Raw genomic sequence first — 57671 nt, forward strand, 5'->3', positions numbered from 1 at the left:
ACGATGCCTGCCAGAAGGCGACATCGGTAAATAAGCTGATGACATAATTCCAATCGAACGGCATAAAGACTCCTGCGTCGGCGAGCTGCCGAAGACTCCCGTTGGAGCGCTCCGGCACCAGGACAATTATTTACTGGCGTAAGCCGCGGCGACGTCTTCAGGGGTAGGTTCTTGAAGGTTGTAGCTTGTCAGCATTGCCTGGTATTCGCCGTTCCTCTTCAGACGTTCCAGTTGTTCGGTGAGGGCTGCTACCAACGCAGTATTGCCCTTGGCCACGCCCAGGCCGATGACGACCGGTTCCAAAATGGTTTTTGAAGTGATCGCCAAGCGTCCATTGGTTTGCTTGACCAGCATTTGCGAGACTGCCGCATCATCAAATTGCACATCGGCGGCGCGCGACAGCAATGCCTGGGCAGCCAGCGGCGATGAGTCATACTCTTGGACGACGATGGGGCCCAGCCCCGCCGGAGCACAATGGTCGGTCGAAAGCTTGGCCAGGGTAGGCACCCACGCCGCGCCTTTGAGGGAGGCCACCTTCTTGCCGCAGAGGTCCCCAGGGATCTGCGGCTGGAAATCGCTGCCCTTGAGGGTCATCAGCGAACCGCCAGTCTTCAGGTAGGGCACGTAGTCGATCTGCTTGGCGCGCGCCGGGGTGATGTAAAGCGCCGAGGCGATGACATCGAATTTTTTTCCGGTCAGGCCAATGACCAGGTTGGCGAACCGGGTGTCGTCGATCTTGGGCGTGAGCGAAAGGCCCTTGGCTATCTTGCTCATCAGCTCGGCATCAAAGCCTGCAGGCACGTCCTTTTCGAAGTAATCGAAGGGGGCCCAGGTGAGGTCGGAGCCGATGGTGAGTACGCCACTTTGGAGCGTTGGCAGTTGTGCTGCACTGGCATTCGCGGCAACAGCGGTGAGGCCACACACCAGCAGGGTTTTAATCAGACGAGAGCTGAACATGAGGTATTCCTGAATCAAGAAGTAGGGTTCAGAGAGCAATGACGGGCATTTCGCGCGGCGCGCGACGGGTCAATATCTGCGGGCCAGCGCTGGTGATATGGACATTTTCTTCATGCACGATCATCTTCCCGGGCGCGTACTCCATACCGGGTTCGATCGTGATGACCATCCCTTCTGCCAATACTGTGTCGTCACCTGGCATGTGCGAAGGCGGCTCGGTCAATTGCAAACCTAGCCCATGCCCAAGCCGGCCCACGTTGTTGCGCAACATCCCGGCCGGTTCCAGAACATCCATCATCGCGCGCCACAGCTCGGAAACCTTGGTACCCGGCACGGCGATTTTCATGGCTGCTTCGGTGGCGTCCCAAATCGCTTCGTTTGCACGCAGCGCTGCGTCGGCAACGCGGCCAAAACCGAAGTTACGGTCGAAGTCGCAGAAGTAACCATTCACGGTGGCGCCGACGTCGATGATCAGCACGTCGCCGTTTTCGATCACGCGGCCACTGGGCCGAGAAATGATTTGTTCATAGCCGCCCATGCCGGATGCTGCAGCCATGAACGGTACGGCGTGAGCACCGCCCTGGATGATGTCGACCGTCAGCGCCTTGGCGATTTCGCGCTCGCTCTGCCCGCAACGAGCGTGGGCTGGCAATTTGTCGAAGGCATCGCTGACGATGGTGCACGACTCACGAATGTACGCCACCTCCGCAGACGACTTGATCGCCCGGACATTCCAGATGCAAGGAGAACCGTCTACCAACTCGCAAGCCCTGAGGCTGTCTTTGAGTTTCAACAGATCGTTGACGGGCATGCGGATCGTCGACTCGCGGCCCATTTCCATACCCACGCGGCCATGCCGACGAGGTAGGCCCAACAGCGCCTCGGTCAGCAAGGTAACGCCTTCGTCACCAGGGCGCGGCGCTGGCCAGCTCAGGGTCTGCCCGATCCAGCTGCCTTTTAGCAGCGGTGCACCAATCTCCGGAACCACCGCAATGCACAAACCATCGGCCGGAATGATCAGAAACCACGGCCGGGTCGGGCTTTCCCAGAATTGGCTGTCGAAACCACTGAAATAGCGGAAGTTAGGCGGTGAAGTCACCAGCAGGGCGTCGAGCTGGTGCAGTTTCATCTCGGTTTGGGCGCGCGCTACACGCCCCTCGAATTCAGCGCTGGGAAAGGCGAGATCCATGGTTATCTCCAAAAGTTGAGTAAGTGGCAGCCAATCAAGGAACTCACGCAGGCGTCGCAAGCGACCACAACGCGTCGGTCAATATCTGTGCGCCTGCGACGAGGTCTTCGTCGTGCGTCTTCTCTTTAGGGTTATGGCTGATGCCGCCGATACTGGGGACGAAGAGCATGGCGGTCGGGCACAGCGTGGCCATCATCTGGGCGTCGTGGCTGGCACCGGAGACCATGCGCTGGGTACTGGCGCCGCGTGCTTTGGCGGTGGCTTCCAGGGTGTCGCACAGCGTCGCATCGAACTTCACGCTAAGCGCTCGGGATAGATGGCTGAGCTGAACCGTGAATCCAAGGGCTTCAAGCTTTGCGGCCTCGGCTCTCAACAACAGGTCTGCTTCGCGCAATCGAACATCCTCTACGTCGCGAAAGTCGACGGTAAAGCGGGCCAGGCCCGGCACGACATTGATCGCGTTCGGCTCCAAGGCAAACGTCCCGATAGTGGCGACCGCTGGCAGGTGTTCAACGCTGGCAGCGGCTGACAACGCACAAGCCAGGCGCATGGCAGCCATGCCGGCATCCAGCCGCAGCGGCATCGGTGTAGTCCCGGCGTGATTCGCGCAGCCGTGCACCTTTACCTCCCACCAGGAGTGCCCCTGAACCCCCTCGACAATTCCGATGGCTTTGCCATCGGCTTCGAGACAGGGCCCCTGCTCGATATGCAACTCGACGAATACGCTGGGTAACAGTGCCCACGGAGAGGACTGGCCGGCGTAGCCGATCCGGTTCAGCTCGGCGCCAACGGAGTTGCCATCACGGGACTCTGTCGCCAATGCATCCTCAAGGCTGATGTCTTTGGCAATGACTCTGGACCCGAGCAGATCGGGAGAAAACCGGACCCCCTCCTCATTGCTGAAGACAGCAACGGCCAAGCAAGCAACGGGTTGCAGGGCTGCGTCGCGAATCGCTTGAAGCATCTCGATGCCGGCAACCACGCCGTAGCAGCCATCGAGCTGTCCGCCTCTGACTACCGTGTCAATATGTGAGCCGGTCATGATGGGTGCTTGCGGTGACGTGCCTTGGACGACGCCATAGAGATTACCGATGCTGTCTACGGTAACCACCGCACCGGCTTGCTCCAGCCACGTCCTGATCAAATCACGCGCGCACGCATCTTCATCGCTGAACGCTAGCCGGGTGCACCCACCGGACTCGATAGCGCCGATGCCACCGAGCGTTCGAAGACGCGCCAACATCCGCTCGCCATCGATGATCGGCCAACTCATGGCAATGCCCTGGCTTTGATCAAAAGCGACTCGTATAGCGCTTCGTCCGTGGCGCCTTCGGTATTGAACAGCAGCACTACCGAATCGGCATTCAAGCCCAGTAACTGCTTGGCTTGCGCCGAGGCCAGGATCGTCTGCAAGCCCCCTAGGCCGGCCGCACCACTCTCCCCGCCTTGAACGACAGGGTCATTGCCCAAAGGCATTGCCATCGCGACCATCGCGCGCAGCCCCGCTTCATCCGGGATGGTCATGAAAGCCGATGCCTGTTTCGCCAAAATGCGCCAGGCGATCAACGAAGGCTCATAACACTCCAGCATCGCCATGACAGTCGCTTGCTGGGGAGCAATGCGGGTGGCGTGGCCGTTCCTGGCGCTGTCATACAGACACGCCGCCTTGTCCGGCTCGACCACAATGACCCTTGGCGCTGCCTCTCCCAAGGCATTGGTCAAGTACGCAGAGACAGCGGCGGCAAACCCTCCCACACCGGCCTGTAGAAATACATGGGTGACCGATCTGCCCAACCGCAGCGACTGCTCGACAGCTTCCTTCGCCATGACCAGGTAACCCTGCATGACCCAAGTGGGAATGTGTTCATAGCCCGGCCACGAAGTATCGGAGACCACATGCCAGCCATGATCGGTGGCCATACGCGAGGCATGTGCAACCGAGTCATCGTAGTTGCCTGGCACGCGGATGACTTCAGCCCCTTGTGCCTTGATGGCATCGGCGCGGCTCTGGCTGACGCCTTCATGGACGAAGATCACCGACCTGCAGCCCACGACCCTCGCGGCGGCAGCCACCGAGCGACCATGATTGCCGTCGGTAGCGCAGGTCACTGTCAACCCGGCGGCGCCCGCTCGCACCGCAGGTAGATTGACATCGGCCGCGCCGAGCCGATGGCCCAATGCATTGCCCACTTCCTGTAGCACCAGTCTGACAACAGCGTGGCCGCCCCCCAGGGCTTTGAAACTACGCAAGCTGGAACGTTGCCCCTCATCCTTGAGCAGAATCGATCCGAGTCCGAGACTGCCAGCCAGAGTATTCAGCTCATAAAGAGGCGTCTGCTGGTAATCGATACAGGTCAGGTGGTTCTGGACGCTCTCCACTGCACCTAAAGAAAAAGCTTCAGTCGCAGACTGCCGGACCGAGAGCGATTGAGAAAAACCAGAATTGAGATGAAAAGACATCGAAGGACCTGGGCACCGAGTTAAGATGAAGAGAATATAGGCTTTCAATGCTTATAAATGGTCTCTAAAAACGGCCCTCCCAAGATAAAAATTATCGCGACATCACTGAGAAGTTTATGAATCCCCCCCACGCCACCCTCGACGCTTTCGACCTGAAACTGCTGGATCTGATGCAGCGCAACAATCAGCTGCCGATACGTGAGCTGGCAGAGCGAGTCAGTCTATCGCTCCCCGCCGTTGCCAAGAGACTTCAGCGGCTGAGAAAGGCCGGCGTGATCGCTTCGGACATTAGCGTCCTCTCCCCCGAACTGACCGGGGTCGGCACCACCATCATCGTCAACGTCTCGGTTGAAAATGAGGCCGTTGAACAGTTGGATGAGATACGCGAAAGGTTTTTGCGCTGCCCTCAGGTTCAACAGTGCTACTACGTGACTGGCGATATCGACTTCATATTGATCATGGCGGTGAGGGACATGAAAGAGTACGAGAAACTGACCCGCGAACTGTTTTTTGAAGGCGGCAACGTCCGACGCTTCAGGACATTCGTGACGATGGATCGCGTCAAGGTTTCGCTGGGCCTTGCGCTCTGAATAAAGCGTTATGTCCCTTCATGAAGCGTCCTGTGAAATCGGCAGTTATCGACTGGAAGCGGAGGATTTTGCTTCTGCATCAATGGGGGCCAGGTTTGGCAGTCCAGATAGGAAACATACGCTGAAAACCCTCTCAGGTGAGCTGCGGCCGGTGTTAAAAGGGCACCCCACCGGTACCTTGCCGATCAAATGACGCAGAAGGCAATCAGCCCTACCAACAACGCCCAGAAGCTTGACCCTACCCCGAGCAGGGTAAGGCCCGAGGCACTGGTCAAAAATGTCATTACTGCCGCCTCCTTGCAACGCTCATCCAACAGCATGCGCTCCAACGATTTGCCCAGGGGAACCAGCAAGGCACATCCTGTCATTGCCAACAGCGCGGGCCGAGGCAGCATATTGAACATCGCCATCAAGGGAGCGCCGCACAGCGCTAACAGGGCATAGGTCGCCGCATAGGCAAAGCTCGCGGCCCGCCTGTGAGCACTGGCGCCTTCACCTTCACTACCGCTGCACATGGCCGCCGAGATAGGTGCCAGATTCAACCCGAATACTCCTAAAGGCGCCAGCAGCACCGAGATTGCTCCGGTGCACCACAGCACCTTGCGAACGTTCGGCTGGTATCCCTGTTGGCGCAGCAGGGCGAGGCCAGGCAGGCTCTGTGCAACCAACGAGACCACGCACAATGGCATCCCCAGGCCGATCAACAGCCCGATGGAAAATTCCGGCTTTTGCCAAACCAGTACAGCGGCCAAATCTTGCGTAATCACAGTTGTCTGGCGGTTGAACACCAGCAATGCCAGGGCCAAGGCAAGGAAAACAAAAACCATCGCATAGCTCGGGGCTATGCGGCGGCCCGCCAGGTAGGCGGCCAGCCCCACGCCGCCGAACAACAGCGACTGATCGATAGCCTGCACCATTCCCAACGTGAACGGAAACAACAGCCCTGCCAGAAGCGCCGCGCAGAGGCTCGTCGGTAGACGCTCGACCCAATGAACGAATCTCGAGCTACTGGCGATGCCCACAATCAACAGCGCACTCGCCAAAAAACCACCCAACGCTGCGTCGAAATGGGTTAGTTCGTGTACGCCCGCCAGAAGCGCTGCGCCTGGTACTGACCACGAAATGAAAATCGGCATGCGCCAGCGCCAGGTCATATAAGCACCGATCAGCGCAATGCCACCACAGGATGCGGTAACGGCCGAGGCCAGGCTGGATGGCGCGCCACCCACCACGGTCAAGGCTGCAATGACCAGTGGCAGTGTGCTGAAAAACGACAACAGTGCTGCCAATGTTCCAGCGGTAACGGCCGGAACCAGCGTCTTGAGCATGAGGCAAATATCCACTTTGAAAATGAAGACGCCCTCTTGCCATGCGGCACGAGGGCGAGCGCAGTACCATCGCCAACAATCAGAACAACGGCAGGGTGTAGCTCAGCATCAAGCGCGTCTGATCCACGCCACGGGTGAACTGCGACCGATAGGAGCCGTTACGCAACTTCACCGAGAAGTTCTCCAGGCGGCTGCCCTTCTGAAAGGCATAGCCGATATCGGTGTTGCGCTCCCATTCCGCATACCCGCTGACACCACCCACCGTGGCGTCGCTAGCACTCACATAACGGTTGGACAGCGTCAGGCCCGGCAAGCCGAATTCGGCGAAGTCGATATCGTAGCGGGCATACCACGCACGCTCGTTGGCCTCGCTGAAGTTGTTGATCAGGATGTCGGTGAACAGATAGGTCGCGCTGCCATTGAGGAACGGCATCGCCGTATCGCCGTACAGCCGCTGGTAGCCGGCGCTGAACGAATGCGCGCCGATCCGGTAGCCAAAATTGCTGCTGACCGCCTGGTTATCGACATTGCCAGCGTAGGCTGCACCCGCGTCGCTGGCGTTGAACAGGCGCACCTCGGCACTGGCGGTGCCCGGGCCCACGGGGTGGGTGTACTTGAGTGCCGCGTACTCTTGACGGTAGGCGTCAGAGAGTTCGCCGTAGTACAGGCTGCCCGTCAGGTTTGGCGCAAACCGATAGTCGGCGCCCGCATAGCGAAAGTGATCGCTGGCCTGGGTCGCCGCGAATCGGCCATTGAGCGTGGTGGTGGTGATCTTCTGGAAATCGGTAGAGTCGCGTTGTTTGACCTCGTTCAACTGACCCGCGGTAATCACAAGATTATCGATGTCCTTTGACTGTAATTCGGTACCGAGGAAGGTCTGCGGGAACAGCCGCGTGCCGTTGGAAACGAACAACGGGTTGATCGGCGACATCGAGCCGATATGCACTTCGCTTTGGGCGAAACGCATCTTGCCGGTGACCCCCAGCTTGCCGTATTCGGACTGCGCCCTCTTGGCGTAGCTGGGGCCGCCGGCGACGGCGCTGCTTTCTTGTGGCAGCAGCCCGCTGCCGCTGCGATCGGGGCTAGAGTCCAGGCGCACGCCGAGCATGCCTCGTAGGTCGAGGCCGAAGCCGACCACACCTTCGGTATAACCGGAAGTCAGGTCGAGCATGAAGCCCTGGGCCCACTCTTCGGCCTTGGATTTCTGATTGGGAGCACTGCTGACCTCATCGCGCAGATCGCTGTTGAGGTAGTAGTTGAGCAACGTCAACTTGCCTTGGCTGTCACCAATGAAATCGGCAAAAGCGGTTGGCATCCAGACAGCCGAGCACGCGAGGCCGATGACGCATGGCCCTGGAGAAATGAAACGCATGGAAAACCCCACAAAAAAGTATCGGCAGCGTTGGCGTGATAATCGATTTGTTATTGTTATTCACAGTGTGCTTTGGCAGCAGTGGGCTGGGCGCCCACTGCCGTTCGCACTCATGCGTTATGCAGTTGCAAGATGGCTGAGGATCGAGATGCCACTGTGCGGCAGCTGATGAGCGCAGCGATGCTCAGGACCGCTCCGAAACTGATGTACCAGGCTGGGGACAGGCTGTCGCCGGTTACGCCGATCAACCAGGTGGCGATAAAGGGTGCAAAGCCACCGAAGACCGTCACCGCCAGGCTGTAGCTGATCGAGAGGCCCGCAGCACGGCTGCGGGTGCTGAACAGCCGCCCCAGCAGAGCCGGTACTGGCGCGAAGTACGCCGTGAGCGCAACACCCATGACAAGCTGCACGAGGATCATGCGCTCGACACTGGGGGCGGCAACGAGGAAGGCAAATGCCGGGTAGATTGCCAGCAAGATGAAGATCGCCGCCGGCATCATTACCCGCGTTGCACCGATACGATCCGACAGACCACCGAAGTATGGCGCCAGGCACAGTTGCACCAAGCCGGCGACCATCACCGAATAGAACGACAACTGTGCCGGCAAATGCAGCTGGCGAATGGCGTAGGTCGGCATGTACAGCAACAACATGTAGGAGCCGATGGTGCACAGCACGATCAACCCAGTGGCCGGCAGCAGGCCTATCAAGCCACGCCAGAACGACACTTTAGCCGGGCTGTCAGGGCTCGCTGCCTGGGCGCTGTATTCCGGGGATTCTTCGACGTGATTGCGAATATAGAGGCCCACCGGACCGATCAGCGCGCCGAACAGAAACGGAATACGCCAGCCCCAGGACAGCTGATCCTCGACCGGCAGCCAGGCGATCAGCATGCCGAAGATCGCCGCCAGCAACGCGGTCAGGCCTTGACTCGCGACCTGCCAGCTGGCGAAGAAACCGCGCTGGCTTTCGTGTGTGTGCTCCAGCAGAAAGGTAGTCGAACTGCCGAACTCGCCGCCTGCGGAAAACCCTTGGATCAAGCGTGCCGTGACCACCAGCAAGGGCGCCCAGAAGCCGATGCTGGCGTAGGTGGGCATCAGGCCGATGGTCAGGGTCCCCAGGGTCATCAACAACATGCTCAGGCTCAATGCCGCTTTACGCCCTGCGCGGTCGGCGTACAGCCCCAGCACGATGGCGCCCACCGGGCGCGCCACGAAGGACACACCAAAGGTCGCAGCGGTGAGCAGCAAAGAGGACAGGTCGTCGCCCGTCGGGAAGAACAATTTGGAAATCGTAATGGCAAAAAAGCCGAAAACGATGATGTCGAACCATTCCAGCGCATTACCGATGGTGGCTGATATCACCGCGCGTCGCTGTTGCCGGTTGTGGATGAAGCTGCCGTGGTCGCCGTTGCGCATGCCCGTGCCCTGAAAAATGTATGGTGATGGCAGTGATAAGGGTCCATCCGCTCGGCCAAGTCTTGATGCTCGGCTCGATTATCCGCCCCCAGGCCTTGGCCCGGGGGCGGTCCCGACAAAGTGCTCAGTCGCCCAGCAGGCCGCGCTTGATCATCTCCTGTTCGAGGTCCAGCAGAGCCTTGCCTAGCCCTTCACAGAGCTCATCGATCTGCGCGTGATTGATGATCAGCGGTGGCGTGATCATCTGGATATCGCCATAGGCGCCGCGGTTGGCACGCCGGTTGTACAGCGCGATGCCGTACTTGAGCGCGTGCTCGGTGAGGCGTGCCGGGGCGTTCAGCTCCACAGGCAACTGGCGCTTGCTGGCCTTGTCGGCGACCAGTTCGATGGCCATCAGCAAACCGGTGCCTCGCACGTCGCCCACCAGCCGTGACCGTTGCTGAACCTCCAGCAGACGGGTGCGCAAATGATCCCCCAGGCTGACCGACTTGTGCAGCAATTCGCGCTCGATGATTTCATCGAGCACCGCTTCAGCGATGGCGCACGACAGCGGGTTGGAGAAATAGGTATGGCCGTGGACGAAACCGCCGCTGCTGGCCACTGCATCGACGATATGGTCGGGTGCCAGCAAGGCGCCGAATGGCGTATAGCCTGCCGCCAGGCCCTTGGCCAGGGTCACCAGATCGGGGCGCACGTCCGGGAAGCGCTGCGACGCCAGGAAATGTCCGGTGCGCCCGCCGCTGAGAATTTCGTCGTGGATCAGCAACACGCCATGGCGGGTGCAGATATCGCGTACCGCTCGGTGGTAGCTGTAAGGCGCCACGATGGCGCCACTGGCCAGGCCGCCGATCGGCTCGAGGATGAACGCCAGCACCGACTCCGGTCCTTCGTCGAGAATGGTCTGCTCCAGTGCCTGCGCACACTGCAGAGCATAGGTCTCGGCATCCACGCCGGCCGGCAGGCGATACGTCAGGGGCGCTGGCACCTTGGGCATCTTGGTCAGCATCGGCTCATAGATCGAGTGGGTGAAATCATCCCCGGTGATCGCCACGGTGCCTAGCGTCGCGCCATGGTAGCTCGGGTCCAGGGACAGCACCTTCCAGCGCGAGCCCTGGCCGGTGACCACGGCGTATTGGCGTGCGAGTTTCATGGCCGCCTCGTTGGCCTCCGAGCCGCCCGACACGAAAAACGCGCGGTCGAAGCCTTCACCGGCCAGGGCGCAGACCTTGTCGGCCAACTGCACGGTATGCGGGCTTTCGAAAAACCGTGGATAGGCGAAGGTCACTTTGGCTGCCTGTGCGGCCATTGCCTTGAGCACCCGTGGATTGGAGTGGCCAAGGTTGCTGACCATGGAGCCAGAGGTCGCATCCAGGTAGCGATTGCCGAACTCGTCGTACAGATAGATGCCCAGCGCGTGGTCGATACGCGGTGGCCGTGGCGCGCCCTTGGGCATATAGAAACCGAGGATGGACCCGCCTTTGGGGGTGTCACCGACCAAGCGTGGGGTGGCGGAATCAGGCTGCATGATGGGAGACCTCTTGAGAGTGGGGCTGGCTGAAGCCGAGCACGACATTGCGCAGCAAGGTGCTGACGTCATTGCGATAGTGGTTGTGCGACAGGGCCCCACAGAAAGTGATGGAGCCCACCGCGAACACCTGGCCGCCGTGGCCAGTGTGGTAATGGATCATTTCGGCGCGAATCATCCCTTCCGGTTTGCCTCGGCCCAGCGTCATCAGGTGCGACAGCAGACAATCCAGAGACACGCCGAATCCCGGGCCGTGGCCCTCCGAACGCGCCAGCACGGTGTAACGCGCCGGGCTACCGTCCACCGCCTCGGCCGCATCCAGCTCGAAGCCCGCCGCACCGCCGGCGCACAGGCCGTAATCACCAAGAACGGGACCCTCGATGCCTTCCAGAATCCAGCCGCCTGGCTGCTCACGCGCCTCGTCCAGGACCCTGAAGTGACTGCTTTCGTAAGGCCCCTGAGCGACGAAACCTATGCCCACCAATTGGTTGGGGGTACGCCCGCTGTTGCGCCACAGGCCGCTGTATTGGCCGTCCAGCGCATGAAAATACTCACCGGACGGCGCCGCCCAGGCGCGGGTACCGTTTTCGCTGCGGCGCATTTCCAGCACCCCGGGGATGCTGTCGCTACGGCCGATGCGCCAGTAAAAGCCGTTGCCACCCAGGTAGCAGAGATTGCCGCCGCCGCGCTGATAGCCCGCGAAGGCATCGAGAGTCTGCTCGGTGTGGTATTCCGGATGGGTACCCGTGAGCACGCAGGCGTACGGCGCCATCAAGGCGGCGCCTTGGCTTTGCAGGTCTTCGTCGGTGACGATATCGAAGGCGATACCCTGTTGTTCGAGCCAGTCGAGCAGGTGCGAGTCAGCGATGTAGTGCCGGCACCCTGAGCCCTTGGCATCGTTGAAGGTCATGAAGCCTGGGCGCATGGTCAGCATCGGCCGCAGCCGCGACGAAAAATACACGCCACTGCCATCACTGTGCAGGTTGTAGGTCGAAAGCCCGTATTCGCGGTGCTCGTCGGGATTGTGCGGATAGGCACCCCACTCGGCCACCTTGGCCTTGAGCGCCGCATCATAGTTGCCACGGGCGAAATTGGCGTAGGCCTGATAGGTGTAGGTCGGGGCGACGAACAGCACCTTGGCGGTGGGTTTGCCCAAGGCCGGCCGCACATAGAACGGCAGGTAGTCGACATGCTCGCCGACACTTATACGCATGGCGTAGGAGCCACTCGCCAAGCCCGCAGGCACGGTGAAGCTGAAATCGGTTTGCCAGGCAGCGTCGTAAAGGTCGTCGTCGTGAAAGTGGATCGCGGCATAATGCTCAGGCGCGTGGCGCCAGCACATCTCGCTGGCATCCCAGCGACTACCGGTCACCGCACGCGATGGAAGGTTGTGCAGATGGGCATGGCGGCCATGTGGCCCGATGTCGGTAGCGATCAGCGTGTCGATGCCCAGGGTGAAATCCCAAGCTGAGTACAGCGCCGAATGCTGGGTCGGCAGTTGGCCGATCACGTCGCTCAGTGCCAGCGATGCGCTGAACAAGCAAGGTTGCTCGAGGCGACCGTTGAATGCGAAACGAGTCGAACCTTCGAACTGTTCGGCACCCAGCAGCAGATCGGCGGTGCTCGACAGTACGTACGGGGTAAGTACGTGTTGCTGAGCACGCAGGCTCAGGGGTGCAGGGCTGCCTGAATCGAATTGTTCGATGGCCAGCAGCACGCGACCACTGTGTGCGTCGTAGCTCAAGGCGAGGTCATACCAGACCGGCATCAGCGCGGCTTCAAAGCGCAACTGCTGCTGCGCGGCCCCCTGGTAGAGGGTGAATAGCACGCCTTCGGCATCGACCCGCACGCTGAAGCCATCATCACCGTGCTGGGACACCAGGCACTGGCTACCGCGTGGCAAGGCGGTAGGCTGAAACCGTACGCCGAAAGTCAGGCCAGACGTCGAGCAGACTGCCGGCGCCTGGCGGGAGATGGCATAGGAGCCGGTTTGCAGCGGCTGGAAACGCGAGGGGTAGCTCGCGCTGAACACAGTGCTCAGTGCTTCAAATTTCAGACCCGGGCCCGCCGGGTTGGCGTCCGCGTGAATGACCCGCACCAAGCGGGCATCGAAAGCTTGCGCGGCGCGACTGGACACTTTGAATTGCAGCGATTCGCCGACGCTGGCGCTGAGGCGGTCGCTGTATCCGATCAGGGTAATAGGGTCTGACATCAGAATTTCCACAGAAGGCTAGAACATGTGCCCGAGTCTATGGACCTGAGTAAAAGGGCGCGATACAGCCACAGCTTTATCGTATATTCGCCAGATGAATATCGACCTGAACTTGATACGCGTCCTCCATGCCGTGTACCTGGAGCGCAACGTCAGCCGCGCCGCAGTGCGCCTCGGCCTGTCCCAGCCACGGGTCAGCAATGCCTTGGCAACCTTGCGTCAGGCACTCAACGACCCGCTGTTCGTACGAGCGCCGGGCGGCGTGCTGCCGACACCCCTGATGCGCCGCCTGGCGCCACAACTGGACCGCGGCCTGGATGCGCTGGAAGACGCCTTGGTGCAGCGGCTGGATTTTGACCCGCTGACTTCACGGCGCGCCTTTCGCGTGCAGATGAGCGACAGCGCCGAATTGCTGTTCGCCACGCCGTTGCGCCAGATGCTGCAGCGCCTGGCGCCGGGCGTCAGCCTGCACTCGGTATCACGCGGTGGGGCTGACATTTCCCAGGTGTTGGCCAACGGTGACGTCGATTTCGCCGTGGGTCGTTATCGCGGTAACGAATCGATCCTGCAGCGGCGTCTGTTCGACGAGCGTTATGTAGTGATCAGTGATGCCAGCCTGGGCGCGGTTGCCCGTGTCGATCAGACCGCCCTGGCGGACCTCGAATACCTGGTCGTGGGCGACTATCCGGATGTCGCCCAGCTGATCGCCGACTTTGGCCTGGAGAACCGTATCCGCCTGCGTACCTCGAGCTATCTGGCGGTGCCGGCGATTCTGCCCGGCAGCGGTTTGAGCGTATGGGTGCCCTATGGCATCGCCTGCTTGATGCGCCCCCTGGGGCCCTTCGTCATGCATGAACCTTGTCAGCCACCCCGACGCATTCCCTTGGCGGTGTACTGCCACCGCCTGGCGCCATTGGACCCGGGCCTGGCCTGGATGTGGGAACGCATGGTGCCCGCCATCTGCTATCCCGAGAGCTTGCCATGACCGAGCGCACGGAAATCCTCGATACCCTCGACCTAGAGCTCCTGCGTACCCTGGAGGCAGTCTGGCTGGAGCGCAACGTCGCACGCTCGGCCTTGCGCCTGGGTGTATCACAGCCATTGGTGAGCCAACGCCTGACGCGCCTGCGGCTGTTGCTCCAGGACCAACTGTTCGTGCGCGCCCCCGGTGGCGTAGCGCCGACCGAGCTCACCCAGGTCATCGCGCCTACCATCCACCGTGCGCTCACCGAGTTGCGCGAAACCCTGCAGCGCACCCAGCTGTTCAACCCCGCCACCGCCGAGCGGCAGTTCGTGTTGCACCTGAGCGACAGCGCCGAGCTAGCGTTTCTGCCGGGCCTGCACCGCCATTTGCGCGAGCACGCGCCAGGCATTCGACTCAAATGCGTACGCCTGAGCGCCGAGGCGCTGCCCGGCGCGATGGAACACCAAAGCGTGCACGTCGCAGTCGGTGTATTCCCGCAACTGGGCAGCGAGTACCAACGTGCGCACTTGCTGACCCAGGACCATCTGCTCGTGATGGGCTGCTCGCACCCGTTCAGCAACCGTGAGGTGACGCTCGCAGATCTGCCGGAACTGGACTTTTTGATGGTGGGTGATTTCAGCGACGTCGAAACCTTGATGGCCGAGCTCGGGCTGACCGGGCGCATCCGCCAACGGGTAGGTCACTATCTGGCGGTACCCATGCTGCTTTCTGGCGGCACCCTGGCCGCCTGGCTACCGCGCAGCCTGGTACAACCGCTAAGCCTGTTCGGCGACTACCGCGCGTTCTCCCTGCCCCAGGCCCAACAGGTGTTCAGCGTGCACGCCATTCGCCTGCGTCGCAGTGAACGCGACCCAGGCTTGAACTGGTTTTGGGACACCCTGGTGACCGCTGTCAGAACGGATATCCTTGGGCGAGGCACTGACTTGGTTCAAACAGGAATCTGATACGGCTTTGCGAAGCGCCGTAGAAATAGGTCTTCGAAAAGTGCGGCTTTTCGAAGCGGGTGCTGGCGCGGCGTGATTGATCCGACATTGTCGCGACGAGGTACCGACGCCTTTGCCTCTTCAGGCCGGTCGATACGGCGTGTGACTCAGAAAGCCCAGACACATGTCGCCCAGATCCTCTTTCAACGACGCCCAATCACCCTCCCCAGCGGCATCTGCCGCTGACCCCAACCCGAAAAACCGCGCAAAAGCTGCATAAGTGATAGCGAAGCAGCTCGCCACGGCGTGCTCTGGCGCCGGATGGCGAATTTCAGCGCGGGCCTGCAGCAGCAGGGCAATGAAGGACTCGGAAGTGAGCTTGAAAGATGCCTTGCCGCGCCGGGCAACTTGTTCGTCGTTTGCGTGGGCCATGAATGGCCTGAGCATGGGCGCGTGCCGATGCAAGTGGTCGCCCAGCAGATTGATCGCCGCCGGTACCAACGGCTGCAGTGTCAGATCCCGCGCGCCTAATTGCTCGATGAGTTGCGACCACTCTTCGTCCAGCTCATCGAGCACCAACGCCATGACCGCTCGAAACAACTCATCCTTGCCCTTGAAGCGCGCATAGATCGAGCCTGTAGAGACGCCCGATCTTTTGCTGATACCGGCGATGGTCAGGTCTTCGAAAGTGCCGTCATGAAGGATTTCGCGCGTAGCGGTCATCAAGCGCTCCAACGCAGCGCGGCTGCGATCCTGCTTTGGCGCCATGGAGAGAGAGGTATCGGTCATTGGCAAAAACGGGCCTTTTATTCTTTGTGGGCGGCAGTAGTCTAGCAGCGAGCACGGCCTATCAGGCCCGCGCTTGCGTACTGAAAAATATCACGTTTGCCCCGTTGACGAGCTTGCTCGCGATCTCTATAGTTCAAAACACGAACTGTAATTCTAGTTCTAATAATAGCAGCTAGCCTCTGCACCTCCTAGCCAATAAAACAACAAGGAGTATGCGCCATGCGCTTTTCCGCATTCCTCGTTGGCCGCTCGAGCGGGCCCCATGAAGACAAATTCGTCATGGACGCCCTTGCCGACCATGCACGCAAGGCCGAGCAGCTGGGCTTCGACGCCGTGTTCATGCCCGACCATCATTTCACTGGTTACGCGCCCATGTGCAGTGACCCTTTCATCTTCGCCGCTTACCTGGCCGCCACGCTCAAGCGTATCCATTTCGGCATGTCGGTCACGACCGTACCCCTGCACCATCCGGTGCGCTTCGCTGAACGCATCAATCTGCTTGATCAACTGACCGAGGGGCGACTGCTCGTCGGCATCGGCAGCGGCACCACGCCCGAAGAAATGATTGGCTTCGGCGTCAACTACAAGCAAGCCTCGGCCATGCTCCAGGAAAACCTCGATATCGTCAGCCAGCTGTGGGCGAAGAAAATCGAAGACGAGCCCATTACCTTTGAGACCGGCCATTACAAAGGTGCTGTCGTCCAGCGCATCGTGCCAGGCGCTTATCAGAACAAACCGTTCAACCGCATCATGCCGGTGGCCCTGCGCGAAACCAGCATGCAGCGAGCCGCCGAGAATGGATGGCCCGCATTCATCCCGGCGTTCACCCCGCCGATCCCTGCGACTACAGAACCCTTCGAGCACCTGAGCCGTTACTTCACCCGCTATCGCGATGCGCTACTGGCTAGTGGTCATAGCGATGAAGTCGTGCAGCACGCGCTGTCCTGGACGACCCACACCTACCAGTGTGTGCACGTCGCCCCGAGCGACGAGCAGGCAGAGGATGAACTGCATCAGATCCTGACCGCCTACAAGACCTCGATCGAACGCGAGTACAGCTTCAACAAGCGCGCCGAAAAAATCAGCGGTGTGGAGCTGCATCCGCATCCGGACTGCTTCAGCGAAGGCTGGATCAAGACCTGGTGCCTGCATGGCAGCCCCGAGACTGTCACTGCCGAGCTGCAACAGCACCGCGAATTGGGCATCGGCAACGTTTTGATGGGTTTCACCAACGGTCCCTTGAATGCTGAACGGGTACGCCTGGGAAACCAGTCGATGGAGCTGATCGCCCGCGAAGTCATGCCTCAGCTGCGCTGAGCCAGGAGATGGTCATGTCTGAAGTCCTCGCAAAAAGTCGAATTGGCGAACATCGGCCTCTGCTGGTGGGAATTGGTGGCACCACCCGCCCCGGTTCCAGTACCGAAAACGCCCTGCGTGCCGCGTTGGAACACGCGCGTTCCAAGGGTGCTCGGACGCTACTGTTCGGTGGTACCGAGCTGGCCGCCCTGCCCGCTTATTCTCCAGAGTGTCAGGAACGTACCGAAGGTCAGGTTGCATTGGTTGAAGCCATACGTCAGGCAGACGGTGTATTGCTCGCCTCGCCGGGGTATCACGGCGGCGTGTCGGGGCTGGTGAAAAACGCCATTGACTTGCTTGAGGACCTGCGCGCCGACACCCGTGTCTACCTCGACGGTCGTGCTACCGGTTGCATCGTCACCGCCGCCGGCTGGCAAGGGTGCAACACTACGCTCGGGGCTTTGCGCTCGATCGTACACGCGCTACGTGGCTGGCCGACGCCGTTGGGCGTAACCCTGAACACCGCCGGCACGCGGTTGTTCGGCAGTGAAGGCGAATGCACCAACGAATCGGTCCAACAATCGTTGCAGCTGCTGGCCGAGCAAGTGCTGGACTTTGCCCAGGCCCACCGCCTGGCACGGAGTCAGTGAATGAGCCTCTTGGGTGCGATACTGAGCCGGGAAGAAAAACTTGGTTTGACCGCAGGCCAGGACATGTGGTCGACGCCGGCAGTGCCCCATGCGGGTATCGCTTCGATACGCTTCGCCGATGGGCCTATGGGCATTACCGGGGGTCGTGTCGACGAGCGAGATATTGCGTTGCTGACGCCTTGCGGCGTATCGCTCGGAGCATCGTGGGACCGCGATCTGGTACGGCGCATTGGTGGACTGGTGGGCGACGAGGCCATCCGCATCGGGGTCCAGGCAGTCCTGGGCCCTAATCTCAATTTGCCGCGCAGTCCCTTGGCCGGTCGCGCCTTCGAGTTGCTCAGCGAAGACCCGCAACTGACCGCCGAACTGGGCAGCGAGTGGATTGCCGGGGTGCAAGCGCGGGGCGTGGCGGCCGTCGCCAAGCACGTGGTGTGCAACGACTCGGAGACCGACCGGCGCAGTATGAACTCGGTAGTAGACGAGGCGACGGTTCGCGAAGTCTACCTGTGGCCTTTCGAATACGCGGCACGCCATGGCGTATGGGCAATGCTCACTGCGTACAACCGGGTCAACGGCACACCCTGCGCCGAACATGCGCAGATCCTTCGGGCCTGGCTCAAGAACGAACTGAGTTGGGACGGTTTGATCACTTCCGATTGGTTCGGCACACGCCAAGGCCCCGCCAGCCTTAGTGCAGGGCTGGATCTGGAAATGCCCGGCCCCGCCCGACACATGGGCTCGCAGTTGGCGCAGCATTTTGCCGAATCGGGAGCCGACTACTCGGCTGTTGATCAAGCCAACGAGCGCCTGTACAGGCTTGCACGACGCGTCAGCCAACCTGTGCCTTACAGCGAGGACGAGCACGCCATAGCAGCTCGTCTGGAATTACTGGAAGAAGCTGCGGCAGCCGGATTCGTGCTGCTGCGTAACGAAGGTGCACTGCTTCCTTTGGATCTCGCATCACCTGGTCGCCTGGCAGTCATCGGCCCGAATGCGACCGCTCCTTGCTACCAGGGCGGCACCTTCGCCAAAGTCGCCGTCAGTCCGCAAGTGCCACTGCCCCTGGAAGCTATCGAGGAGCATTTTGCCAACGCGGGCTGGCAAGTCGGCTACGCCCAAGGCGTGCGCCCGGACTATCGCCTGCCGCCTTTGGCTGCCATCGATCCGCGCACTGCTGCAGGTGAATCTGGCGTGGATGTCGCGTTCTTTGGCAGTCTGGCCGCTACCCAGGCATTGCACCGGGAAGTGCGCAATACCACTTCGATGGTCTGGTTCAAGGATATGCCGGGGGTCGGCAGCTTGCTGAAACCAGGCACCGAAGCGCGTGTTGAGGCGAGCACCGTTTTTACCGCGAAACAGAGTGGTACCTACCGCTTCTGCATCGGTGGCACCGGGTTGGCCACGCTGCGTATCAATGACGAAGAATGCTTGACCTATGACGGCCAGGCGGTTTCGGGCGACATCATGGGCAAGCTGATGCAAAGCGAGTTCGTCTACGTCGACCGCAGCCTGAGCGCAGGCGAAATCGTCACCCTGAAGTTTACCCTTTGTCTGGGAGCTAGCATCGCCCACGGCCTGTGGTTCGGCTGTCAGCCACCCATGGTCGATGACTTGCTGGAGCAAGCGGTCGAATTGGCCGGCAATTGCGACCAGGTGGTGTTGATGGTGGGTGAAACCGCCGATGCAGGGCTGGAGAGTATCGATCGCGACACTACGCGCCTGCCCGAGACACAGATCGAGCTGATCCGCCGGGTGTGTGCAGCCAACCCGAACACGGTCGTAGTGATCAATGCCGCCCATGCCATCGACACCCAAGACCTGGCCAATGCAAAAGCCCTGTTGATGGCGTGGTATCCCGGCCAGCAATTCGCGCCAGCGTTGGCGAAGGTATTGAGCGGCGAGCGCGAACCCGGAGGGCGCTTGCCCGTTACCCTTGCGCACCAGGAAGCCGATTACCCAGTGTGGTCGCTGCAACCGGATGCCACAGGCGACCTGCGTTATCACGAAGCGAGCAACATCGGCTATCGGCATTTCGCTGCACAAGGCACGGCCGCCGCTTTCTGCTTTGGTCACGGTCTTGGCTATGCCGAATTCGACTACGGCGATACACAGCTGATAGGCAATGACGTCGATCAACTGTTCATGGTGGTCGCCCTCCACAACCGTGCTCCGCGAGCTGGCAAGGAAACCGTACAGGTTTATGTGGAAGATCCCGCAGGCCAAACCCGCCTCGCCGGTTTCAGTACCGTCTGGCTGGCCGCAGGTGAATCTCGCCAGGTTCAAGTCAGCATGCAGCGCCATGCCTTCGAGCGCTGGAGCAGCGCCGGCTGGCAGCTATCGGCCGGCACCTACCAACTGCAATTAGGTCGCTCGGTCGACGATATCCACTACCAATCAAGGGTGGCCTTGAGCCCGGGAGGCAAACTGCACAGCGCCCCCTGAATTCACTTGCGTGCCCACTACGAATAACTCTTGAATACAAAAACAATAGGATGCCGGATACCGGTATCGAAGGAGAACGCTATGGAGCCAACCGCTCTGCAACGCCGCGCAAGTGCCGATGCACCGACCCAGGTGCAGCCACGGCCGATCAGCCGAGGGATACCCCGCGAAGCAGGGGCCCTGCAAGCCATCATCCTGGTGTTTAGCACTCAGCTGCCAATCATGGGCATCATTTCCATCGTGCCGATCATCCCGCTGCTGGCCAAGCACTTCAGTAGCCATCCGCAAGCGGCCCTGCTGATTCCTTTGCTCATCACCGCACCTAGTCTATGCATCGCGCTGCTCTCTCCGCTGGCAGGGTTCCTCGCCGATCGCATAGGCCGACGTCGCCTGCTGCTGATCGCAGTAGCGCTATTCGCACTGTTCGGCTTCACCCCGTTCCTCCTGGACGACCTGCCTTCGATCATCGCCAGTCGCTTTTGCCTGGGGGTATGCGAAGCATTCATCATGACCATCGCCAACACGCTGATGGGCGACCTGTTCCAAGGCCAACCCAGGAAGAAATGGCTGGCGGTGCAAAGTGCCGTTGGCTCGGTGTCGGCAACGGCGCTGCTATTCGTCTCGGGGATGCTGGGCAACTTCGGCTGGCAGGGTCCATTTGCACTGTATCTGTTGGCGCTGCCGGTATTCCTGTGCCTGCTGTTGTTTACATGGGAGCCAGCACCTCAAGCGGCTGAAAAGGTCCCCCTCAGCACGCAGGGTTTTCCAGTCGCCGCGATGCTGACAATCGCCGTGGTGACATTGTTCTGCGCAGTACTGTATTACGTCGAAGTCCTGCAGATCAGTTCGGTACTCAACGCCGCAGGCCTCGATTCGCCCACGCGCATCGGTTTTGCCAGTGGTATCGCCGGCATTGGCGTGCCTATCGGTGCGTTGCTGTTCTCGCTCATGTCGCGCCGTTCGATCCGCGTGCATTTGCTACTGACCTTCAGCCTGTTCGCGGCCGGGCTCTATGGCATGGGTGCATTGCCTGGCATCGCATGGGTGGTGGCCGCCGCGTTCGTCGCACAGGTTGCCTGCGGCGTGCTGATTCCGGCGCTGCTGAGCTGGTGCCTGGGCAGCCTCGAGTATCAGCATCGCGGCAAGGGCATGGGGTTCTGGCACACCGCGTTTTTCCTTGGCCAGTTCATCAGCCCGTTCATCATTTCGCTGCTAGGGCTGCAATTGCCTGACGGCTTGCGCGGCGCCGTATCGATCCTGGGGATCGTTGCGCTGGTAGCGGCACTGGTGACCGCTGCGCTGAACCTGCGACGCAGCGCCGTGCGCCAAGCGCTTTTTTAACGTTCGAGTCATGCCTGCCTCGCTCCCGTTTTTTTGGAGCGAGCGGGAAGACTTGCGCCTATCGATCGCTCCACCCAAACAATAAAAACACCGAGGTAGCCATGCGTCCGTTGAACCCCATGATGTGTGTACTGATGACCCTTGCGAGCGCATCGGTATTGGCCGCGCCCCAAAGCAATACCCTGGAAGGCACACCCACTCAATCGTCCATCACCCCGCCCGGCTGCGAGGCTTATGCCCAATACGTGACGCGCGCCGAAGCTGTGCTCAACGAAACCGCCCCGTGCGATTCAGTCTCGCCCGAGCTCGGCGGTTTGCGTGCTGCGTTGGCTGAACATGGCTTCGGCATCTATGGCAGCTACAGCCCCAACTTTCGCTACGACGTGCTCGGCCACAACCAGCGCCCCCAGTTGTACAACGGCCAAGACCCGACCTGGCGGCAATCGGAAAGTATCGGGCTGACCTATGACCTGACCCGCGTCGGCTTTGGCGGCAACGCGCAACTGACCATGGCCCTGGCTTCGGAAAATGGCAGTTACAAGTCTAGCAACCCGAACTTCCTGACCATGTCGATCTTCGCCATCAACCAGCGCTTCTTCGATGAGCGCCTTGAAGTGCAGTACGGCTATTTTCCGTTGATTCGCCAGTTCTATGGGATGGTCCTGGGGGGCAACTCATCGGCGGCGGCACTCGGCCCGATCAGTGTGATACCGGTACAGGTCGGCCTGTCGCTGTTCAGCCCAAGCCCGGCGTTGACTATTCAGGTGAAGGACGAGAGCAAGCGCTGGTACAACCGCCTGGGCATTGCGCGCAGCGCCAGCCCGCAGCGCTTCCAATACGATCTGGACGAAAATCCGACGGGGTTCAAGCTTAAGGTTGACGGCTCCAACCCCTTGGTCGTCGACGAGCTCGGCTACAAGGTCGAATCCTCGGCCGGCCAGCATGCGCAATGGTTTCGCGCTGGCGCCATATACAACACCAGCCACTATGACGACTACCGCCACGGTGGCATGACTGATAACAACTACGGCGGGTATCTGGCCGCAACCTACCAAGTGACGCAGCCTGACGGCAGAAGCCCGCGGGGCCTGTACGCCGACGTGAAGGTCAACTACGCCCCAGAAGACCGCAACCTGTACGGCAAGGACTTCCAGATCACAACCTTCTACCTCGGCCCTTTCGACAGTCGCCCTCGCGACATGGCATCGCTGGGGTTCACTAAAAGCTACTTCAGCAAATATGCCCACAACGCCGTCGAGCTTTCCGGCACTGAGGCAGAGCGCTCGTCGACGGCGTTGTCGCTCTCCTATGCGGCGCGCCTGACCCGCGGCATCTACTGGGTCAACGGTCTTACGTACCAACAGGGCCCATCGTTTGCGCCAGTCGCCGACGACGCACTACTGTTCCAGACCGGCCTCAACTTCGCATTCTGACCTTAGGGTCCGCGCTGCGCCTTCAGGCGCGGCGCGGCTCATCGACTGCGAGCATGCCGATTCTCTGCCCCCCTGCGCCCTCTCCGATCATGACAACAGCCCAAAGGCGTTCCTGTATGAACAGTTCCCGTCGCGGTGCCTTGAAAGCCGGCCTCCTAGGAGTCGCCGCCTGCTCTGTCCCGCACGCCTTTGCCAGCCCCGCCACGGCCCGACAAGACACGACCGCCAGCCCATCAGGGACAACGCCTCAGCCATGGGGCAAAGGTATCGAAGGCCAACGCAAGGGCGACCTGGGCAATGGTTACTTTCTTAACCCGATCATGGCAGGTGACTACCCCGACCCGACGATTCTCAAGGATGGGCCCGACTACTACATGACGTTCTCGGCGTTCGAGAACTACCCGGCGTTGATTATCTGGCACTCACAGGACCTGGTGAATTGGACACCATTGGGGCCGGCACTGGAAAAACCGATCGGCTCGGTGTTCGCAGTCGATCTGGTCAAGCACGGTAATCGTTACTACATCTACATCCCGATTTTGCCGACAGCCACCGGCCCTGATGCCGACCATCGCCCCAAGATCTATGTCGTGCACGCCGACACTATCACCGGTCCGTGGAGCGACCCGATCGACTTGCAGATACCTGGGCTGATCGACCCCGGCCACATCGTCGGTGAAGACGGCAAACGGTATCTGTTCCTAAGCGGTGTCAGCCGGGTACGTCTGAGCGATGACGGACTTTCAACCGACGGCCCTGTGAGCCTGGCCTACGAGGGCTGGCAATACCCTGATGAATGGATCACTGAAGCGTTCTCACTGGAGAGCCCCAAGCTGCTCCGAAGAGGTGAGTACTTCTACCTGATCACCGCCGAAGGTGGGACATCCGGGCCGGCCACCGGCCATATGGTCAATGCTGCCCGCTCTCGCTCAGTGCTGGGGCCGTGGGAAAATTGCCCGCACAACCCTATCGTGCGTACGCAAAGCGACAGCGAACGTTGGTGGTCACGTGGGCATGCCAGCCTGGTGGAGGGACCCGCAAAGGACTGGTGGATGGTGTATCACGGATACGAAAACGGCTTTCGTGGCTTGGGCAGACAAACGCTGCTCGATCCGATCGAGTGGACGACCGACGGTTGGTTTCGGGCCAAGGGCGGGGACTTGTCCAAACCCATCGCCAAGCCCGCAAAGGGCAAGAGCAACGCCCATGGCATTGCCAAATCCGACAACTTCGCCATGGCTGCCTTCGGTACTCGATGGAATTTCTATAACCCTGGTCATGGCGAGCAAGCACGGGCGCGATTCGAAAACAATGCTCTGTTGCTGCAAGGCAAAGGCCTCACACCGACCGATGCATCACCGCTGGCGGTACTCACCGGCGACCACCACTACGAAGTGACGGTACAGATGGAGCTTATCGGTGAGGCCATAGGGGGCCTGTTGTTGTTCTTCAACAAGCAGCTTTACCTGGGGATGGGCCACGACGGTAGCCGTATGACGACCTACAGATCAGGCCGGCCCAGCTATTGGCCAGAACCCGCACCCGCTGGCCGCATCTGGCACCTGCGCATCGTCAACGACCGCCATATCGTGACGTTCTTCTACAGCCTTGATGGGGTGAAGTGGACACGCCATGCATTACGCAGTGAAGTCAGCGGCTACAACGTCAATGTCGCCGACGACCTCGCCAGCCTGCGCCCGGCGCTGTTCGCCACCGGCGCAGGTTCGGTGCGATTCAGCAACTTTCAATACCGTGCATTGGCCTGAGGTTAGTGATGCCTACTTTCAGCAAGACGCTGAACTGAGTACTGCCAACGGGGGACGCTACCGTGTGCTGTATCTGGGCGGCAGCAGCCAGCACATGACCCTGGCCACCTTGGAAAAGGTTCGTGATCTGGTGGCACAAGGCGCGACTCAGGTCGGCGCGCGTCCGCTGAGCAGCCCTAGCGAGGCCGACGATGCCAGGCGCTTCAGCGCACTGGCGGACCAGCTCTGGCCGCCCGCAGGGTCCGCTACCCAAGCCCCGGACAGGGTGCTCACCGGCATGAACCCCGAGCAGGCCTTGGCACATTTGGGCATCCAGCCCGATCTACGTCTGCACCACGCTACGGTGGGCGCCGACCTGCGCTTCCAGCATCGTCGACTGAAAGACGGCAGCGAGGTCTATTTCATCGCCAACCTGGGTGACCACGCTGAACGGCTCGACGCGCAGTTCAGGGTCAAGGCCTTGAAACCGGAACTCTGGGATGCTGACTGCGGCGAAGCGCATGCCGTTGCCTTCGGTGCCGATACAAATACCTCTCGGCTGAACCTCGAGCTGCGACCAGGCGATACGCAATTCGTGATCTTTCGCAATACCGCCAAAGCCACGGAGCCGGCCACGCGCCTGAGCGAACGTCAGGCACTGTCGGGCCCGTGGCAACTTGGCTATCCCACCGCCACTGAACACAACCACGTAGAAACCCTGGCGCAATTGATGGACTGTGCGCAATCCCCAGATCCGGCATTGAGATATTTCTCGGGAACCGCGACGTACACATTGCGCTTCAACAGCCTCCAGACCTGCGGCACTCACTGCTACCTGGATCTGGGTGAGGTTCGTGATCTGGCCCAGGTCACGCTGAATCAACGCAGTCTGGGGACCTTGTGGAAACCACCGTACCGGGTAGAGGTGGGCAAGGTACTGCGCAAAGGTCTGAATACCCTCCAAGTGCGGGTCATCACACCTTGGGTCAACCGGCTGATTGGCGATGCACAACCGGGGGCCACCCCCGTGCTATTCACCACCGGCCCGACCTACACCGCCGACGCGCCTCTGCGGCGCTCTGGACTGCTCGGGCCGGTTAATATCGAGCATTACCGTACTGACCAATAGCGTCACCAGAGCAAAAAGGGTACCTCACGATACCCTTTTTGCTGGCCGCCCTTGTCACTCGCTCAAGATGGCTACCGCCCTGACGAAGCCCGCCGACGCGTGGCGGATCTTGTAGGGAAAGCACGACACCAGAAATCCACTGGGGGGCAGGCTTTCAAGATTGGCCAGCTTTTCCATCTGCCCGTATCCGATATCCCGCCCAGCCTTGTGCCCTTCCCAGATGATCGCCGCGTCGCCGCTGGCGGCAAAGCGCTCACGCGTATATTTGAAAGGCGCATCCCAACTCCAGGCGTCGGTCCCGACCACTCGCACGCCGAGTTCGAGCAGATAAAGGGTGGCTTCGCGGCCCATTCCGATGCCTGCATCCAGATACCCCGGCTGACCGAAGAGGCTGCCAGCGCGAGTATTGACCAGTACGATGTCCAACGGCTGCAACTGATGCTCGATTCTTTGCAATTCGGCTGCTACCTGGTCTGCGGTGACCACATGCCCGTCCGGAAAATGCCGGAAATCCAGCTTTACCCCCGGTTGCAGGCACCACTCCAGCGGCAATTCATCGATACCGAAGGCTGGCTCGCCGCCATCGGTTGTCGAAGCGTAGTGCCAGGGCGCGTCCATGTGTGTGCCGCTATGGGTAGTGATCTGCAGGCGCTCGGCGGCCCAGGACTCATCACCAGGCAAGTCGCTTTTCTGCAGACCGGGGAACATCGCAGCCATTTCCGGCCAGCCCTGCTGGTGATCCATGTAGTCGATTTTGGGTAGCAACGGCGGTGGGTCGGTGTAGGGGTTGTTGTCCAAAGTGACCGACAGGTCGATCAGACGGCGCTTGGCAAGATTCATTGCTGATTACTCCTGGATGCAACGGCGGCAAACTGCACCACCGTCTGGTCGATGCTTGCGAACAGCGACTGGCCGTCGGTACCCAGCACCTGCATGAGGATGTGGTCACCGAATGCCATGAACGGGGTGTGCGCGGCACCGGACTCGATCATCTCCAATGCACGACGCTCACTGATGCAAGCCGAACCCGCTGCCCGATCACGATTGGACACCGTGCCCGAGCCCAGCACGGTCCCGGCACACAGACGACGCGTCAGCGCCGCATGCTCGATCAGCCGGGCGAAGCTGAAGTTCATTTCTGCGCCGTTAGGATGCCCGAACAGCTCGCCGTTCCAGTACACCTGCAGGTCCAGATGCACACGCTCGTCCCGCCATGACTCACCCAGCTCATCCGGAGTGACCACCACGGCGGCAAAACTGGTGGTCGGCTTGGCCTGCACGAAACCGAAGCCGTTACGCATTTCCCGAGGGGCCAAAGCGCGCAGACTGACGTCATTCAGCAGTCCGATAAGCTTGATATGTTGGCGCGCTTGCAGTGCGCTACAGCCCATCGGCACCGCGTCTGACAGGACAAAAAACTCACCCTCGAAATCGATGCCGTGAGCCTCGCTGGGTAATCGAATCGGCTCCCGCCCCCCGATAAAATCATCGCTGGCGCCTTGGTACATCAAAGGTGTTGTCTCGGCGCCTTCGAGGGGGGGCAGATGGAATGCCTGCTGCATCAATTCGCCGTGATGGGTAAAGGATGAGGCGTCCAGCCACTGGTAGGCTCGCGGCAGCGGGGCGGCGCAGTCTTGGGGGGCAAAGGCAATGGCGTCGGCACAGACACCATCGTTGAGTTGCTGATAGAGCTGGCGCAGCGGTGGTTCAACGGCGTGCCAGTTTTCCAGTGCCTGTTGCAGCGTGGCGACGATAGACGTCGCCAACACTGCACAACTCAGATCGCGAGACACGACCAGCAGGCGCCCATCCGCCTCCTGGCTGCGCAAGGTCGCTAGTTTCATTGGCGGTTCTCCCTCATGCGCCCCACCGGCCGGGCGACGAGTCTTATTGTTGGTTCAATTCAGCCGGGAGTAGCGGTACCGGCCGATTCGGTGTGCGGGGCTTACTCGGCTTTGGGTGGAGGGCCGCCCGGAGCCCATTTTTCCCGTGCGTTGAACAGGAATAACTGCGAGTTATCCGCCGACATCGGCGCCTGCCGGGCCTCCCAGGCGTCATCGTGCTTGTCCATGTCCGCGTCGTATTCGATATGGCAACCCAACGGGCTATTGAAATACCAGAACCAGTTAGAGCCCATCAGGTGACGGCCCGGCCCCCAGAAGCTGGTCCAGCCCGCTTGCTCGAAGCGGCGCCCGGCCAGTAGTACCTCGGTGCCACTGCCCAAGTGGAAGGTGAAGTGCTCACAGCCCTTCATGTGCGCCGGCGTCTGGATCATGAACAGGCAATGGTGGTCGTCCGAGCCTGCGGGGCGCATGAAAGGCCCGACGCGCTCGAAGCGGTCGGTGGTCTTGAAGCCCAGGCGCTGTGCATAGAACGCTTCAGCCTTGACCGCGTCCGGCACGAAGTACACCACGTGCGAAAGCGTGCGCGGCGCCGCCGGCATGTCAGGGCTGATCCCCAGTTGGTTGAGAGGACGCTGCGGTGCATGACCGGCAGCATTGGTCAGATCGTCGGGCGCCTGATAAGCACGGCGCACGGTCACTTGAAAGGCAATCGCAAAGCCCATGTCATCGACGCTGTGCACGGCACCATGAGCGTCACGGGTGACGGGCCGATCACGCAGTAATTCGGCTTCGATGGCGTCCAGGTCGGCAGCGCAAGCAACGCCGTATACCGTCTCGCGGATCGATGGCGCGGGCCCGATAGCGGGCGGCAACTGCGGATCGTTGGCATAGCGAATCACCACTGCGGTGCCGTCGAGGGCCTCGAAACGGGCACTGCGATCGGACACATCAACCGGCGCAAGGCCGTAGTCGCGTAGGCAATTGCTGCATGCCTGGAGGTCGTCGACGCCAAACACGAGGGCGTCAAGGCCGAGGATATTCATAGGTAGCTCCTGAGGGGTTCAGCACATTGCCGGATATGCCCCGGCAGATGACCAAAGATCGCCGCCCCACATAAATCTTACCAATCGATAGTTTCTCTCCCAGGCATCGATTGCCTGGATACATGGATTGACCCTTCGAATGAAAATGGAGATGCTGCAACCCCTGCGTGCGACTCGAGCCCCGCCATGCGCTTCAACCACTTCGACCTCAATCTGCTGCTGGCTTTTGACGTGCTGCTCGAGGAGCAGAACATCACCCGCGCCGCCGAACGCCTGAGCATGACGCAATCTGCAACCAGCGGTGCGCTGAGCCGTCTGTGCCAGTACTTCCAAGATGAACTGCTCGTACAGGTAGGGCGCAAGATGGTCCCAACCCCCTACGCGCTGGAGCTGGTGCCCAAGGTACGCGACGTGCTCATGACCCTGCGCGCTTCGATCGTGGCCAAGCCGGTATTCGAACCGGCATTGAGCAAGCGCCACTTTCGCGTGATCACCTCCGACTACCTGATTACCGTACTGCTGGCGCAAGTCATCGAGACCGTACAGCGCAACGCACCGCATATCACCTTCGAAATACTGGGGCCCAGCGGCAGTTCGGACGAGTTGCTCATGCGGGGCGAGGTCGACCTGATAATCGTGCCCGAGCGCTACGTGCATGACGAGCATCCCTCACAGATGTTGTTCGAAGAAGAGCACGTGTGCGTGATCTGCCGGCATAACGTACAGGTCGGTGAGTCGCTAAGCCTTGAACAGTACATGGACATGGGGCATGTGTCGGTGGCGTTCGGCCGCAACCGGCACCTGAGCATCGAGGAATGGCTGATGAGCCGATACAGCTTCAAGCGCCGGCTGGAAGTGATCACACACGACTTCAACACCCTGGCGCAGTTGCTGGTCGGGACCCAACGCATCGCCACCATGCATCGGCGCCTTGCTGAACGCTACGCCAACTACCTGCCCCTGCGATTGCTGGAACCTCCCATGGAGTTGCCGCTGATGCGCGAATATATGGTCTGGCATCGCAGCCTGGATCAAGACCCAGTGCATCAATGGTTGCGAGAGCAGATCGTCAGCGCGACGTTAGCGTGGTCCGCCAAGCCATCCTGAAAAACGATGGCTGGCATCCATACTAACGATTGGCCAGATAGCTTGCCCTTCCATTACCGTCGGTCTCAACGACCTCGCCGATAATAAAAGGACCGCGAATCATGTTCCGCTACTTCCCCACCAACTACGTCTGGAACCTCTCCGTGGACCTGGCCATCGAGATGGGCGCGCGCATCGGCGAAATCGAGCAAATGTGCGCGCCCCTGCAAGAGGCCTCTCGGCAGCCAGATGCGGAAGGTGTGCGTGCCTTTCGTGACACTTGGGCAAAGATGGCCGACAAATTATGTTCGCTGGCGCAGGAAGACCAAGCAAAAGGCCGCCTGCTGTCGGCGGGTGAAAAATACAACCGAGCGGCTATCTACTACATGACCTGCGAGCGCCTGCAGGGTCATGGCGCTGCGGGCCGAGAGGCGCTTTATCGTACTTTTCTGAACACGTTCGCCAAGGGCCTCGAGCTGTCAGGCGATAACTGCGAGCGGGTGGAGATTGCGTACGGCGATAGCCATCTAAGCGCGCTTTATGTACGTGCTGAAGGCGTTCAGGGGCCTGCGCCGATCCTTGTGCAGGTCAACGGTCTGGACTCCACCAAAGAACTCAAATACCGCGTGGGCCTACCCACCTGGCTCGCCAAGCGCGGGGTTTCGTCGCTGGTCGTCGATCAGCCCGGCACAGGCGAAGCGTTGCGCCTGCAAGGTCTGGTCGCGCGCTTCGACAGCGAGCACTGGGCCAGCCGCGTGGTGGACTGGTTGCAAACCCGTGCAGAGATAGATCCGCAACGGATCGGGATGGAAGGTGTCTCCCTTGGCGGCTATTACTGCCCGCGCGCCGTGGCGTTCGAACCGCGATTCGCCTGCGGCGTGGTCTGGGGCGCCAACCATGACTGGCGCGATGTGCAAAAACGCCGATTGGAAAAGGAGGGCAATTTCCCGGTGCCGCATTACTGGGAACATGTCAGCTGGGTGTGGGGCGCCAAGGATATTGATCAGTTCATGAGCCTTGCCGAAAATGTCCACCTCGACGGTATCCTCGATCGCATCAAGGTGCCGTTTCTGGTCACCCATGGCGAAAAGGATTCACAGATCCCTCTCAAGTGGGCACAGCGGACCTACGAACAGTTGGTCAACAGCCCCAAGCGTGAACTAAAGGTGTTCACCGAGCGCGAAGGGGGCGTGCAGCATTCAAGCTTTGATAACAGTATCAATGCCGGGCATTACATTGCCGACTGGGTCGCAGAAGTGCTGGGAGGGTCCACGGCACGCTCGCAAGGCTGACGCGACAGACCAGTCACCCTGGGTACCTGTTCCGATCGGGATTGGCTTTCGGTGGCTCGGACGCTTAACTGATCTCTGTATGGACTCGGTGGCAACCGTATGGCCAATACAGATTGTGCGATCAACGGTCTGATCCGTAGATGTTAGAATCATTGGCGAGCCTGACCTAACGCGGGTGCGCATTGGGCGTTTTGGGACGTCAACCTCGAATAACCAGACGGGCCGGAAGGTGCAGTAATGTTTCTAAGTCTTGAAGTTCGCCGCTATGAGAGGGAAACCCCTCACCACCACCACGATCATGCTCAACTGGTACTGCCGATTCGTGGCGAAATGGAAATTGACGTAAACGGTTGCGGCGGCTGCATTGATCAATCATTGGCAGCGCTTGTGACACCTGGCTCGATCCATTCGCAGCAGACTCACCTCGATAGCCGTTTTTTAGTTTTGGACTGTGCGCCGACGACTCTGGAAACGATCCAGATCGAGCGTCTTGCTCAGAAAATATATGTGCCCATTTCCCCCGCAACTCGTCGGCTTATAGAGTTCGCCGAGCTAATCGGCAACGCACAATTGTCCATCGCGGCCTCCCAATTGGGGCCTCTGCTTTTGTCGTCCCTAAATCCGGAAATCTCCTGCTTTCCAGACCCCATGGAGCAGTTGATCACTCGTCTTCGGGCGGATCCTGGAGCGAATTGGAGCAATGAGGCCATGGCTCAAGTAGCAAAAATGAGCATGAGTCAGCTGCACCAACGTTTCCGGCTACTGTTCGATATGAGTCCGCAAGCTTGGTTGACTGATTTACGCCTGCAAGAAGCTCAACGATGGTTGCGTGGAACCTCATTGACCATATCCGAGATTGCCTTGCGTGCCGGCTTTTGTGACCAGGCATCGCTGACTCGTGCCATGCAGCGCGTGAGGGCCACGACCCCGGCGGTTTATCGTAAAACGCAAAAACAGTCTGGGTAAAAAATCCCGCAGTTACCGACAATACTCCCCGAATCAGTTGCTCCAGACTTCATCCATAACGCTTTGGAGCGCGGATGAAATGTTTGCTGATCGATTACTGCTAAAGGGCATTGTCTACGGAGTTTGCGCGGGCCTGTGTTGGGGGGTGATCTTCCTCGGCCCCCAGCTCACCCCGGGGCTGAGCGGCCTGCAATTCGCCGTTCTGAGATTTCTCTGCTACGGCGCGATTTCGGTGGCCTTGCTTATGCCCCGCTGGAGGCGCGTTTGCGCCAATCTCACTATGGCCGACTGGAAGTCACTCTTCTGGCTTAGCCTGATTGGGAACCTCATTTACTACACGCTGGTGGGCACCGGTGTGCAGTTGGTTGGCATTGCCACAACGTCCCTGATCGTCGGACTCATTCCGGTGTTCGTCACGCTGGCAGGCCGTCATGACGTCAACGCCGTTTCTTTGCGCAAGCTCACTCCCTCGCTGTGCTGCGCTGTGGGCGGGGTCACACTTATCAGCTGGCACGCACTGATCAATGGCGACAGGCCCGATACACTGACAAACATCGCCGGAATTCTATGCGCGGCGGGCGCGTTAGTGACATGGAGTTGGTTCGCAGTGAGCAACGCTCGGCGGCTGGCTCAGGTAGCCAGCGTTTCCGCCCATGACTGGGCACTGCTGACAGGGGTCATGACTGGCGCTCAATCACTGCTTTTGGCGGTACCTGTCCTGGGTTGGCAAGTCGGAACGCATGGCAATTCCGAATGGCTACATTTTGTCATGGTAGCCGGTGGCGTAGCGTTTTTATCTTCGGTTGTGGGTGGTGCGTGCTGGAATCAGGCGAGCCGACTTCTACCCCTTGCACTCAGCGGACAAGTGCTCGTGATTGAGACGTTAGCGGCGCTGGTTTTTGGATTTCTATGGGAGCATCGGCTGCCCGACTCATATGAAATTGCGGCGATTGCACTTCTGGTCACCGGTGTCGTGTGGTGTCTGAATTGTCATCGTACTCCCCGTCACTCTCCGGCTGTTTGACTCGTACAGACGCTACAGTGACAGGAATACTGTGGCCGCTGATGTGGAATTGGCCCATCTGCTGAGGCTTCACTGACCCACGCTGTTGCTCACCACATCCACTCTGGCATTAGCTTTTGAATTATCTTGGGCGGTGCAAGCTTGTGTCGGCAGATCGGTCAATCCTGCATCAGCAGCAACAACCCAGACACTCGCGCCCGGATCAAATCCTGCTATTTTGCATCCCAGTCGGGAGCAAATGGTGGCTGGACGAAACGCTGGTCCTTCGGCAATGCCGCGATCAGCTGTCGATCCTCCTCGTCCAGGGTCACATTCAACGACTGCAGATTCGACATTTGGTTTTCCCTTCGCTGTGCTTTGGGAATCGCAATCACGCCCTCCTGCTGCAGCAACCAAGCAATAGCCACTTGCGCTGCGGTAGCGCCGTGTTTGGCTGCTATTCGAGTCAGGACCGGATCTTGAGTAGCGCGCCCCTGAGCCAATGGTGCGTGGGCAACGAGCGGGATGTCCCTGGCCCGTAAAAAGCCCAACAACGCGCTTTGGTCCAGAAACGGATGGTATTCGACCTGCACGGCTGCTATTGGCGCGCCGAGTTGGTCAATGGCCTCACGGAGCATGGGCATATTGAAGTTGCACACGCCGATGCCTCGTATCAGGCCTTGATCGAGCAGTGACTGCATCGCGGTCATCACCTGCGCCATGTGCATTGAAGGCGAAGGCCAATGCACCATGAACAGATCAATGTAATCCACATCCAGCTTGTTCAGACTTACCTTGAAGGCCTCCACCAGAGCCCCAGGCTCCAGTTGGTCGTGCCAGACCTTCGTCGTCAGAAAGATATCTTCCCGAGCAACCCCAGACACTTTGATTGCACGCCCTACAGCGGCTTCGTTGTCGTACATCGCAGCGGTATCGATGTGCCGATAGCCTAGATCCAGTGCGCTCTCTACAACCGCCTCGCAACCATCTCCCGGCATGCGAAATGTGCCGAAGCCCAGACGGGGAATCTGCAAACCTTTGGATCGTATGCTTTGCATGATCTTGAGCCTTCAAGGATAGGTATCTAGTAATTCACCAAGCGTCGCCTGAATTTCGATAGCGAAGCTAGGTGACTCGGCGCCCCTAGTGAACCATGTCTGAAAGTATATTGCGTGGGGATTGTGATATTGCCAATAAGTCGGAGCCTGGCCAGTACCGTGATTCATCGTACCTGGCAATCGTGGGTCCTTGAACGACATGACCAGCTGTACCCGTAAGCCCCTACGTGTCCTAAAAGGTGGGGACAATGACATTGTGACCATCATCCAAAGATCTCATCCTAGCTCTCATCGGCCCCGTGCAACCCCGGAGTGCCGGATCCGTCATTGATGCGCTGATTGATGAACAAGGGTCTGATTAGCCGCCCTGCTCATCTGCATCTCTAACTATGAGGCCCCATGATGAGCATCGTTGATATGGAAACCGTAAACCTTTATACCGAACATTGGCTCGCCCGCGAAGGCGGCCATCTCTATGCCAGGCACTACCCAGGAGCCGGTCCGGCCTTCGTCCTGATGCACGGTTTCCCCGACAATCTGCATATCTACGATGGCTTGGTGCCGCACCTGATCGCTGCGGGCCGCCGCGTGGTCACTTTTGATTTCCTGGGCTTCGGCGCATCTGATAAGCGAGACACCACTGTTTATGGTTTCAAACAGCAATTGGATGATCTCGTGGCAGTGGTCGAGGGACTGCAACTGGGCAAAGTCATCCCGGTAGCGCACGACGCAGCAGGGCCGGCGGCGATCAACTTCGCTTTGGCGCACCCCGCCAGCGTCCATTCATTGTGCCTGCTCAACACGCTCTACGCAGCCACGCCCGCCGCCCGCCTGCCGGAACTGATCGAGCTCTTCGCCCAACCGGGCCTTACTGCGCTGGCTGGCGAGATCATCCAGAGTCCAGAGCAGATGGGCTTTTTACTGAATTTTCAGTTTGGCAAATTCCAGGCCAGTCTCAACGAGCACCACCGAGCCTACAGTGAAGCCTTCCTGGGTCCGATTGTGGTTGGCAGTTTCATGCAGCAGCCGAGTTCGGCGCGCGCGTTCGTAGCCCTGGCAGCGGATCTGTTTGCCGAAATTGGCCGCAACACGGCGCGTCTGGCGACCTTTGAAAATCTGGATGTCCCAGTGAACATCCTGTGGGGCACCAACGACCCCTACCTCACCAGTGGCATGGCCCACGACTTTAAACAGCATCTCCCGCATGCCTCGCTGACCCTGGTTGATGCGGGGCATTGGCTGATGATCGATGAGCCTGAAATTGTTGCTCAAAAAATGCTGGCGTGCGCCTGAAACCACCCACTGACCGAGGATTATCCCATGAACGTAATTGATGACCTGACCCATCGCAATAGCATGTTTGCAGACAACGATTTCAATGCCCAGCTACAGATCATGCCATCGATGAAGACCGTAATCATCGGCTGCGTCGATCCCCGGGTGGACCCCGCCGACATCTTCGGTTTGAAACCAGGCGAGGCTGCCGTGATTCGTAATGTGGGGGGCCGCATCAACCCTGCGACTTTGCAGAGCATGGCTATCGTACGCACTGTAGCGGTGGCCGACGGCAAAGAGGTCGGCCCGGGCTGGAATCTGATCGTGTTGCACCACACCGACTGCGGTATTGCCCCTTGCCTCCTCCACGCGCCCGCATTGCTGGCGAAAAACCTCGGTGTTGAAACCGCCGAGCTCGACAAGCTCGCTATCGCTGACCCTTATGCGGCGGTCGCGATCGACGTGGCCGCGCTCAAAGCCAATACCCAGCTGCCTGGCGGTTTTCTGGTCACTGGCATGGTGTACGACGTCGATACCGGCAAGGTTGAAGTCGTCGTGCCCCCTGCCCTGTTGCGTTCTGAAGCTTGAATACCTTTTCCTTTGTCACCGAGTAACGCTCATGAACTTCACTTTCCGCTCATTGGTGGTAACGATCGCCCTCGCGCTCTGCCTGCTCGATACCGCTCAGGCCGGCCCATTGCCAAAAGTACCCACCACCAAAATCATTGCCATTGGCTCGGTCACCCCAGGCGCGACCAACGAGGCCGTCAGTGCCGTACTACCCCAGGAAGTCCGCGAAACCGTTCAGCTGCATCTGGATGGCAAGATCGAACAGTGGAACGTGCGCAACGACAAACTGGGTGTGGTTTTTATCCTAAACATGACCAACGTCGACGAAGCCAAGGCGATCTTCGCCAGGATGCCGCTGGATCGGGCCGGTTTGATCTCTTTTGAATTCATTCCCGTGGGGCCTTTGTCGCCCCTTTCACTGTTGCTGGCCCCGGCGAATCCCTGAGAGTGCTTCGGCCTATCTGACGGCGCCCTCCCCAAGAGCGCCGTTTTCGTTTGCTTGCTGCACAAGAGGCTTTTATGAAGGAGATCGGGCTCATTCTGTACCCGAAGTTTCAAGTACTTGGTCTGGCGATGTGTTCGGCTTTCGAGCTGGCCAACAACCTGGTGGGGAGAGCGGAGTATCAGCTGCATCTGCTGTCGGAGCATGGTGGCTCCGTCCAGACCTCGGCGGGCTTTGCGGTTGAGACATCGCCGCTGATGCGCCGCGCGTTCGACACCTTGATCGTCATGGGCGATAGCGGCCAGCGGGAGATATCGACGCGCCTGGTGGATTACATGCGCGATGGCGAGGCTACCACGCGCAGGCTCGGCTCGATCTGCACGGGCGCCTATGTGCTCGCCCACGCCGGTCTACTGAATGGACGCCGCGCCACTACTCATTGGTATCGGGCCCGGGAGTTTCAGCGGGCCTTTCCCAAGGTCAAGCTTGAAGAGGATCGGATATTCATCAATGACGGCAAATTCTGGACTTCTGCCGGTATGAGCGCATGTCTTGATCTAGCGCTCGCCTTTGTCGAGCAAGACCTTGGAGGCGAACTAGCCCGCTCGGTGGCTCGACAGCTGGTGCTGTACCACCGCAGGGCGGGTGGCCAATCGCAGTTTTCGGTCATGCTGGAGATGCAGCCGAGCACGGATCGGATTCGGGCCGCGTTGGCCTACGCCAAGGAGAATTTGAAGCGCGATCTATCGGTCGATGACTTGGCCCATGCAGCGAACTTGAGCACGCGACAGTTCAGCCGTGTATTCCAGGCTGAGACCGGCCAATCGCCGGCCAAGGCGATCGAAAACCTGCGCGTGGAGTCAGCGCGGTTGATGATAGAAGCAGGGCAACGCTCGATCGACCGAGTCGCGATCGACACCGGTTTTGGCGATCGAGAAAGAATGCGGCGTGCGTTTTTGCGGGCCTTTGGCCACCCCCCACAAACTATTCAGCGGGCCAGCCTCGGTTGAGGTCTTGGCCCATAGGCGCATCCTTTAGCCATTGTTGCCCTGGGCTCGGTGGTCGGCGGGGGCGGTTTCGGCGGCTTGTATCAACAGCCAAGCCAGTAGTGCGGCGATCCCTGCGAATGCCGCACCAGTCAACAGGATGGCCTGGTAGCCGAAGCAATAGCTGCCAAGCGCCAGGACACGAAGGGCTGGCGACCCGCCGCCGGATAGATCTCCGGCGCCAATGGCATGCACAAGAGCATCCGCTGTAAGCGCAGAGTCGACAGGCAAACCGGCCACTACGCGAGCTTTGATTTGCACCAGCAACACCGCGCCGAGCACAGCGAAGCCAATGACAATACCGGCAAAGCGGATAGTGCCGGAGATACCCGATGCCATCCCGGCGCGCTCCGGCGGTATGACCGACATGCTGACCTTGGCCGTTTCACCATTGAGCGTGCCGGCGCCGATTCCCATCAGCAGCATCCCTGGTAACAACGCCACGTAGTGCAGTTGAGAGATTGCAACGGCTACCCAGGTCAAACCCGCCGCTATAAGCCCAAGGCCGCCCGTGAGCAGTACCCGACCACTCAACCGGTGAGTCAAGTACGCGGCCACCAACCGGGGCACTACAAACAGCGGTACGGCGATAGGCAACATGAGCAACCCGGCGGCTTGGGGGCTATAACCGAGGCCATTCTGAAAGAACATCGGCAGATAAGTGAGCATGGTCAGCAGCGAGACAGAAAACGCCAGGCCCGAGAAAATGGCGCCCAGGTAGGTGGCGCGGCGAAAGAACGCGAAGTCGACCATAGGGCGGTCTTGTACATGCTCGACCCCCAGAAACAGCAGGAATGACAGCGCCGCGCCCGCGAATTCCAGCAGTACCGCACTATCGCTCCATCCCCGGTGATTACCGGAGATCAGCGCCAGCGTCAGCAAAAACAGACTGGTGCTGAAGGTAACGGCTCCAGGGACGTCGACCCGTGTCGCGTCAGGGTCCCTGGACTCAACCAGTGTGCGACTGACCAGCACCACCAGCACAACACCGATGGGGATGTTGATGTAGAACGCCCACTCCCACCCAAAATGCTCGGTGATGAAGCCTCCTACGACGGGCCCCAGCGCAACTGCAATACCGATCACCGTGCCCCAGAATGCGAAGGCGCGTGCGCGATCGGCGCCGCGAAAGCTGTGGGACAAGGTCGCCAAGGCGGCGCTGAGCTGCAGAGCAGCCCCTGCGCCTTGAAGCGCACGCGCCAGATTAAGCACCGTGGCGCTGGGTGCGGCGCCACAAATGAAAGATGCCAGGGTGAAAATCACCAGCCCGACTATCAGCAGGCGCTTGCGCCCATAACGATCGGCAAGTGCCCCCGCCGGCATCAGCAGTGCGGCGAAGCTCAGCGTGTAGGCGCTGACCACCCATTCGATGTCCGCAAAACTGGCACCCAAGGTGCGCGCGATGGACGACAGCGACACCGCGACTATATTAGAGTCCAGGTTGATCATGAACGAGGGAACGGAAACACACAGCAAGATCAGCAGTCGCTGTGTGGCGTTGACGGAAGAAGGCTTGCTGATGTCCATGGGGTTCGTCTCGCACGGGGCATTGGCTATGATGGGCCTTTAGCGTACAACCATAATACAAAGGCCTGTACGTCACCGGGGCCACTCTTTCGGTCATCAGGCGCACATTTCATGCAAAATATCGGATTGATCCTTTACCCCGGCTTCCAAGTACTAGGGTTGTCGATGTCCGCCACCTTCGAAGTGGCCAACATGATGGCCGAACGTGAGGTCTATACCGTCACGCTGCTGTCCGAACAGGGTGGGCTGGTGCAGTCCTCCGCAGGCTTTGGGGTCGATACCAAGGCGTTTGATCAGCGCCGCTTCGACACCCTGCTGATCCTCGGCGACAACGTGGTCAGGCCGGCGTCGCCCGGGCTGATCCAGTACATGCGTGATTCCAGCCCTCTGACCCGCCGCGTAGGGTCGATCTGCACCGGCTCCGCCGCCTTGGCAGAGGCGGGTCTGCTCTCCGGTCGCCGGGTGACCACCCATTGGGCCCACGCGCAGGATCTGCAACGGCTTTACCCCGATATCACGGTGGACGAAGACCGCATCTTCATCAACGACGGCCCTGTGTGGACAGCTGCGGGGATGAGCGCCTGCATCGATTTGGCGTTGGCGCTGGTAGAGAGCGACCTAGGCAGCGACATCACCCGTTTGGTGTCCCGGCAACTGGTGGTCTATCACCGTCGCGCCGGGGGCCAGTCGCAGTTTTCGGTCATGCAGGAACTTGACCCCAAGACCGACCGGATTCAAACCGCCCTGACCTACGCGCGGCACCACCTGAAAACCGAGCTGTCGGTGGATCAGTTGGCATATGTCGCCAACCTCAGCCCTCGGCAGTTCAGCAGGATTTTCACCGCGCAGACGGGCAAATCCCCCGCCAAGGCAGTCGAACAACTGCGGGTGGAAGCCGCGCGGCTGATGATGGAAAGCGGGCATCAGTCGATCGACGTCGTCGCTACAGAGAGTGGCTTTGGGGATCGCGAGCGGATGCGGCGGGCCTTCACGCGTGCATTCGGCCAGCCTCCTTCCTACTTCGCGAAAACGCAATCATAGATTCAACATGACCGAAAAGGTGGGAACCGCGACCTACGGCCATAGCATTACACCCTTAATCTTAACCTCACTGAAACCCAACCCCAGTGAGGAAAACCCCATGACCATCATCAAAGCAGCCGCCGTACAAATTGCTCCCGTGCTCTACAGCCGCGAAGGCACCGTGGAGAAAGTGGTGCAGAAGATTCTCGAACTCGGTGACAAAGGCGTGCAATTCGCCGTTTTCCCCGAAACCATCGTCCCCTACTACCCCTACTTCTCTTTCGTGCAGACGCCATTCGAAATGGGCGCCGAGCATTACAAGTTGCTCGATCAAGCGGTCACCGTCCCCTCGGCTGCGACCGATGCCATCGGCAAGGCCGCCAAGCAGGCCAACATGGTGGTGTCGATCGGTGTCAACGAACGTGATGGCAGCACGCTTTACAACACTCAATTGCTCTTCGATGCCGACGGCACACTGATTCAGGCACGCCGCAAGATTTCCCCCACCTATCACGAACGCATGATCTGGGGCATGGGCGATGGCTCCGGCTTGCGTGCCGTGGATAGCGCCGTGGGCCGCATCGGCCAACTGGCCTGCTGGGAACACTACAACCCGCTAGCCCGTTATGCGCTGATTGAAGACGGCGAGCAGATTCACGCGTCGATGTATCCAGGCTCGTTCGCTGGCGAACTATTCACCCGCCAGATGGAAGTCAGTATTCGCATGCATGCCCTGGAATCCGCGTGCTTCGTGGTCAACTCCACGGCCTGGCTGTATCCGGAGCAGCAAGCGCAGATCATGAAAGACACCGGCACCTCGATCGATCCCATTTCTGGCGGCTGCTTCACTGCGATCATCGATCCCCAGGGCGAAATCATCGGCTCAATGACCGAAGGCGAAGGCGAAGTGATCGCCGACCTGGATCTCTGGGAAATCGACAAGCGCAAGCGCCAGATGGACGGGCGCGGGCATTACAGTCGCCCGGAGATCCTGAGCCTGGTCATCGACCGCACGGCTCACAGTCATGTGCATGAACGTGCGACTCATCCTAAGGTCGCCGAACTGGAACAGCGCGCCAGTAACAACCAGTAACGCACCTTCTTCCCTCTCGCACACCGCCGCTCATCACGGTGTGCATGACTTTTCTCGTCTCAAGGAAACCATCATGACTCGTATCAGTATATTGACCGCCGAACAAACACCAGATGCCTCTCGCCCATTACTGGAAGGCGTCAAAAAGGCCTTTGGCGGCGTGCCAAACGTCTTCAAAGTGCTGGCGCATTCCCCTGCCGTATTGGGCACCTACTTGCAGTTTCACCAGGCCAATCAAGGCAGTTCGTTGACCGACCTGCAACGTGAGGTCGTTGCACTCGCGGTATCCCAGGCCAATGCCTGCGAATATTGCCTGGCAGTCCACACCGCCATCGGTGGCAAGGCCGGGCTGTCCGCTGACCAACTGCTGGGTGCGCGAGACGGCAGCTTGGACGCATATGCTCACTTCGCCCGCGCAGTCGCCGAGCATCGCGGCAACGTGAGCGACCAGGTCATCGCCAGCGCACGGAGCGCAGGCCTGTCGGATGAGGTGCTGCTTGGCATCATCGCGCAGGTCACGCTGCTGACCTTCACCAACTTGCTTAACAACGTTGCGCAAACCACCATTGATTTTCCACCTGTGGCGCTTTAGCACCTGCACAGGCAGCCGCTCGTGGCGAGGCTCATCTCGCCACGAGCAACTGCCAACCTCGCCACCCCGTCACGGTTTTGCCTTGCGCCCTTTCCCTTCACCACAAATCCTGATCCCGACGACCGGCCAAGCTAATTTGCACAAGTCACTTTCATTATGAAATTCACTATGTAATATTATGACCATCATTCAAATAAACCTTGTGGAGAAGTCCATGAAACGAGCCACCTTCCAGCCCATGCCGTGCCCTGTCGCCAATGCCCTGGAACAGATCGGCGATGGCTGGAGCCTGCTGATACTGCGCGATGCCTTCTATGGCCTGCGCCGCTTCGACGACTTCATCAACAGCCTGGGCATTGCCTCCAACACCCTGACCCGGCGCCTTAACGACCTGGTCGCCAACGGCCTGATGGAGCGTCGTCCCTACCAGGACAACCCGCCCCGCCACGAGTACCACCTCACCGACGCCGGCCGTGATCTGCGCCAGGTCATCCTGACCCTGATGGCCTGGGGCACCCGTCACTCCAACGTTGGCGACAAGGTGTTCCTCGCCGATGAGCAAACCGGTCAGCCCGTCGACCTCGCCCTGATGGATGCCAACACCGGCAAGCGCATCACCCGCGAAGGCCACCGCATTCATGTCGCCGCCGATGCTGACGCACTCACCCAATGGCGAGTGCGCGCCGGCCAGGCCTACCGCGACAACGACGCGCTGGTCGCCCCTTTTCCTAACTGAAACCCAAGAGGTCCGCCCGCCATGGACGCTAAAGTCACTACCACCGCGCAAAACGAAACCCCCGCCGCGCCTTCGAAGCGCAAGAAAGTCCTGCGTCTGGGCCTGCTGACTCTTGCAGTCGTCGGTGCCCTGGGCTACGCCAGCCACTGGTGGCTGACCGGGCGCTTCATCGAAGACACCGACGACGCCTACGTCGGCGCCGATGTCACGGTAATCAGCGCTAAGGTGCCGGGCTATATCAGTGAAGTCGCGGTGCAAGACAACCAGTTCGTCAAGGCCGGCGACCTGCTGGCGCGCATCGATGTACGCGACTATCAAGCCGCCCTGGCCAAAGCCGATGGCGCGGTCGCCGCGCAACGGGCCACGCTGGTCAACCTGGACGCCACCGAGCAACTGCAACAGGCCATGATCAACCAGGCCAAGGCGCAGCTCGATGCCACCGATGCCGAGACTCAACGCGCCGGCGACGACCATAATCGCTACCAGAATCTGGTGCGCACCCAGGCCGTCTCGGTCGAAAGCGCGCAACGGGTAGACGCCACCTGGAAAACTGCCCGCGCCGACCATGCCCGGGCCGAAGCCGGCCTGCTGGCAGCGCGGCGGCAACTGGACGTGATCGAAAGCCAGCGTGGCCAGGCCCGCGCCGCCATGCAACAAGCCCAAGCCGAACGCGACCAGGCACAACTGAACATCGGCTACACCGAACTGCGCGCCCCCGTCGACGGCTATGTCGGCAACCGCCGCGCCCGGCTCGGTGCCTATGCCGCAGCGGGTAGCCAACTGATCTCGGTGGTGCCCGCCCAAGGTCTATGGATCGACGCCAATTTCAAGGAAGACCAACTGGCGCGCATGCAGATCGGCCAAGGCGTCAGTGTGCGCGCCGACATCCTCCCCGGCCGCGAATTTCACGGCCATGTCGAAAGCCTGGCGCCCGCCACCGGCGCGCAATTCAGCGTGCTGCCCGCAGAAAACGCCACCGGTAACTTCACCAAGATCGTTCAGCGCGTCCCCGTGCGCATCCGCCTCGACAGCGCGGACTCCGCCTTCGGCGCACTGCGCCCAGGCCTGTCGGTGGTGGCTGAAATCGACACTCAACAGGCGCCCGAGCACAAGGACGTAGCCGTGGCGGTGCAGCCATGAATTCGCCCATGCCAACCCTGAGCACGGGGCAAAAAGTCGCCGCGTTCGCCACCATGTGCGTTGGCATGTTCATCGCGCTGATCGACATCCAGATCGTCTCCGCTTCGCTCAAGGACATCGGCGGCGGGCTGTCGGCCGGCGCCGATGACACCGCGTGGGTGCAGACCGCCTACCTGATCGCCGAGATCATCGTCATCCCCATGTCGGGTTGGCTGTCCCGGGTGATGAGCACGCGCTGGCTGTTCGCCGTTTCTGCAGCGGGTTTCACCTTGACCAGCCTGCTGTGCGCGCTGGCCTGGAATATCCAGAGCATGATCGCCTTTCGCGCCTTGCAAGGGTTTCTCGGCGGCTCGATGATCCCTCTGGTATTCACCACCGCCTTCATGTATTTCACCGGCAAGCAACGGGTCATCGCCGCGTCCACCATCGGCGCCATCGCTTCGCTAGCGCCCACGCTGGGCCCGGCGGTGGGCGGCTGGATCACCGATATCTCGTCCTGGCACTGGCTGTTCTACATCAACCTGGTGCCCGGCCTGTTCGTGACCTTCGCGGTCCCCATGCTGGTGAAAATTGACCGGCCCGATCTAAGCCTGCTCAAAGGCGCCGACTACCTGGGCATGGCGCTATTGGCAGTGTTCCTCGGCTGCCTGGAATACACCCTCGAAGAAGGCCCGCGCTGGAACTGGTTCAGTGACAGCACCATCGCCACCACCGCCTGGATCACGGTCATCGGCGGCGCCCTGTTCATCTGGCGCTGCCTTGCAATCAAAGAGCCCATCGTCGACCTGCGGGCACTGGGCGATCGTAACTTCGCACTGGGCTGCCTGTTCTCGTTCATCACCGGCATCGGCATTTTCGCCACCATCTACCTGACGCCATTGTTTCTCGGTCGAGTGCGTGGCTATGGCTCGCTGGATATCGGCCTGGCGGTATTCTCCACCGGCATCTTTCAACTCCTGGCGATACCGGTTTACGGCATGCTCGCCAACCGCATCGACCTGCGCTGGATATTGATGTTCGGGCTGGCGCTGTTCGCCTTGTCGATGTGGGATTTCTCGCCCATCACCCACGACTGGGGTGCCAAAGAGCTGTTGCTGCCACAGGCAATCCGCGGCTTTGCCCAACAGATGACCGTGCCACCGGTGGTCACCTTGACACTCGGTGCCCTGGCGCCCGACCGCCTCAAGCTCGCCTCGGGCCTGTTCAACCTGATGCGCAACCTCGGTGGCGCCATTGGCATCGCCGCCTGTGCCACGGTGCTCAACGATCGCAGCAACTTGCACTTCCTGCGCCTGGCCGAAAACCTCAACACTCGCAACGAGCCGATGAACACCTGGCTCGACCAGTTGAGCGGCAGCGCACAAGCACTCGGGCAGAACAGCCTGGACGCCGGCCAGGTAGCACTGCGCCAACTCTGGGCGCTGACCTGGCGCGAGGCGCAAACGTTGACCTACGCTGACGCCTTTTTGATGATCATGGCCTGCTTCATCGTCGCCACCTTGCTGGTGCCTCTGATGCGCAAGGTCCAACCGCCGCAGCAGCCGTCCGCTGACGCCCATTGATTGCCTTTTGAGGAAGCTCCCATGAACACCCTTTCGATGAAAAAAAGCGCGGCCAATAGAATGACGATCAACATTTTACCTGCCGTGCGCTTCACCTTCGCCGCCCTGACGATCGCCCTCGCCGGCTGCACCGTAGGCCCTGACTACCAGCGCCCAGCCGACACGGCCGCCGCGCAGTTCATGGCCCAGGACGCCTTGCAGCACCGCCAGGGCTCGCGCCCTGCGCCAGCGCTGGACACCTGGTGGCAGGGTTTCAACGACCCCCAGCTGACCCGCCTGATCCAGACAGTACTCACCCAGAACCTCGACCTGGCCGTGGCCATGGCGCGGGTCGAGCAAGCTCAAGCCGTCGCGCGCCAGGCGGGCGCCATACGGGCCCCGCAAGGCAGCCTCGATGGCCAGGTGGTGCGCCAGCGCCAATCGCTGGAAAGCCCCGAAGGCCAACTGGCCAGCCACCAACCCGGCTACAACCGCAGCCAGACCCTCAGTGACATCGGCGTCGGCGCCAGCTGGGAACTGGACCTGGCCGGCGGCCTCAAACGCGGCGAACAGGCTGCGCTGGAAGACGCCCAGGCGGCGCAGGCCAGCCAGGCCAGCGTGCGGGTCTCGGTGGCTGCCGAAGCCGCGGATGCCTATTTGCGCATCCGCGGTGCCCAGCAGCGCCTTCGCGTCGCCGAGCAGCAGATCAGCAACCAGAGCGACCTGCTCGGGCTGGTCGACAAGCGCCTCAGCCAAGGCATCGGCACCCAACGCGAAGCCTCCCAGGCCCGGGCGGTATTGCAGCAGGCCCGCACCACCCTGCCGCCGTTGCGCACCGAACTCGCCGTGCAACTCAACCGCCTCGACATGCTGATGGGCGCCACCCCCGGCACCTATGCCCGTGAGCTCACCGCCAGCACCGCGCAGGACTACACCTACCAGGTGCCGCAGATCCCGGCCGACATCGCCCCCAGCCAGATGCTGCGCCGCCGCCCCGACGTGATCGCCGCCGAACGCCGGCTGGCCGCCAGCAACGAACGCATCGGCCAGGCCACCGCCGAGTTCTATCCCAAGCTCTCACTCGGCGGCTTGCTGGGCTTCGACAGCCTGCACGGCGGCTCGCTGCTCACCGATCAAGCCTTCCAGCCCCAGGCCATGCTTGGCCTGCACTGGCGGCTGTTCGATTTCGGCAAGGTCGACGCCGAGGTCGCCCAGGCCAAAGGCGCCAACGCCCAGGCCCTGGCCGAATATCGCCAATCGATGCTGCGCGCCAGCGAAGACGTCGAAAACGCCGTGGTCACGCTGGTCCAGCTCGAAGCCCAACGCCAGGACCTGGCGCTGGAAATCACCGCCCGCCAAGCCGCCCGCCGTGCCGCGAGCGAAGCCTACCAAGGCGGCGCCGTAAGCCTGATCGAAGTCCTCGACGAAGACAGCCAACTGCTGCGGGCTCGCGACCAGATGGCCGAACTCGACGCCAACGATGCCCGCGCCGCCGTGGCCACCTTCCGAGCATTAGGCGGCGGATGGACACTGAACATGCCGCAAAGCGCTGACAAGCAAATCTCGGACAACCAAACCTCATCAAGGAAATCGCTATGAACACCCTCACCTACCCAGTCAACGAATCAGCGTTGATCCTCGTTGATGTCCTCAACGACTTCCTCGCCGAGGACGGCAAGCTCCATGAAGCCATGGCGCCGATGCTGGAAAAGACCCAGCTGATCGCCAACCTGCAACGCCTGCTCGAGGGCGCCCGCGCCAAGGGCCTGAAGGTATTCTTCTCGCCCCATGGCCTGGATGCGCACAGCTTCGACAACGTACCCCACCTGCATCCGAGGTTCCAGATGGCCATCGACCAGCAGATCTTCTGGAAAGGCAGCCGCGGCGATCAATTCTTCGCGCCCTTGCAACCTCGCCCGCACGAGTTCGTGGTGAGCCACCACCGGATGTTCAGCTCCTTCCATGGCACCGATCTGCAAGTGCAACTGCAACGCGAAGGCATCCACAAGGTGATCGTCGCCGGGCTGACCTCTCAGACCTGCGTCGAAGGTACCGGCCGCGACGCCCTTGAAGCCGGCTACCATGTCACCTTCATCAAGGACGCGGTCGCCGATTTCACCGAGGCGGCCCATCGCGCGGCGCTGGAAATCTCCTATCCTGTGTTTGGACACGAAACGCTGACGGTCGATGACTTTTTGGCGGCGATCGTGCCAGCCGAGCACCTAACGCTTCCATGACGCGCGGCATGCGTTTCAGGATATCGCTCCCCTACTTCACACCCTCCCCTTTTAGCGTGCGCTAGCAGCGCGTAGTACGCGATTGATCACAGGAGTTTCGGCATGCGGATACTCGGTCACACCCTCATCGGCCAACGCAGTTTCATGGGCAGCGGCGGCGCCGTCCAGGCCTTCGCTGCGGCTACGGGTGAAGCGCTTACGCCGACCTTTGGCGCCAACACCCTGGAAGACGTGAATGAAGCCTGCACCTTGGCCCAAAACGCTTTCGATCCCTTTCGCAGCCTGCCGGACACCCAGCGCGCGGACTTTCTGGAAGCTATCGCCAAGGGAGTGGACGAACTGGGTTCGACCCTGATCGACCGTGTCCATCTGGAGACCGGCCTGGCGCTGCAACGCCTGATTCCCGAGCACCGGCGCACCGTCAATCAGTTGATCATGTTCGCCGATCTGCTGCGCAGCGGGCGCTGGGAGCAAGCGGTGATCGACACCGCTCTACCCGACCGCAAGCCGCTGCCGCGCGCCGATATACGCCAACGCAAAATCGGCGTTGGGCCGGTTGCGGTGTTTGGCTCGAGCAATTTCCCCCTGGCATTCTCGGTCGCTGGCGGCGACACCGCTTCGGCACTGGCGGCCGGCTGCCCAGTCATCGTCAAGGCGCACCCAGCCCACCTGGGCACCAGTGAACTGGTCGGGCGGGTCATCCAGCTGGCGGCCAAGGCCACCGGCATGCCCGACGGGGTGTTCTCGCTGCTGATCGACTCCCACATCGAAATGGGCCAGGCGCTGGTCGCTCATCCGTTCATACAGGCGGTGGGTTTCACCGGATCACGCCGTGGCGGTCTGGCGCTGGTCAACATCGCTCAAGGGCGCGCCGTACCCATCCCGGTGTATGCCGAGATGAGCAGCGTCAATCCGGTGTTTCTGCTGCCCGGCGCACTCGCCGAACGGGCCGGCAGCATCGCCAATGCGTTCGTCGAATCGCTAGTGGTCGGCGTCGGCCAACTGTGCACCAATCCGGGCTTGCTGTTGGCCGTCAAAGGCCCAGACCTGGAAGCCTTCGTGCAGGCAACCGCCGAGGCGCTGGCCGCCAAGCCGGCAGGCACCATGCTCAGCCCCACTATCCATGCGGCCTACCTGCATAGCATCGATGCCTTGCGCAACCTCCCGGGTGTCCAGCAAGCGGCGGTCGGCCAAGCGGCGCAGGACAAATCCCAAGGCCAGCCGGCGTTGTTCCGAGCGACATTCGCCAATTTCGCCGCGCAACCCAAGCTGGCGGAAGAAAACTTCGGGCCCAGCGCTGTGTTGGTCGAATGTGAGAGCGTCGAGCAACTGCACGTGGCGCTCGCCAGCCTCGAAGGCCAGTTGACCACCACCCTGCACATCGGTCCGGGCGATGAGGCAAGCGTGCGCGCGCTGTTGCCACTGATGGAGCGCAAATCCGGGCGAATCCTGTTCAATGATTTTCCGACCGGGGTCGAGGTGAATAACGCCATGGTGCATGGCGGTCCTTACCCAGCTACCTCGGATAACCGCAGCACCTCAGTCGGGAGCACGGCCATCGAGCGTTTTCTGCGCCCGGTTTGCTACCAGAACGTGCCACAGGAATTTCTGCCTTCCGTGCTTCACGACGACAATCCGCGCGCGGTCTGGCGGTTGCAGAACGGGGTCCCTGCGCAAGATTGACGGCACGGCGATTGACCGGTCAGCACTCAATCCCGGTCCCGCGATTCTGTTGAAACAGGCGGATTTTCAGATCGCCGCGCCGCCATACCTCGTCGTCGCAAGCGATCCAGTTTCTGGATGCGCTTGAGGTGGGCGAATAACACTTCGACCTTTTTACGTTCGTGACAAGATCACTGAGGAAAAACTCAATTCAGTGTCCGGGATCAGTTGACCACTACACTCATTAAGTTGCTTGGGCCGAGGATCTTCGGTCATAACTATAAGATCGCGAGAAAGCATTCCAGTTAGCCGACTCTGGGCAGGAGATTACCCAATGATGCCTGGTTGTGGTCATAAGCAAATATACATTTCGCATAAGGCGAGAAAAGATCAGTCGATCACATGGAGTTAGGTCGACCTCGGCGCTAGTGCCCAAGCCACGCTGTACAGCGTCAATGCGATACCGCACCACTCAATGGTAGCAGGGCGGTACTGCTCTCATCGCATCGAGAGCAACACGGCGATTGCCGGTGTCACGACTTCAATATACATCGCCTTTTGTGCACCAATCCGATGGATCAATGTAAAGAGCGCACTAAACGTTAATACCGAACCAAAGAGTGATAGATAGCATAGCGATACCCAGTAGCTAGTTTCGGTCGGCAAGCGCCACTCTGTTCCGGTAAGCGCGACCCAAAGCGCGACCGAAAACGCCCCCCAGAACATGGCCCATGCCAACGTCAACATCGAATTGCTTGAAGATTGGCGTATTTTTACCGCCGAAACACCCCCCATAGCGAATGTCAGCGTAGCCGATAGAGCCAGTCCGAGTCCGATAAAAAATGCGCCGCCCTTGCCACTTGATATACTCACCCAAGTAAGTCCCACGGTCTGCGAACACATCATGATAACTCCGCAGCCAGCAACAGCAGCCGCACTAAATATATGCCATGTCAATGGTTTGCCGAACACGATGCGTTCAAAAACAGGGCTCCAAAAAACCACCAGAACGAAAAGAACACTCATGAGCCCCGACAGTAAATAACGCTCGGCATGGTATACGCCAACATATGTGATACCGAAAGTAGTGACCCCTTGAAATATCAACCACCGCTGTGTCTTCCAGTTAAGCCATAGGCGATCACCACGCAGTGCACACCATACAAACAGGCTGCTCGAGGCGATGGCAAAGCGGTACACCACCGACACCGTAGGATCTACCTGCCCAAGCTGAAACGTGATGGCAAAATAGGTGGATCCCCAGATAAGGGCAGCTCCTATAAATAAAACTATTGTTGGCACAGAAAAACTCCCTTCAGAATAATGCGTTGCAAAAGCGAAGCGTCGATGTCCAACTATCTAGGCGATTGACGCCTAGGCCATAAAAGAAGCAGCTTGGGCATCGGACAAACCCTTGTTTTTCGCATTACGTTAAAAGCAGTATCCGATCACAACATTCTCACTTGCCACCAAAGACCGACGTCCAGTTCCATTTCCATAATATTGTCGCCATCGGTATAAACTACCGACGCGACGTTCGCGCTGAACACGGCAGTTGCACGGCGCGCGCGGCGCATCCTAACTAACGCTAATTACCGGCGGCGGCACCAGGCGAACAACCACTTTTCCGAACGGACCGTTTGCAAGGCAGTCGAGCGCCCGATCTATTTGCTCTGCATTGAACTCAGCCACGACGACCGGCCGAATCTGATGCGCCTCGATAAATTTATTCATTCGTTCGAACATAGCGCGGGAGCCCGTTTCAACGCCGCGTACACGCAGGTTCTTGTTCATCACCGGAAAAATGTCGAGCGGATTGCTGACCGTCTGCACCACGCCGATAATCGCCACCGTCCCTTCAAACGCGGCAGCGCGCGCCGATCGCCGCAACGAGTCGGACAAGCCCATGTCAAGCACCAGTTGCGCACCGACGTCCGCCGTCTCAAGCATAACCTGCTCTTCCCACGAGGGGACCTCGTTGGAATTGATCACACTGTGTGCGCCTAAGCCTAGGGCCATTCGCAACTTCTCCTCGGAACGGGAGACTACGATAACGCTCGCCCCGAGAGCGACGGCAAATTGAATGGCGAATACCGCCACTCCGCCAGTCGTCTGAATAACAACTGTATCGCCCGGTCGGAGCGCCCCCAGCTCCACTACCGCGTGCCACGCCGTCAAGGCGGCAACGGTCAGCGTGGCCGCCTCGCTATCGGTTAAGTGCGCCGGCGCAGCAACCAATTCCTGCTCGTCCATCGTGAGGTGTTCCGCCATCACGCCATCGCGCTCCTGGCTGCCCAACGAACCGCTCAGGCCGTGCGCCGTGAGCGGACCGTCGATCCAGTTCGGCAAAACGGTGCTGCAAACCCGGTCGCCGACACGAAAGCGAGTGACGTGTTTGCCCACTGACTCGACAATGCCAACCGCGTCTGTCAATGGAATACGATCGCTGACCGGAGCACGCGTATGATTACCCCGAATAAAATAAAGGTCGCGAAAATTAAGCCCCGCCGCCAGTACTCGCAGGCGCACTTCGGTCGGCGCCAATGGATGCAGTGTGTGGGACCGCAACTTCTGTTTGACTGCTCCATCCTTTGTGCGATATTCAAAATAACTCATGATTTTTCCTTTTACTTGTTAACCCGCAATATCCATGGGCAGGACGTGTTAAACAATATCGGTCTGCTGCAAAGGACCGTTGACGCTAGCGCAAATATGACGTGCCAATGCACCAAAGCGGTGCAACGAGCTTCCGCCTATCTGACTGAAAAGGTGCATCCTATCTTTAATCGGTTTAGTTTCCTTGGCAGGGCTGGACTCGGCTCATGTACCCCAACTTTGCTGTGACGAAAGAAGTCAATTGAATGAAAATGCTTAATGAAATGGCGGTATTTTCACAAGTCGTTGACAGTGGCAGTTTTTCGGCCGCTGCGCGCAAACTCGCACTTACGACTTCCGCCGTGAGCCGCCATGTCGGACGCCTGGAAAAACATCTCGGCGGAAGATTACTGCTTCGCACCACCCGCGCGCTGTCGCTCACCGAGCTGGGCCAGCAGGTTTACGCTTCCTGCGAACGGATGTTGGGAAACGCGCGCGAAGTCCATGCACTGGCCGGCAGTTACGGGGTCAGCCCCACCGGTACACTACGTCTCAGCGCGCCTGTGGTATTTGGTCAAAACTGGTTGGCGCCAAAGTTGCCAGGCTTTCTGGAAGCGTTTCCCAACGTCAATGTGACGTTGACGTTGATCGACCGCCCTGTCGACTTGGTGAACGATGGTGTGGACCTTGCAATCCGGATCGGCGATACAATTGCACCGGGCTTGATAACGCGGCCACTCTGCACATTCAAGTATCTGCTGATCGCGTCGCCCGATTATCTGCTCCGGCATGGGACACCGGCGTCGCCTGAAGAACTCTCCAAACACCGCTGCAGCTACCTCGGGTATGGCCAGTTTGGTCATGACTGGACCTTGACCGACGGGACCCGTTCCGTTTCGGTGAGTGTGACTGGCCGCCTGATCATAAACAACAGCGCAGCGCTGGTCGCCGCAGTGGCAGAGGGTGGTTCAATAGGCCTGGTTCCGGAATTTGCGGCGCAGTCCGCAATGAAGGATGGCCGGGTTGTTCGCATATTATCCGAGTGGAATTTGTCCGAGCCTTACGTCGGATCTGTGCAGTTTGTGTATACACCAGGGCGGTTTATCGCACAAAAAATAAGGGCTTTCATTGACTATTTCGTCAGCGACGGACCTGTATCTCCCAAGTAGAGGTCGCCTCTTCACAGCGCAAACTCCAGACCTCCGCCTCCTGAGCGGCATTATGGTCGGTCTAAAAGAAAGGTGGGGACAAAGGGTGACCGGCAATGCCAAATCCGGATCGAAATACGTACCCATGCTAAGAACAAACCAAAATTTGGCCAGGGCGACGGCGACACGCCATTTTCCAGCAGATGGGGCAATTCAATCGAGAAGATTGCCTGGTCAAACACCAGTCTACGGTTGTCTGGATGATATATCGAGAGTGAGTCACAGTGTCACCCCACACATGCTTAAAACTGCGGCTCGCGCATGTCCAAGGTGGGTCACTCACCAATACTCGGAACCTTGTTGCGTTGGCGCTCGGGCATGAAGCCGAATACTCTGTTCCCGACAATTCCTTCAGGTACTGTGGTCACGATCAGGCTTGGGGTCAAATCTTGACTCATAAGGCTAATCCCAGGCGCATGGCATCGAGCATGGCGGCGTGCACGTTGCGACTGCTGAGTGCATCACCGATACGGTACAGGGCAAAACCATCACGCTCCTTTGCCGGCTGCGCCTGCAGTTGCAGGAACGCTGGAATATCCAACACGCCGTCGTTGGCGGACAGGGCCCGCAGCGCGTCGAACACTTCGTCCAGCGGCGCAGTGCCGCGCTCGACCACCAGTTTGTCGGCGCGGCGCTGCATCAGCGTCTACCCGGTGAACTCTCCGGTGGCCAGAAGCAGCGCGTGGCCATCGCACGTGCCCTGGCCGCCGATCCCCGCCTGATAATCTGCGACGAAGAGACCTTGGCCCTGGACAAGCTGATCCAGCAAGGCATTATCAACCTGCTGTTGCGCTTGCAAAAGGAATTGGACGTGTCGTACCTGTTCATCACCCATGACATCGCGACCGTGCGCGCCATCGCCGATCGCGTCGTGGTCATGCACCGCGGTCGTGTGGTGCAACAAGGCTCGCGCGAAGAAGTCTCAACCCTCCCCATCCCGCTTACCCCGAACACTTGCTCGCCTGCGAGCCCCGGATGCATCAAGGATGGCTGGATGCGATGAGGCTGGTAGAGGCTTGCTGATGGGAGAAGCGCTTGCGCCGCCTATCGCCTCATCAATTCCTTGAACGACGCCATGAGATAGTCCTTCACCTCGAAGAAATTTCCGCTGTGGGGCCGCCCTGGGTCCCAGACCAGCCCCACATCCATGGACGGTACCGCATCGATCAACTGCCGTCTGACGATCCGGTGCCCATCCAGCGACCATGGTCGGTAGACCAGATCGGACAGAATCGTCACGCCCTGCCCCGCCGCCACCAAACTGCGAACGGCCTCGATCGAGGAACTGCGATAGCCCAGGTTCGGCTGCAGGCCGTAATGGTTCCAGTACTTTTCGACGGTGGAGACGTGTTCGTCCATGTCCAACAGGATGTAGCGCTGCTTGGCCACCTGATCGAGGCTGACGCGATTAGCGTTCATCAAAGGATGCTCAGGATGACCCCACAGTTGGCGTGGCGAGCGAATCAAGGGTTCGCAGGACAATGATTTGTCGTCCGGGAAATTGGAGGCCAGCAACAGCGCCATTTCGAGCTTGCCAGTATTGATATCGTCTTCGATATCAGCACGTTTCAATTCGCTGAAGCTGGGTTCCAGATCGGGGAATTTCTTCTCCAGAGCCCTGATCAGGGGCGACAGCACATAGGCGGAAATGGTCTCGGTCACACCGATGTGCAGTGGGCCGCTGGCGCTCGATACTCTCAAGGCCACAGACTCCATCGCGTCATGCAATCCACTTTCTATCTGCTGCGCATGCCTTAGGAAGCGTGCACCGGCGTCGGTCAAACGTAAGCCGCCGGCATGGCGAGTGAACAAGGTCGCGCCCACGGTCGACTCAAGCCCCTTGAGCGAAGCCGTCATCGATGACTGCGTCACATGGCAACGCTGCGCCGCTTTGGAAATCTGACCCGTGTCGGCAATGGCAACGAAGTGCTGGAGTTGCTTGAGGGTGGGGAGCATCGATTGCCTCGATAATGCAATACCAGTTTATTGAGTTATCAATGTGTCGGCGGCCAGTAATAACATTCAGCCATCAGGTTTGCCATGGGCGATGAGTGATGACCGCTACGCAACGACACGACAAAGTGGGTTACTGCACTCTGTGCCGCTCGCGCTGCGGTACCGTCAACGTTGTCGAAAACGATCAACTCATCGAGGTTCGCCCCAACCCCGAGCATCCCACCGGCAAGGCCATGTGCTTGAAGGGCAAGGCGGCGCCCGAGCTGCTGCACAGCGCCGATCGGCAGCTGTCACCGATGCGGCGCACCCACCCCAAGGGGCATCCTGATCCGGGTTGGAAAATCATCTCCTGGGAGGAGGCGCTGAATGAAGTGGCCCAGCGCCTGGCTGCCGCGAGACGAGATGCAGGGGCGGAATCCGTCGCGTTCGCCGTGACCACGCCCAGCGGCACGCCGCTGAGCGACAGCATCGACTGGATCGAGCGTTTCATCCGCCTCTATGGCAGCCCCAATACCTGTTATGCCACCGAGATCTGCAACTGGCACAAGGACCACGCCCACGCCTTCACTTTCGGTTGCGGCATGCCGACCGCCGATTATCGGCAGGCGGACCTGATCCTGTTGTGGGGGCACAACCCGACCAATACCTGGCTGGCCCAGGCTGAAGCGATTGGCGCGGGGCAGGCCGCGGGCGCGAAAATGATTGTGGTCGATCCACGCAAGACCGCTCTGGCAGGGGAAGCCGATAGCTGGCTGCGCGTGTGCCCGGGCACCGATCTGGCGTTGGCGATGGGCCTCGCCTGGCAGTTGATCGAAAACGACAGCTATGACCAGGCATTCGTTCGCCAGTGGAGTAATGGACCGCTGCTGGTGCGCGCCGACAACGGCCACTTTCTGCGCTGTGCGGACCTCGGTCTGGAGGGCGATCAGGATTTCGTGGTCTGGGATGCAACTCGCCAGGCACCCAGGGCCTCGGCACCGATGACTGCAGAAGCAATGCAACGAGTGGCGCTGCGTGGAACGTTCGAGGTGCAGCTCACCACGCAAGAACTGCCGATCGCCTGCTCGCCAGCCTTTGAACTGTACGCGCGCGAGTGTGCGCTCTACACCCCGCAACGAGTCGAAGCCCTGACGCATATACCGATGGCGCAGTTGCAACAGGCCGCTGCGCTGATCGGATCTGCCTCGCGGGTGGCGTTTCATGCATGGTCGGGGGTCGGACAGCAAGCCAACGCGTCGCAAACCGATCGAGCCATGGCATGCCTGTATGCACTGACGGGCAGCTTCGACGCGGATGGCGGCAATCGCCTGTATCCAAAACTGCCTTACAACCCTGTGATGTCCTTCGACCTGCTGGCGCCCGAGCAGCGCGTCAAGGCCCTGGGCCTCGACGAACGTCCTCTCGGCCCGCCCTCGCAAGGTTGGGTGACGGCTCGGGATTTGTACAAGGCTATCGTCCACGGCCAACCTTACGCCATCCGTACACTGGTGGCATTTGGTACCAACCTGTTGATGTCCCAACCCGATGTTCATCTGGGCGAGCAAGCGCTCGAGGCGCTGGATTTCTACGTGCACTGCGACCTCTTCGAGTCCCCCAGTGCGCGCTATGCCGACATTTTTCTGCCGGTCAACACCCCATGGGAGCGGGAAGGCCTGCGCCTGGGCTTCGAGATTTCCGCCGAGGCCAGTCGCCTGGTGCAGTTGCGCCAGCGCATGGTGTCGCCGCGGGGGGAGTCACGTTCGGACACCGAGATCGTCTTCGACCTGGCCGCACGGCTGGGCATGGACCAGGAATTCTTCGGCGGCTCGCTGGATGCGGGATGGAACCACATGCTCGAACCGCTCGGCCTGAGCGTCGAACAACTGCGCGCCAATCCGCAAGGTATCTTCGTCGACCTGCCGGATCACACGTGCAAGTACGCTCACAAGGCTCGCCATCAGGGCTTCGATACCCCTACCGGACTGGTGGAGCTGTACTCCGAAAAACTCCTGCGCCATGGCTACGCGCCGCTGCCGCGTGCCACTGCGATCGATCCAAGCCTGGAAGCGGCCTACCGCAACTTTCCCATGGTGTTGACCTCGGCCAAGAACGGCTATTTTTGCCATAGCCAGCACCGCAGCCTGGCCTCACTGCGGCGCAAGGCGCTGCACCCCGTGCTGGAAATTTCAACCGACCTGGCCAGCGTCCAGCAGATCGAAAACGGCGATACCGTCGTGGTAACCACTGACCAAGGCCAGGCGCACTTCTCGGCCAGTATCGCCGAGGGCCTGCACCCGGCCGTGGTGGTCGGTGAATACGGTTGGTGGCAGCGCTGTGAGGCTCTGGGGCAGAATGAACTGCCGCCATCGGGCAGTCAGAACAGCAACTTCAACAGTCTGGTGGGCAACGCAGCCATCGACCCCATCAGTGGCTCATCGCCGCTGCGCGCCTATCGCTGCAGCGTGCGACGAGACACCGCCAATGATGAACAACACTGCCGTTGGGAAGACCTGCGGTCCTTCAGGGTGACCGCCCTCAAGGCTGAGGCAGGGGACGTCACCACGGTGAGCTTCGAGGCCAGTGACGGCGGCCGCGTGCCTGATTTCCACCCTGGCCAACACCTCACCGTGCAACTGGCGACACCCCGCGAGCCGAGCCTGCGCTCCTACTCACTCACCGGCCCGGCGCGCCTGGCGCAACGCTGCGGTTATCAGATTTCGGTGCGCCGGGCCTTGGCCACTGATGCCTCGGGCCGCGCCCAGGTTGGCATCGCCTCAGGCTTTATCAACGATCACCTGCAGGTTGGCGACACGTTGCTGGCACGCATGCCCTCGGGACACTTCATCCTGCCGATGCACGCTCGCCGCCCCTTGGTACTCATCGCTTCCGGCATCGGCATCACGCCGTTCCTGAACCTGCTCGAATCGCTGCGCGGCCAAGCGCAGACCCCTTCGATCCTGTTGCTTTACGGCA

The 57671-nt window shown here is 60.2% G+C and carries 49 protein-coding genes and 1 pseudogene (2 of these 50 only partly in view); 30 read left to right on the plus strand and 20 right to left on the minus strand.

Annotated elements, in window-relative coordinates; genetic code table 11:
• The 5 genes from LIX93_RS26350 to LIX93_RS26370 all read right to left on the minus strand — a co-directional run.
• Nucleotides 1–64, minus strand: the 5' portion of a protein-coding gene (locus LIX93_RS26350; protein ID WP_226506985.1) for an amino acid ABC transporter permease/ATP-binding protein. Its footprint begins 1457 nt before the window's first position; 64 of the gene's 1521 nt are visible here — the first part of the coding sequence; the start codon lies at nt 62–64; its stop codon lies off the left edge, out of view.
• Nucleotides 65–126: 62 nt separating this feature from the next.
• Nucleotides 127–957, minus strand: a complete 831-nt coding sequence (locus LIX93_RS26355) for an ABC transporter substrate-binding protein (protein WP_226506986.1) — start codon at nt 955–957, stop codon at nt 127–129.
• A gap of 28 nt (nt 958–985) precedes the next feature.
• The gene (locus LIX93_RS26360; protein ID WP_226506987.1) at nt 986–2206 is read right to left on the minus strand and encodes a Xaa-Pro peptidase family protein; all 1221 of its coding nucleotides are present in this window, start codon (nt 2204–2206) and stop codon (nt 986–988) included.
• On the minus strand, nt 2190–3419 hold the full coding sequence (locus tag LIX93_RS26365; RefSeq protein ID WP_226506988.1) for a Zn-dependent hydrolase: 1230 nt from the start codon (nt 3417–3419) through the stop codon (nt 2190–2192). The genes LIX93_RS26360 and LIX93_RS26365 overlap by 17 nt, the downstream gene beginning before the upstream one ends.
• A complete protein-coding gene (locus LIX93_RS26370; RefSeq protein WP_226506989.1) occupies nt 3416–4606 on the minus strand; it encodes a diaminopropionate ammonia-lyase in 1191 nt (396 codons plus the stop codon). Before LIX93_RS26370 ends, LIX93_RS26365 begins: the two co-directional genes overlap by 4 nt.
• Before the next feature lie 116 nt (nt 4607–4722).
• On the opposite strand from LIX93_RS26370, the gene LIX93_RS26375 reads away from it, so the two are divergent.
• A complete protein-coding gene (locus tag LIX93_RS26375; protein ID WP_226506990.1) occupies nt 4723–5196 on the plus strand; it encodes an Lrp/AsnC family transcriptional regulator in 474 nt (157 codons plus the stop codon).
• Between the two features lie 185 nt (nt 5197–5381).
• Here the strand turns inward: LIX93_RS26375 and LIX93_RS26380 are convergent, their stop codons facing one another.
• From LIX93_RS26380 to LIX93_RS26400, 5 genes are all read right to left on the minus strand, one after another.
• Entirely contained in the window at nt 5382–6539 is a 1158-nt protein-coding gene (locus LIX93_RS26380; RefSeq protein ID WP_226506991.1) for a benzoate/H(+) symporter BenE family transporter, read from the minus strand.
• A gap of 64 nt (nt 6540–6603) precedes the next feature.
• Nucleotides 6604–7839: an OprD family porin gene (locus LIX93_RS26385; RefSeq protein WP_226506992.1), complete on the minus strand. Its 1236-nt coding sequence runs from the start codon at nt 7837–7839 to the stop codon at nt 6604–6606.
• A gap of 167 nt (nt 7840–8006) precedes the next feature.
• Entirely contained in the window at nt 8007–9314 is a 1308-nt protein-coding gene (locus LIX93_RS26390) for an MFS transporter (RefSeq protein ID WP_226506993.1), read from the minus strand.
• A 124-nt stretch (nt 9315–9438) separates the two neighbouring features.
• On the minus strand, nt 9439–10839 hold the full coding sequence (locus tag LIX93_RS26395; RefSeq protein ID WP_226506994.1) for an aminotransferase class III-fold pyridoxal phosphate-dependent enzyme: 1401 nt from the start codon (nt 10837–10839) through the stop codon (nt 9439–9441).
• Entirely contained in the window at nt 10829–13051 is a 2223-nt protein-coding gene (locus LIX93_RS26400) for a LamG domain-containing protein (protein ID WP_226506995.1), read from the minus strand. Before LIX93_RS26400 ends, LIX93_RS26395 begins: the two co-directional genes overlap by 11 nt.
• Before the next feature lie 94 nt (nt 13052–13145).
• On the opposite strand from LIX93_RS26400, the gene LIX93_RS26405 reads away from it, so the two are divergent.
• Nucleotides 13146–14036 carry a LysR family transcriptional regulator gene (locus LIX93_RS26405; protein ID WP_226506996.1) on the plus strand — a complete coding sequence of 297 codons (891 nt, stop codon included), beginning with the start codon at nt 13146–13148 and terminating at the stop codon, nt 14034–14036.
• Nucleotides 14033–14980, plus strand: a complete 948-nt coding sequence (locus LIX93_RS26410) for a LysR substrate-binding domain-containing protein (RefSeq protein ID WP_226506997.1) — start codon at nt 14033–14035, stop codon at nt 14978–14980. Before LIX93_RS26405 ends, LIX93_RS26410 begins: the two co-directional genes overlap by 4 nt.
• Nucleotides 14981–15100: 120 nt before the next feature.
• Here the strand turns inward: LIX93_RS26410 and LIX93_RS26415 are convergent, their stop codons facing one another.
• The gene (locus tag LIX93_RS26415) at nt 15101–15748 is read right to left on the minus strand and encodes a TetR/AcrR family transcriptional regulator (protein ID WP_226506998.1); all 648 of its coding nucleotides are present in this window, start codon (nt 15746–15748) and stop codon (nt 15101–15103) included.
• Between the two features lie 219 nt (nt 15749–15967).
• Here LIX93_RS26415 and LIX93_RS26420 point away from each other — a divergent pair, with 219 nt between their 5' ends.
• The 7 genes from LIX93_RS26420 (at nt 15968) to LIX93_RS26450 (ending at nt 25784) form a co-directional block, all read left to right on the plus strand.
• Nucleotides 15968–17065: an LLM class flavin-dependent oxidoreductase gene (locus tag LIX93_RS26420; RefSeq protein ID WP_226506999.1), complete on the plus strand. Its 1098-nt coding sequence runs from the start codon at nt 15968–15970 to the stop codon at nt 17063–17065.
• Between the two features lie 14 nt (nt 17066–17079).
• A complete protein-coding gene (locus LIX93_RS26425; protein ID WP_226507000.1) occupies nt 17080–17694 on the plus strand; it encodes an NADPH-dependent FMN reductase in 615 nt (204 codons plus the stop codon).
• Nucleotides 17695–20136 carry a glycoside hydrolase family 3 protein gene (locus LIX93_RS26430; protein WP_226507001.1) on the plus strand — a complete coding sequence of 814 codons (2442 nt, stop codon included), beginning with the start codon at nt 17695–17697 and terminating at the stop codon, nt 20134–20136.
• A gap of 81 nt (nt 20137–20217) precedes the next feature.
• Nucleotides 20218–21477: an MFS transporter gene (locus tag LIX93_RS26435; RefSeq protein WP_226507002.1), complete on the plus strand. Its 1260-nt coding sequence runs from the start codon at nt 20218–20220 to the stop codon at nt 21475–21477.
• Between the two features lie 101 nt (nt 21478–21578).
• The gene (locus tag LIX93_RS26440; RefSeq protein WP_226507003.1) at nt 21579–22910 is read left to right on the plus strand and encodes a carbohydrate porin; all 1332 of its coding nucleotides are present in this window, start codon (nt 21579–21581) and stop codon (nt 22908–22910) included.
• A gap of 116 nt (nt 22911–23026) precedes the next feature.
• Nucleotides 23027–24676, plus strand: coding sequence for a family 43 glycosylhydrolase (locus LIX93_RS26445; RefSeq protein WP_226507004.1), 1650 nt, complete (start codon nt 23027–23029; stop codon nt 24674–24676).
• Nucleotides 24663–25784, plus strand: a complete 1122-nt coding sequence (locus tag LIX93_RS26450; RefSeq protein WP_226507005.1) for a glycosyl hydrolase — start codon at nt 24663–24665, stop codon at nt 25782–25784. The genes LIX93_RS26445 and LIX93_RS26450 overlap by 14 nt, the downstream gene beginning before the upstream one ends.
• A 54-nt stretch (nt 25785–25838) precedes the next feature.
• On the opposite strand, the gene LIX93_RS26455 is transcribed toward LIX93_RS26450, so the two are convergent.
• The 3 genes from LIX93_RS26455 to LIX93_RS26465 form a co-directional block, all read right to left on the minus strand.
• On the minus strand, nt 25839–26624 hold the full coding sequence (locus LIX93_RS26455; RefSeq protein WP_226507006.1) for a cyclase family protein: 786 nt from the start codon (nt 26622–26624) through the stop codon (nt 25839–25841).
• Complete coding sequence (locus LIX93_RS26460; protein WP_226507007.1) at nt 26621–27628, minus strand: fumarylacetoacetate hydrolase family protein; 1008 nt, start codon at nt 27626–27628, stop codon at nt 26621–26623. Before LIX93_RS26460 ends, LIX93_RS26455 begins: the two co-directional genes overlap by 4 nt.
• 101 nt (nt 27629–27729) lie before the next feature.
• A complete protein-coding gene (locus LIX93_RS26465) occupies nt 27730–28671 on the minus strand; it encodes a VOC family protein (RefSeq protein ID WP_226507008.1) in 942 nt (313 codons plus the stop codon).
• A 186-nt stretch (nt 28672–28857) separates the two neighbouring features.
• Between LIX93_RS26465 and LIX93_RS26470 the strand changes: the two genes are divergently transcribed.
• The 4 genes from LIX93_RS26470 (at nt 28858) to LIX93_RS26485 (ending at nt 33039) form a co-directional block, all read left to right on the plus strand.
• Nucleotides 28858–29778 (plus strand): LysR family transcriptional regulator, encoded by a 921-nt coding sequence (locus LIX93_RS26470; protein WP_226507009.1) that lies wholly within the window; start codon nt 28858–28860, stop codon nt 29776–29778.
• 101 nt (nt 29779–29879) lie between these two features.
• Entirely contained in the window at nt 29880–31049 is a 1170-nt protein-coding gene (locus tag LIX93_RS26475; protein WP_226507010.1) for a prolyl oligopeptidase family serine peptidase, read from the plus strand.
• Nucleotides 31050–31286: 237 nt separating this feature from the next.
• Complete coding sequence (locus LIX93_RS26480) at nt 31287–32015, plus strand: AraC family transcriptional regulator (protein WP_226507011.1); 729 nt, start codon at nt 31287–31289, stop codon at nt 32013–32015.
• Nucleotides 32016–32094: 79 nt separating this feature from the next.
• Nucleotides 32095–33039 (plus strand): DMT family transporter, encoded by a 945-nt coding sequence (locus LIX93_RS26485; protein WP_226507012.1) that lies wholly within the window; start codon nt 32095–32097, stop codon nt 33037–33039.
• A gap of 212 nt (nt 33040–33251) precedes the next feature.
• On the opposite strand, the gene LIX93_RS26490 is transcribed toward LIX93_RS26485, so the two are convergent.
• Nucleotides 33252–34076, minus strand: a complete 825-nt coding sequence (locus tag LIX93_RS26490; protein ID WP_226507013.1) for an aldo/keto reductase — start codon at nt 34074–34076, stop codon at nt 33252–33254.
• Nucleotides 34077–34475: 399 nt separating this feature from the next.
• On the opposite strand from LIX93_RS26490, the gene LIX93_RS26495 reads away from it, so the two are divergent.
• The 4 genes from LIX93_RS26495 (at nt 34476) to LIX93_RS26510 (ending at nt 37373) form a co-directional block, all read left to right on the plus strand.
• The gene (locus tag LIX93_RS26495) at nt 34476–35369 is read left to right on the plus strand and encodes an alpha/beta hydrolase (protein ID WP_226507014.1); all 894 of its coding nucleotides are present in this window, start codon (nt 34476–34478) and stop codon (nt 35367–35369) included.
• Nucleotides 35370–35396: 27 nt separating this feature from the next.
• Nucleotides 35397–35939 carry a carbonic anhydrase gene (locus LIX93_RS26500; RefSeq protein ID WP_226507015.1) on the plus strand — a complete coding sequence of 181 codons (543 nt, stop codon included), beginning with the start codon at nt 35397–35399 and terminating at the stop codon, nt 35937–35939.
• Between the two features lie 31 nt (nt 35940–35970).
• Nucleotides 35971–36366, plus strand: a complete 396-nt coding sequence (locus tag LIX93_RS26505; protein WP_226507016.1) for a hypothetical protein — start codon at nt 35971–35973, stop codon at nt 36364–36366.
• Between the two features lie 74 nt (nt 36367–36440).
• A complete protein-coding gene (locus LIX93_RS26510; RefSeq protein WP_226507017.1) occupies nt 36441–37373 on the plus strand; it encodes a GlxA family transcriptional regulator in 933 nt (310 codons plus the stop codon).
• Nucleotides 37374–37397: 24 nt separating this feature from the next.
• Here LIX93_RS26510 and LIX93_RS26515 read toward each other — a convergent pair whose 3' ends face one another.
• A complete protein-coding gene (locus LIX93_RS26515) occupies nt 37398–38936 on the minus strand; it encodes an MFS transporter (RefSeq protein WP_226507018.1) in 1539 nt (512 codons plus the stop codon).
• A gap of 111 nt (nt 38937–39047) precedes the next feature.
• On the opposite strand from LIX93_RS26515, the gene LIX93_RS26520 reads away from it, so the two are divergent.
• The 9 genes from LIX93_RS26520 (at nt 39048) to LIX93_RS26560 (ending at nt 48981) form a co-directional block, all read left to right on the plus strand.
• A complete protein-coding gene (locus tag LIX93_RS26520) occupies nt 39048–39977 on the plus strand; it encodes a GlxA family transcriptional regulator (protein WP_226507019.1) in 930 nt (309 codons plus the stop codon).
• Between the two features lie 100 nt (nt 39978–40077).
• Entirely contained in the window at nt 40078–41052 is a 975-nt protein-coding gene (locus tag LIX93_RS26525; RefSeq protein WP_226507020.1) for a nitrilase-related carbon-nitrogen hydrolase, read from the plus strand.
• Between the two features lie 73 nt (nt 41053–41125).
• On the plus strand, nt 41126–41644 hold the full coding sequence (locus LIX93_RS26530; protein WP_226507021.1) for a carboxymuconolactone decarboxylase family protein: 519 nt from the start codon (nt 41126–41128) through the stop codon (nt 41642–41644).
• A gap of 214 nt (nt 41645–41858) precedes the next feature.
• Nucleotides 41859–42380, plus strand: coding sequence for a helix-turn-helix domain-containing protein (locus tag LIX93_RS26535; protein ID WP_226507022.1), 522 nt, complete (start codon nt 41859–41861; stop codon nt 42378–42380).
• 21 nt (nt 42381–42401) lie between these two features.
• Nucleotides 42402–43520 carry an HlyD family secretion protein gene (locus LIX93_RS26540; RefSeq protein WP_226507023.1) on the plus strand — a complete coding sequence of 373 codons (1119 nt, stop codon included), beginning with the start codon at nt 42402–42404 and terminating at the stop codon, nt 43518–43520.
• Complete coding sequence (locus tag LIX93_RS26545) at nt 43517–45082, plus strand: DHA2 family efflux MFS transporter permease subunit (protein ID WP_226507024.1); 1566 nt, start codon at nt 43517–43519, stop codon at nt 45080–45082. Before LIX93_RS26540 ends, LIX93_RS26545 begins: the two co-directional genes overlap by 4 nt.
• A 21-nt stretch (nt 45083–45103) precedes the next feature.
• Nucleotides 45104–46660: an efflux transporter outer membrane subunit gene (locus tag LIX93_RS26550; RefSeq protein ID WP_226507025.1), complete on the plus strand. Its 1557-nt coding sequence runs from the start codon at nt 45104–45106 to the stop codon at nt 46658–46660.
• Complete coding sequence (locus tag LIX93_RS26555; RefSeq protein ID WP_226507026.1) at nt 46657–47298, plus strand: isochorismatase family cysteine hydrolase; 642 nt, start codon at nt 46657–46659, stop codon at nt 47296–47298. The genes LIX93_RS26550 and LIX93_RS26555 overlap by 4 nt, the downstream gene beginning before the upstream one ends.
• 102 nt (nt 47299–47400) lie before the next feature.
• Entirely contained in the window at nt 47401–48981 is a 1581-nt protein-coding gene (locus LIX93_RS26560; protein ID WP_226507027.1) for an aldehyde dehydrogenase (NADP(+)), read from the plus strand.
• A 477-nt stretch (nt 48982–49458) separates the two neighbouring features.
• Here the strand turns inward: LIX93_RS26560 and LIX93_RS29770 are convergent, their stop codons facing one another.
• A complete protein-coding gene (locus tag LIX93_RS29770; RefSeq protein WP_226507028.1) occupies nt 49459–50262 on the minus strand; it encodes an EamA family transporter in 804 nt (267 codons plus the stop codon).
• Nucleotides 50263–50538: 276 nt separating this feature from the next.
• The gene (locus LIX93_RS26575) at nt 50539–51576 is read right to left on the minus strand and encodes an NAD(P)-dependent alcohol dehydrogenase (RefSeq protein WP_226507029.1); all 1038 of its coding nucleotides are present in this window, start codon (nt 51574–51576) and stop codon (nt 50539–50541) included.
• Nucleotides 51577–51821: 245 nt separating this feature from the next.
• Between LIX93_RS26575 and LIX93_RS26580 the strand changes: the two genes are divergently transcribed.
• Nucleotides 51822–52724 (plus strand): LysR family transcriptional regulator, encoded by a 903-nt coding sequence (locus tag LIX93_RS26580; protein ID WP_226507030.1) that lies wholly within the window; start codon nt 51822–51824, stop codon nt 52722–52724.
• 433 nt (nt 52725–53157) lie between these two features.
• On the opposite strand, the gene LIX93_RS26585 is transcribed toward LIX93_RS26580, so the two are convergent.
• Nucleotides 53158–53403, minus strand: coding sequence for a hypothetical protein (locus tag LIX93_RS26585; protein WP_226507049.1), 246 nt, complete (start codon nt 53401–53403; stop codon nt 53158–53160).
• Between LIX93_RS26585 and LIX93_RS26590 the strand changes: the two are divergent.
• A pseudogene (locus tag LIX93_RS26590) lies at nt 53404–53786 on the plus strand (ABC transporter ATP-binding protein); the annotation flags it as partial. It lies immediately after the preceding gene.
• A 21-nt stretch (nt 53787–53807) separates the two neighbouring features.
• Here LIX93_RS26590 and LIX93_RS26595 read toward each other — a convergent pair.
• Nucleotides 53808–54719 (minus strand): LysR family transcriptional regulator, encoded by a 912-nt coding sequence (locus LIX93_RS26595; protein WP_226507031.1) that lies wholly within the window; start codon nt 54717–54719, stop codon nt 53808–53810.
• Nucleotides 54720–54817: 98 nt separating this feature from the next.
• Here LIX93_RS26595 and LIX93_RS26600 point away from each other — a divergent pair, with 98 nt between their 5' ends.
• Nucleotides 54818–57671, plus strand: partial view of a molybdopterin-dependent oxidoreductase gene (locus LIX93_RS26600; protein WP_226507032.1) — the 5' portion only. Its footprint extends 572 nt past the window's final position; 2854 of the gene's 3426 nt are visible here — the first part of the coding sequence; it begins with the start codon at nt 54818–54820; its stop codon lies beyond the right edge, outside the window.

It is taken from the genome of Pseudomonas sp. MWU16-30317 (genome assembly GCF_020515695.1).
In the GTDB taxonomy this organism is placed as follows: Bacteria; Pseudomonadota; Gammaproteobacteria; order Pseudomonadales; family Pseudomonadaceae; genus Aquipseudomonas.

What these genes read in the sequence shown, in the direction of transcription:
- LIX93_RS26355 (WP_226506986.1), bottom strand. Translation starts at nt 957, where the DNA reads ATGTTCAGCTCTCGTCTGATTAAAACCCTGCTGGTGTGTGGCCTCACC.
- LIX93_RS26365 (WP_226506988.1), bottom strand. Translation starts at nt 3,419, where the DNA reads ATGAGTTGGCCGATCATCGATGGCGAGCGGATGTTGGCGCGTCTTCGA.
- LIX93_RS26370 (WP_226506989.1), bottom strand. Translation starts at nt 4,606, where the DNA reads ATGTCTTTTCATCTCAATTCTGGTTTTTCTCAATCGCTCTCGGTCCGG.
- LIX93_RS26375 (WP_226506990.1), top strand. Translation starts at nt 4,723, where the DNA reads ATGAATCCCCCCCACGCCACCCTCGACGCTTTCGACCTGAAACTGCTG.
- LIX93_RS26385 (WP_226506992.1), bottom strand. Translation starts at nt 7,839, where the DNA reads ATGCCAACCGCTTTTGCCGATTTCATTGGTGACAGCCAAGGCAAGTTG.
- LIX93_RS26390 (WP_226506993.1), bottom strand. Translation starts at nt 9,314, where the DNA reads ATGCGCAACGGCGACCACGGCAGCTTCATCCACAACCGGCAACAGCGA.
- LIX93_RS26395 (WP_226506994.1), bottom strand. Translation starts at nt 10,839, where the DNA reads ATGCAGCCTGATTCCGCCACCCCACGCTTGGTCGGTGACACCCCCAAA.
- LIX93_RS26400 (WP_226506995.1), bottom strand. Translation starts at nt 13,051, where the DNA reads ATGTCAGACCCTATTACCCTGATCGGATACAGCGACCGCCTCAGCGCC.
- LIX93_RS26405 (WP_226506996.1), top strand. Translation starts at nt 13,146, where the DNA reads ATGAATATCGACCTGAACTTGATACGCGTCCTCCATGCCGTGTACCTG.
- LIX93_RS26410 (WP_226506997.1), top strand. Translation starts at nt 14,033, where the DNA reads ATGACCGAGCGCACGGAAATCCTCGATACCCTCGACCTAGAGCTCCTG.
- LIX93_RS26415 (WP_226506998.1), bottom strand. Translation starts at nt 15,748, where the DNA reads ATGACCGATACCTCTCTCTCCATGGCGCCAAAGCAGGATCGCAGCCGC.
- LIX93_RS26420 (WP_226506999.1), top strand. Translation starts at nt 15,968, where the DNA reads ATGCGCTTTTCCGCATTCCTCGTTGGCCGCTCGAGCGGGCCCCATGAA.
- LIX93_RS26425 (WP_226507000.1), top strand. Translation starts at nt 17,080, where the DNA reads ATGTCTGAAGTCCTCGCAAAAAGTCGAATTGGCGAACATCGGCCTCTG.
- LIX93_RS26430 (WP_226507001.1), top strand. Translation starts at nt 17,695, where the DNA reads ATGAGCCTCTTGGGTGCGATACTGAGCCGGGAAGAAAAACTTGGTTTG.
- LIX93_RS26435 (WP_226507002.1), top strand. Translation starts at nt 20,218, where the DNA reads ATGGAGCCAACCGCTCTGCAACGCCGCGCAAGTGCCGATGCACCGACC.
- LIX93_RS26440 (WP_226507003.1), top strand. Translation starts at nt 21,579, where the DNA reads ATGCGTCCGTTGAACCCCATGATGTGTGTACTGATGACCCTTGCGAGC.
- LIX93_RS26445 (WP_226507004.1), top strand. Translation starts at nt 23,027, where the DNA reads ATGAACAGTTCCCGTCGCGGTGCCTTGAAAGCCGGCCTCCTAGGAGTC.
- LIX93_RS26455 (WP_226507006.1), bottom strand. Translation starts at nt 26,624, where the DNA reads ATGAATCTTGCCAAGCGCCGTCTGATCGACCTGTCGGTCACTTTGGAC.
- LIX93_RS26460 (WP_226507007.1), bottom strand. Translation starts at nt 27,628, where the DNA reads ATGAAACTAGCGACCTTGCGCAGCCAGGAGGCGGATGGGCGCCTGCTG.
- LIX93_RS26465 (WP_226507008.1), bottom strand. Translation starts at nt 28,671, where the DNA reads ATGAATATCCTCGGCCTTGACGCCCTCGTGTTTGGCGTCGACGACCTC.
- LIX93_RS26470 (WP_226507009.1), top strand. Translation starts at nt 28,858, where the DNA reads ATGCGCTTCAACCACTTCGACCTCAATCTGCTGCTGGCTTTTGACGTG.
- LIX93_RS26475 (WP_226507010.1), top strand. Translation starts at nt 29,880, where the DNA reads ATGTTCCGCTACTTCCCCACCAACTACGTCTGGAACCTCTCCGTGGAC.
- LIX93_RS26480 (WP_226507011.1), top strand. Translation starts at nt 31,287, where the DNA reads ATGTTTCTAAGTCTTGAAGTTCGCCGCTATGAGAGGGAAACCCCTCAC.
- LIX93_RS26485 (WP_226507012.1), top strand. Translation starts at nt 32,095, where the DNA reads ATGTTTGCTGATCGATTACTGCTAAAGGGCATTGTCTACGGAGTTTGC.
- LIX93_RS26490 (WP_226507013.1), bottom strand. Translation starts at nt 34,076, where the DNA reads ATGCAAAGCATACGATCCAAAGGTTTGCAGATTCCCCGTCTGGGCTTC.
- LIX93_RS26495 (WP_226507014.1), top strand. Translation starts at nt 34,476, where the DNA reads ATGATGAGCATCGTTGATATGGAAACCGTAAACCTTTATACCGAACAT.
- LIX93_RS26500 (WP_226507015.1), top strand. Translation starts at nt 35,397, where the DNA reads ATGAACGTAATTGATGACCTGACCCATCGCAATAGCATGTTTGCAGAC.
- LIX93_RS26505 (WP_226507016.1), top strand. Translation starts at nt 35,971, where the DNA reads ATGAACTTCACTTTCCGCTCATTGGTGGTAACGATCGCCCTCGCGCTC.
- LIX93_RS26510 (WP_226507017.1), top strand. Translation starts at nt 36,441, where the DNA reads ATGAAGGAGATCGGGCTCATTCTGTACCCGAAGTTTCAAGTACTTGGT.
- LIX93_RS26515 (WP_226507018.1), bottom strand. Translation starts at nt 38,936, where the DNA reads ATGGACATCAGCAAGCCTTCTTCCGTCAACGCCACACAGCGACTGCTG.
- LIX93_RS26520 (WP_226507019.1), top strand. Translation starts at nt 39,048, where the DNA reads ATGCAAAATATCGGATTGATCCTTTACCCCGGCTTCCAAGTACTAGGG.
- LIX93_RS26525 (WP_226507020.1), top strand. Translation starts at nt 40,078, where the DNA reads ATGACCATCATCAAAGCAGCCGCCGTACAAATTGCTCCCGTGCTCTAC.
- LIX93_RS26530 (WP_226507021.1), top strand. Translation starts at nt 41,126, where the DNA reads ATGACTCGTATCAGTATATTGACCGCCGAACAAACACCAGATGCCTCT.
- LIX93_RS26535 (WP_226507022.1), top strand. Translation starts at nt 41,859, where the DNA reads ATGAAACGAGCCACCTTCCAGCCCATGCCGTGCCCTGTCGCCAATGCC.
- LIX93_RS26540 (WP_226507023.1), top strand. Translation starts at nt 42,402, where the DNA reads ATGGACGCTAAAGTCACTACCACCGCGCAAAACGAAACCCCCGCCGCG.
- LIX93_RS26545 (WP_226507024.1), top strand. Translation starts at nt 43,517, where the DNA reads ATGAATTCGCCCATGCCAACCCTGAGCACGGGGCAAAAAGTCGCCGCG.
- LIX93_RS26550 (WP_226507025.1), top strand. Translation starts at nt 45,104, where the DNA reads ATGAACACCCTTTCGATGAAAAAAAGCGCGGCCAATAGAATGACGATC.
- LIX93_RS26555 (WP_226507026.1), top strand. Translation starts at nt 46,657, where the DNA reads ATGAACACCCTCACCTACCCAGTCAACGAATCAGCGTTGATCCTCGTT.
- LIX93_RS26560 (WP_226507027.1), top strand. Translation starts at nt 47,401, where the DNA reads ATGCGGATACTCGGTCACACCCTCATCGGCCAACGCAGTTTCATGGGC.
- LIX93_RS26575 (WP_226507029.1), bottom strand. Translation starts at nt 51,576, where the DNA reads ATGAGTTATTTTGAATATCGCACAAAGGATGGAGCAGTCAAACAGAAG.
- LIX93_RS26580 (WP_226507030.1), top strand. Translation starts at nt 51,822, where the DNA reads ATGAAAATGCTTAATGAAATGGCGGTATTTTCACAAGTCGTTGACAGT.
- LIX93_RS26585 (WP_226507049.1), bottom strand. Translation starts at nt 53,403, where the DNA reads ATGCAGCGCCGCGCCGACAAACTGGTGGTCGAGCGCGGCACTGCGCCG.
- LIX93_RS26595 (WP_226507031.1), bottom strand. Translation starts at nt 54,719, where the DNA reads ATGCTCCCCACCCTCAAGCAACTCCAGCACTTCGTTGCCATTGCCGAC.